The following is a 55047-nucleotide window of genomic DNA, read 5'->3' as shown; positions in this document are numbered from 1 at the left end:
CGGCTGTTCGGTCGGCGTTGAGCGAACCTACTTCTCGTACTTTATGTAGGCAAAGCGCGGATCGGTCGGCGTGCCTTCGAGGCCCTGCCCTTCCAGGCCCGGCTGCCAGGAGACGACCTCTTCGATCTTCTTGGCCAGTGCGAAATCCTTGTCGGTGATGCCCTTCGCGGCGTGGTTCATCAGCCGCACCTCGACCCAGGCGTAGGACGCGGTGATGTCCGGGTGGTGCCACGCGGCCTCGGCGAGATGGCCCACGGTGTTGATGACCATGAGCGTGCCTTTCCAGCCCGCCGTCTTGTAGGTGCGACGGATCCAGCCATCCTCCAGCCGCCAGGAGGGAAGCTCGGCCTTTAGCCGCGCCTCTACCGCCGCGTCGTCCATGGCTCCTTCGCGCCGCTCGGTCATTCCATTCCCTCCGTGATCGTGGTCTCGGGGAAAGGTGCCCGGCACGCGTGCCGCGTGCAAGGTCGTTCCGCCCCGGTGGACGAGCCCGCCCGTGCGCCCTATGACCTTTTTGGCAATGGCGCCCGCCCCCGGCGGTGCCCAAGGCTGCTGTGAAAGGCCGCCTGGCTGGGCTTTCGGCCCGAGGCTGGCTTGCCAAGGTGGACCGGTGACCACCGGAACCGCCGGACTACCGGAGGAGGAACGGCTCATGCTGTCACGGCGTGCGATGCTCGCCGCCGGCCTGCTCGGCGGGTTCGCGGCCCGAACAGGGCATGCGGGCGACCTCCCCGTGATCCGGCTCGGAAGCCTGCCATTCGGCACCTCGACCTGGGAAGCCGCGGTGATCAAGGCTCGCAGCCTCGACACGGCCAACGGCTTCACCCTGGAAGCGACGAAGCTCGCGGGCAACGATGCCGCGCGGATCAGCTTCGTGGGGGGTCAGGTCGATACGATCATCGGCGACCTGCTCTGGGCGGCCCGCCTGAGCAACGAGGGCCAGGGGCTGCGCTTCATCCCCTATTCGACCTCCGAGGGCGCCGTGATGGTGCCGAAGGACAGCCCGATTCAGAGCCTGAAGGATCTTGCAGGCAAGAAGTTCGGCGTGGCGGGCGGCCCCCTCGACAAAAACTGGCTGCTGTTGAAGGCGCAGGCGCGTGACGCCGCCGGGATCGATCTCGAAAAGCAATGCGAGATCGCCTACGGGGCGCCTCCGCTCATTACCCTCAAGCTCGAACAGGGCGCGCTCGACGCCGCCCTGACCTATTGGACCTACTGCGCGCGGCTCGAACCCAAGGGCTTCCGCCGCCTGATCCGCGCCGAGGACATCATGCGCGCCCTGGGCGCGGGCGGCGACGTCTCGCTGATCGGCTACCTGTTCCACTCCGCTACCGTCGCGGAGAAGCCTGCGGCCGTGGCCGGGTTCTACCGTGCCTCGCGCGCGGCGAAGGACATGCTGGCCTCGGACCCCGCGACCTGGGACATCGTGCGCCCGCTGATGGACGCCAAGGACGACGCTACGTTCGAATCCCTCAAGCGCGAATTCCTGGCGGGCACGCCGCGCAGGCCGGTGACGGCCGAGCGGACCGACGCGCTGAAGCTCTACGCGGTGCTGTCGCGGCTCGGGGGCGAGCGACTCGTCGGCTCCGGCAACGGATTGCCGCAGGACTTTTACTACGACGGGTCCCGGGATGGCTGATACCAGCGCGACCCTGCCCGCGTGCTGACCCGCATCGTCTCCCTGGCGATCCTCATCGCCGCGTGGCAGGCCGCCGCGTGGGAAGCCCATTCGCGCCTGCTTCCGGCGCCGCTCGCCGTTCTCGATTTCATCATCGCGGAAGCCAAGCGGGGCGACCTCGCCCACAATGTCGGCATCACGCTGCTGCGCGTGGCGATCGCCTTCGCCATCGCGATGGGGCTCGGCACCTCGTTGGGCGTCGCCCTGGGTCGCTCGCGCAAGGCGGACCTCGCCCTCGACACGCCGCTGCTCGTGTTGCTGAACACGCCCGCCCTCGTCATCACCGTGCTCGCCTATGTCTGGGTCGGGCTGAACGAGACGGCGGCGATCCTCGCCGTGGTGCTGAACAAGCTGCCGAACGTCGCGGTTATCGTCCGCGAGGGGTCGCGCAACCTCGATCCCGGTCTGGAGGAGATGGCCCGCGCGTACCGGTTCGACCGCTGGACCTGGGTACGCGACGTGCTCGTCCCGCAATTGCAGCCCTACATCGTCACGGCGGCGCGCTCGGGCCTGTCGCTCGCTTGGAAGATCGTCCTCGTGGTCGAACTGCTGGGGCGGCCGGACGGCGTGGGCTTCGCCATCAATTTCTACTTCATCCAGAGCACCGACGTGGCCGCCATCATCGGCTACAGCCTCGTGTTCATGGCGGTGATGATCGGGATCGACGTGCTCCTCCTCCAGCGGCTCGAAGCCCATGTCCGTCGCTGGCGCTGACGCGAAGCCGGTCCTGCGGGTCGCCGTCGCCGGCAAGACCTACCGGCCGAAGGGCGCCGCGCCCGTCGAGGCGGTGCGCGACCTCGCCTTCACGATCAGAGAAGGCGAGATCGTCTGTCTGATTGGCCCGTCCGGTGCGGGTAAGACCACGACCCTGCGCATCCTGCTCGGCCTCGACACCGACTTCACCGGCGAGGTTGCGGGCGCGGAGCAGGCCGGCATCGTGTTTCAGGAGCCGCGCCTGCTACCCTGGCGCAGCGTGGAGCACAATGTCCGGCTCGGCCTCGCAAAGCCCGACCGGGGCCGCGACCTCGATGCCCTGTTCGAAAGGCTGGGCCTCACGCCCTGGCGCGCCAGCTTTCCCCGCGCGCTCTCCCTTGGGATGCAGAGACGCGTCGCCCTCGCCCGGGCCTTGGCCGGGGGCCCGAAGGTGTTGGTGCTGGACGAACCCTTCGTCTCGCTGGACGACAACGCGGCGGCCGAACTGCGCGCCCTCGTGGTCGATACGGTGGATGCCGCGGGCATGAGCGTGCTGATGGTGACGCACAACGTCGCCGAGGCCATCGCCATCGCCGACCGTCTGCTCTTGGTCTCCCGCCGCCCGGCGACGCTGGTCGCCGACATCACCCTCGACCGGCCCCGACGCCTGCGGGACCGGGCTTGGGCCGACGCGACGAGAACCAGCCTCTCCGCCCGGCACCCCGAGGTGATCGCGGACTGATCCGGCTCAGTTCGCCTTCGCCTCGATGTCGAGCCGGTCGAGCACGGAGGCCGGGGAGCCTGCGGTGCCGAGTTCCACGAAGCCGATGCCCGTGGGCTCCTTCGATTTGACGCGGATCGTCAGCTTACCCGGGTTCATCACGAACTGGCCCATGGCCGCGCCGATCGTCTTGGCCGCCGGGCCGTTGCCGAGGATCACCGGCACCCCGAGCACGCTGGCGGTAACGTATTCCTTGCGCAATTCGTCGGGCTTCAGGCTCAGTTCCTTCGCCTGAGTGGCGAGGAAGCGCTCGAACAGGCCGCTATTCTCTACCGTGATATCGACGGTCCGAGCATTGCCCGAGAACAACAGCATGGTCTGGGCCGGGACGCTGCCGGAGAACAATTCCGGCCCGATGCCCCCGAACAGAGCGGCGAGGCGGACGGTGCCGATATCCTTGCCCGAGATCGTGACGTCGCGCAGGGCGACGGTGCGGGCGGCTTCGTCCCAGGCGGCATCGGCCGTCATGTCGAAGCTCAGGTCGCCGTAGCCGAAGGCCGGAAGGGCACCGACCAGCGGCAGGCCCGCCGCCAGGGAGGCGGGAACGTCGAGCCCGGTGAGCGCGAGCCGAGTCGAGGGCGGCGTGCCATCTGACGCGGGTCCGACGCCGAACACGGCCTTACGCAGGGCGACGCGGTTCGTCTTGAGGGAGGCGGGCACGGCGAGCGGGTCACCTGCCTTCGCATCCGGGGGCGGGCTTCGGCGACCCGCGTCCGCGCGGTGGGCTTGGCACCGGCCGCCTGCTTTCCGGCCGGCGCATCCAGAGAGCCGCGCCGCTGCACCGGCGGGGAGGCCGGGGGCAGATCGACGGTGAGATCGGTGAGGGTCAGGGTGCCCATGCCGGTCGCGAGGCGACGGCTCTCCTCGGCATTCGGCGCGGTATCCGGCTTTTCGGCGAGGCGCCGCATCTCGGCGATCACCGGGGCGAGGTTCATGCCCGTCAGGGTGATCTTGCCGAGCCGCGTCCGGGTGGCCCCGCTGGACACGCTAGCCCCTTCGATGCCGAGCCCGGCATCGGGACCGGCAGAGGCGTAAAACAGCCGCTCGGCTTCGAGGAGCAGAGGCTCCGCGGTCGAATCGCTGATGCTGACGCCTTTGAGGTCGATGCTGCCGACGGTCTGCGCGCCGAGCAGGTCGGCAGTGGCGGAGGCCGCGCCGCGCTTGGTCTCGGGATCGTCGAAGCCCCGCGACAGGAGGTCGAGGGAGCCGTTCCAACCCTTCGGCACCTGCCGGGCGCCAAGGTCGCGCCCCTCCAAGCGCGCGACCTTCACGGTCGTGCCCTTGGCGTCCGAGATGGCGATGTCGGAAAGCTGCATCGTGCCGTAGACGCGCAAGGTCGGCCCCTTGCCGTCACCCGGCTCCAAAGCGAGCCGGGCGAAGGAGGCGAGATCGACATCGGTTGCGCGGAAGGCGCCATAGGTGCCCGCCGCATCCGGCGCCGCCTTGGTGCCCTTGGAACTGAGGGTGACGCCCGACGCGGTGAGTTCGCCAATACGGCCGCCGCGCACGTCGCGGGCGACCACGTCGCGATAGGTCGCGCTCTGCCGCTGGTCGCCGGGGCCGGCATGTTCCGAATCGAGGACGGGCGCCGTCAGGCTCGCCGCATCGAGCCGCGCGAGGCGCACAGCCCAGGGCTCCGAGGCATCGGCCTTGAAGATCGCCGCCAGATCGTCCCGCGACAGGCGGGTGCCACTTGCGGTGAGCTTGGGCACCTTGATGACCGTGGCGCCGAGGGGCAGCACCACATCGGTAAGCGTCACGTCCTGAACGGCGGCGGCGCCTTCCTGCGCGCGAACCGGATGAGGGACGGCGAGGCCGAAGGCCAGCGCAGCGGCGCAGGCTACGAGGGCCGACCGGAGACGGCGAGCCGCCGGAAAAGTCATGGACAGGTCCAACTTGCCGAGACACGGGCGCGACAGATCGCGTCGCGCGTTTTGCATCGCGACACAATCGTTGGATGGTGGCACGAGCGTGGCGGACGGGACCTGTCACCCGGCCGCAACGTTTGCGGCAGGTCGTTCAGAGCGAGAACGAGGTACCGCAGCCACAGGAGGCGGTGGCGAGGGGATTCTCGATCTTGAAGGATTGGCCGATTAGATCGTTGACGAAGTCGATGGTCGAGCCCGCCATGTACTGCACCGAAACCGGGTCGACGATCACCGTCGCGCCATCGCGCTCGATGGCGATGTCTTGGTCCTGCCGGTCGCGGGCGATGTCGAAAGCGTAGGAGAAGCCGGAGCAACCTCCGCCATTCACGCTGATGCGAAGCAGGGAGCCGGGCGGCTCGTCGCCCATGATCTCGTTGATGCGCTTGGCGGCGCGGGGCGTCAAAGTGATCTCGGACATCGTTTCAGCCACAGGCAAATCCGCGGCGGCACGGGACGGCGATTGCCCCGAGCCCTCGGACCACCAAGATATGGGCCTCCGGTCCGTGCTGCAATGCGGGCGGGTGAGGAGCGACCGTGCAAGACACGAAACGGGCCAACGGCGAACGGTGGCGAGCACCCTACGCGACTGATCCCGCCGCGACGCGGGGGCGGCTCATCGCCGAGCCGGGCTCGCCCACGCGCAGCGATTTCCAGCGCGACCGCGACCGGATCATACATTCCACCGCGTTCCGGCGGCTGAAGCATAAGACGCAGGTCTTCGTGCATCACGAGGGCGACCATTACCGCACGCGGCTCACCCATTCGCTGGAAGTGTCGCAGATCGCCCGCGCTCTGGCCCGCGCTTTGGGGCTTGATGAGGATCTGGCGGAGGCGCTCGCCCTCTCGCACGACCTTGGCCATACCTGCTTCGGCCATACCGGCGAGGATGCGCTCGATGCCTGCATGGCCCCCTATGGCGGGTTCGACCACAACGCCCAGACCCTGCGCATCGTCACACGGCTGGAGCGCCGCTATGCGGGGTTCGACGGACTAAACCTGACTTGGGAGACCCTCGAAGGGTTGGTGAAGCATAACGGGCCGCTCCTGACAGCGCAGGGCGTTCCGACGCCGCGCTACACCGAGCGGGGCATCCCGGCGGCCATCCTCGAATACGATGCGGTCTACCCCCTCGATCTCGCGCTCCATGCCGGGCCAGAGGCTCAGGCCGCTGCGCTTGCCGACGACATCGCCTATGCCGCGCACGATCTCGACGACGGTCTGCGCGCCGGGCTGTTCGACCTGAAGGATCTCTCCGCGGTACCGTTCCTCGCGGGGCTTCTGGACGAGATCGAATCCCTGCATCCGGGATTGGAGCCCGCGCGGATTGTCCACGAACTCGCGCGCCGGGTGATCACCCGCTTCGTAGAGGATGTTATCCGCGAGAGCGAGCGGCGGATCACGGCCCTCGCCCCCGCCACCGTGGCCGACATCCACGCGGCCGGTGCGCCCGTTATCGCCTTCTCGCCGGCGATCGAGGCGGCCGATGCGGAAGTGATGCGGTTCCTCTGGAAGCGCATGTACCGTGACGCCAGCGTGGTCGCGGTGCGGGAGAAGGCGGCGGCCATCGTCACGGATCTGTTCACGGCCTTCAAGGCAGACCCGTCACGGATGCCTCCGGAATGGAGCGCCGACCTCGCCGGAGCCTCCGAGCCACGAATCGCCCGCCGCATCGCGGACTATATCGCTGGCATGACCGACACCTACGCCGTGCTCGCGCACCGCAAGCTGTTCGACGCCACGCCGGAGCTTCTGCCCTCCCCGCCGAGCCGCGGCCTCCCCCTGGCGGAGCCCTAGCCGAGCCGGCGCTCTTCCCCGCCCCGCTTCACGGCAGGGCGGGGATGGTGTAGCGCGATCCGTTTCCCGAAAGCCGCTAGCACCGTCCCATGCCGTCTGCCACGCCGAGCCGCATCGACATCACCTTCGCCAAGGCCCGTTCCGAGGGTCGCGCGGTGCTCGTTACCTACATCATGGGTGGCGACCCCGACCCGGAGACCTCGCTGGAAGTGCTGCGCGCCCTGCCCGGCGCCGGGGCGGACATCCTCGAATTCGGCATGCCCTTCACCGACCCCATGGCCGACGGCCCGGCGATCCAGGCGGCAGGCCTGCGCGCCTTGAAGGCGGGCCAGGACGTGGCCAAGACGCTGGGCCTCGTCCGCCGCTTCCGGGCCGAGAACGACACCACGCCGATCGTGCTGATGGGTTACTACAACCCGATCCATACTTACGGCGTCGACAGATTCCTGGCCGATGCGGTCGAGGCCGGGATCGACGGGCTGATCGTGGTCGATTGTCCGCCGGAGGAGGATTCCGAGCTGTGCCTTCCGGCGCTGGCGAAGGGCATCGCCTTCATTCGGCTCGCCACCCCCACCACCGACGAGCGGCGCCTGCCCGCCGTGCTCGCGAACACGGCAGGCTTCGTCTACTACGTGTCGATCACCGGCATCACCGGCACGGCCACACCCGATTTCGGGCGCGTGGCCGAGGCGGTGGGGCGGATCCGCAAGCACACCGATCTTCCGGTTGTGGTCGGCTTCGGCGTGAAGAGCGGCGCCCACGCTGCTGCCATCGCCAAGGGCGCAGACGGCGTGGTGGTCGGCTCGGCCCTGGTCGATGCGCTCCACCGCTCCCTCGACAGCGAGGGCCGAGCCGGCAACGGGACGGTCGAGGCCGTGACCTCCCTGGTGCGGGAACTCGCCGAGGGCGTCCGCTCCGTCAGCCTTACGGCTTAAACCCATCACTCCATTCGGCGCCCCGCCGCCGCATCGAACGACACGGGCGATTCAGCATGGTCGAACCGATGAACTGGATCTCGGAGGTCGTGCGCCCCCGGATCAAGACGCTGTTCAAGCGCGAGACGCCAGAGAACCTCTGGGTCAAGTGCCCTGATACCGGACAGATGGTCTTCCACAAGGAGGTGGAAGCCAACCATTGGGTCATTCCCGGCTCCGAGCATCACCTGAAGATGAGCGCCGCCGCGCGCCTCAAGATGATGTTCGACGGTGGAACGTGGATCGACGTGGCCCTCCCCGAGGTCGCCACAGATCCCCTGAAGTTCCGTGACGAGAAGCGCTACGTCGACCGCCTGAAGGACGCTCGCAGCAAGACCGGCCTGCAGGACGCGTTCAAGATCGGCTTCGGCCGCGTCGGCGGGATCCCGATGACGCTGGCCGTGCAGGAATTCGGCTTCATGGCCGGTTCTCTCGGCATGGCGGCAGGTGAAGCCTTCGTGCGCGGCGCTGAGAAGGCGGTGGAGAAGAAGACGCCCTACGTCCTGTTCTCGGCCTCCGGCGGCGCGCGGATGCAGGAGGGCATCCTCTCACTGATGCAGATGCCGCGCACGACCGTAGCAGTGCGGCGCCTGCGCGACGCGCGCCTGCCCTACATCGTGGTGCTGACAAACCCGACCACGGGCGGCGTCACCGCCTCCTATGCCATGCTGGGTGATGTCCACCTCGCCGAGCCGGGGGCGTTGATCTGCTTCGCGGGACCGCGCGTCATCGAGCAGACGATCCGCGAGAAGCTGCCTGACGGCTTCCAGCGGGCGGAATACCTGCGCGAGCACGGCATGGTGGATCAGGTCGTGCACCGGCATCAACTGAAGGATACGATCACGACCCTCTGCGGTCTTCTGATGAACCTGCCCGCCCCCGCGCAGGCCGAATCGGCTTCCGCACCCGCCGCCGAAATGGCCTGAGGGTCGATGGACTCTTCCGACGCCCTGCTGGCGCGCTTCCTGGCGCTACATCCCCGGACGATCGATCTCTCCCTCGGGCGGATCGAACGGCTTCTCGCGCGACTGAACCACCCCGAGCGGCGCCTGCCGCCGGTGATCCACGTCGCCGGGACAAACGGCAAGGGATCGACCATCGCGTTCATGCGCGCGATCCTCGAAGCCGGGGGGCTGGCGGCCCACGTCTACACCTCGCCGCATCTGGTGCGGTTCCACGAGCGCATCCGCCTCGGCGCCATCGGCGGCGGGCGGTTCGTGGACGAGGAAAAGCTCGCCGACGCGTTCCGCCGCTGCGAGGCGGCCAATGCCGAAGATCCCATCACCGTCTTCGAGATCACGACCGCCGCCGCGCTGCTGCTCTTCTCCGAGCATCCGGCCGACGTGCTGCTCCTCGAAGTCGGCCTAGGCGGCCGGGTAGATGCCACCAACGTCATCGATGAGCCCGCCTGCGCCGTGGTGACACCCATCGGCCGCGATCACGCGGAGTATCTCGGCGACACGGTGGAACTCGTCGCCACCGAGAAAGCGGGCATCTTCAAGCGGGGCTGCCCCGCAGTGATCGCCACGCAGGATTACGCCGAGGCCGACACGGTGCTGTGCCGCCAGGCCGAGCGAGTCGGGGCGACACCGATCATCGTCGGCGGCCAGGACTTTTCAGTCCACGAGGAACGCGGGCGGCTCGTCTACCAGGACGAAACCGAACTGTTCGATCTGCCGAAACCCCGCCTCGCCGGGCGTCACCAGCTCGTCAACGCCAGCACCGCCATCGCAGCCCTGCGCGCGGCCGGGTTCGGGGATATCGGCACCGCCGCCCTGGAACGGGGCCTGACGGGTGTCGAATGGCCGGGCCGCCTGCAACGCCTCGGCAAGGGGCGCCTCGCCGACCTCGTGCCGAACAGCGCCGAGCTTTGGCTCGACGGCGGCCACAACATGGATGGCGGACGCATCCTGGCCGCCGCCATGGGCGACCTCGGTGAACGCAGCGATGCGCCCCTCGTCCTGATCGTCGGCTTGCTCGGCACCAAGGATGCGGACGGCTTCCTCCGTCACTTCGTGGGCCTCGCCCGCGCGCTGATCGCGGTGCCGATCCCCAATCAGGTCGCGGCCCGCCCGCCGGAAGAAGTCGCGGAGATCGCTGAGCGTGCCGGTCTCTCGGCGCGGATCGCACCGAGCGTCGAGGCTGCGCTGGAAACCGTCAGCGATATCAGTTTCGAGCGGGCGCCACGCATCCTGATCTGCGGCTCGCTCTACCTTGCGGGTCAGGTGCTGGCGTCGAACGGCACGCCCCCGACCTGAGGGCGAACCTCGTTGACGTTGTTGAGAGGCGGAGCCGTCTAGCCCGCCGCGCGCATCTCCGGCAGCGCCTCTGCGCTCCAGGCGCGGACATGCGCGTCGATGGCCAGCGCCTCTTCCACATCGGCCGGGGCCTTGGGGTAGACCGGCGCGAAATGCGTGCAGGCGCGCTCGACAAGATCGGCAATGCCGTAGAAGTCGATCCGCCCCGCGATGAAGGCCGCGACCGCCACCTCGTTGGCCGCGTTCATCACGGTCGGCGCCGCCCCGCCCTCGGCCAGCGCCGCGCGAGCGATGCGCAGGCAGGGGAAACGCTCCTCGTCGGCCGCCTCGAAGGTCAGTGAGCCGAGCTTCACGAGGTCGAGGGGCCGACCGCGCTCGATCGACAGGCGATCGCCCAGCCCGAGGCAATGCGAGATCGGGACACGCATGTCAGGCAGAGCGAGTTCCGCCGTCACCGCACCGTCGATCCAATAGACCATTCCGTGGATGACCGATTGCGGATGGACCACCACGTCGAGCCGCTCCGGCTCGATGCCGAAGAGGTGATGAGCCTCGATCAGCTCCAGTCCCTTGTTCATCAGGGAGGCGGAATCGATGTTGATCTTCATGCCCATCGACCAGGTCGGGTGGGCGGCGGCCTCGGTGGGCGAGGCCGCGGCGATGCGCTCCCGCGTCCAAGTGCGGAACGGCCCGCCCGAGGCTGTGATCATCAAGGTGCGCACGTCGTCGAGGGGGCGGCCGTGCAGGGCCTGCGCCAGGGCGTCGTGCTCAGAATCCATCGGCCAGATGGTGGCGCCGTAGCGCTTGGCATCGCGCATGAAGGCGTCGCCCGCGCAGACCAAGCTTTCCTTGTTGGCGAGCGCCACGGTGCGCCCCAGGCGCAGCGCCGCGTGGGTCGGCTTGAGACCGGCTGCCCCGCTGACGGCGGCAACCACGATGTCGGCATCGCGGGCCACGGCCTCCATCACGGCCCCCTCCCCCGCCGCTCGGGATGCCCGAACCCGCGAGGGCTTCAGCCAGAGCAGGGCCACCGGCCTCGTCGGCCAGGGCCGCGAAGCTTGCGTTCAACTCGCGGGCGACCTTGGCCAATGCTGCCGCATCGCGCCCGCCGACCACCGCGCCGGTGCGGAAACGATCCGCGTGCTGCGTCAGCAGGTCCGCCGTGGAGCGGCCGATGGAGCCGGTGGCCCCCAATACGGTGACGGTCTGCACCACGGGCGAAACTCCCAGAATCCTAACCGATCACGCCCTGCCCACGCAGGACGAGATAGAGCCCGGCCAGAACGGCCACGGCGAAAAACCCGTCGAGCCTGTCCATCACCCCGCCATGGCCGGGGATGATACGGCTCGAATCCTTCACGCCATGACGGCGCTTCAGCCACGATTCGAACAGGTCGCCGGCTTGGCTGAGCACGGAGGCTACAGCGCTCGTTCCGGCCACGACGGGCAGCGAGGCGCCGCGTGGCAGGGTGAAGCCCAGAAGGTCGGCGCCCACGGCCACCAGCGTCCCGGCGGCGACGGCACCGGCCAGGCCGCCCAGCGCGCCGGACCATGTCTTGTTGGGCGAGATCGCCCGCATCAGCTTCGGCCCACCGATCTTGCGGCCGACGAAATAGGCGGTGATGTCGGTGGCCCAGACCACCGCGAACATCCAGATCGGCCCAATCAAGGCCAGGACCGGATCGTCCCGCAGAGCGGTGGGTACCGAGGCGATGATACCCGCACAAAGAAGGCCGACGAGCGTCCGCCACCGCCCAGCCGTGGTCCGCGCGACGGTGGCGCAGGCAGCAGCGCCGAGTGCCAGCACGGCGAAGCAGGCGAGCGCCGGAGCCTCGGCCTGCAGCGTCACGACCAGGGCGGCCAGCGTCGCCGCACCGAGCGCGATCAGCACCTCGCGCGGCTCGACGCGGCTCATGACGATCCATTCGCCGAAGCCGACGATGCCGGCGGTCAGCCACACGGCCGCGAAGGCCCAGCCACCGTAGATCAGGGCAGCGATGACGGCGGGGGCGAGGACAACCGCGGAAGCGACGCGCAGCCACAATTCCCGTCGCGAGCGGCGCACGGGCGGAACGGAAACGGCGGCCGAAGCCGCCTTCTCCACAGGAGTCTGGGCCGGAACGACGGTCACGCCGACCTCAGACCTGCATGATTTCCTTCTCCTTCGACGCGAGCACGCCGTCGATCTCGGCGATATGGGCGTCGGTGGCCTTCTGCACGTCGCCCGCCTGACGCTTCTCGTCATCCTCGGAGATCGCGCTGTCCTTCAGGAGCTTCTTGAGGTGGTCGAGCCCGTCGCGGCGGACGTGGCGCACGGCGACCCGGGCTTCCTCCGCGTATTTATGCGCGACCTTCACCATCTCCTTGCGGCGCTGCTCGTTCATCTCAGGGATACGCAGGCGGATGGTCTGCCCTTCCGTCTGCGGGTTGAGGCCGAGATCGGATTCACGGATCGCCTTCTCGACCGCCGTTACCATGCTGCGGTCCCAGACCGAGATGGAGAGCAGGCGCGGCTCAGGCACGCTCACCGTGGCGACCTGGGACATCGGCATCATCGAGCCGTATGCATCAACCTGGATCGGATCGAGCAGGCCGGGAGACGCCCGTCCGGTGCGGAGCGAGCCGAGATCCTTGGACAGGGAGGACACGGCGCCGGTCATGCGGCGCTTGATGTCGTTGAGGTCGAATTCCGGAGTGGCCATGGCGTCAGGTCCCTACGGGCATGGTGGAAAAGGGGCGCGGCGCAGGGCGCGCGGTCGCGGCCTCAATGGACGAATTTTTTCTCGCCCGCAAACGCCGGGTTGCAGCATCCCCCTCTCAGGGGACCACATGGGTCGAAGGGGCCTCGCCGGACAGGATCGCGGCGATGGAACTCGGCGCGTGAACTGAGCCGACGACGATCGACAACCTGCTTTCCCGCGCCAGCGCAAAAGCGGCAGTGTCCATCACCTTGAGGTCGCGTGCGATAGCCTCGTCATGGGTGATACGGTCGTAGCGCGTGGCGGACGGGTCCTTCTTCGGATCGGCCGAATAGACCCCATCCACCTGGGTCGCCTTCAGCACGGCATCGCAGCGCAGCTCGGCGGCGCGCAGGACGGCGGCGGTATCCGTGGTGAAATACGGGTTGCCAGTGCCGCCCGCGAGAACGACCACCTGCCCCTTGTCGAGGTGGTGCAGGGCGGGCTGGCGGGCATAGGTCTCGCAGATGGTCGGCATGGAGACGGCCGACATGGTCCGCGCCTGCACGCCCGCCGCGTTGAGCGCGGTCTCGATGGCGAGGGAGTTCATCACCGTGGCCATCATGCCGAGGGAATCACCCGTCGCCCGGTCGATCCAGCCAGCTGCCGAAATGCGCGCGCCACGGATCATGTTGCCGCCGCCGACGACGATGGCGATCTCGAGCCCGTTGGCGATCGAGCGCGCGACATCCTCGGCCATGGCGGCCAGGGTCGGGGGATGCAGCCAGTATCCATCGGGGGCGGCCAGGGCCTCGCCCGAGAGCTTGACCAGCACACGGCGAAACGGCGTCGATCCGGGCATCTCGATTCCTCGTGCCAGCCCGAAGCGCCGGGCGGCAGCTTCTACGTCAGAGGTCGGCTCGACGTCGAGGCCCGAAACGACATGCACAGGCTTCCCCAACCGGGAAACCCTGACAGCAAAAGACCACCGGACCGTCGAACGGCCCGGTGGTCGAGAGATGCACCCGAAGGTGTGCGGCCCGTTTAGTGGCCGGTGACGACGTCCATGACGCCCAGAGCCGTCATTAGAAGGCCCGAGGCGAAAGCGCCGATCATGAGGTAGCTGATGCTTTTCGAGAACATGCCTCACCCTACCGTGGCGCAGCGCCGCCGACTGTGCGTCGCAGCACCCAACGCCGCGGATTAACGAAGCAATGGGATCGTAGAGGGCACAGTGACACAGACGGGTAAGTTACTGATTGCTCCCGAAACCGCCGATTATTGCTGGCGTTAAGTGCCATACAGCTCAAATTTCATTACCCTGTAGATGACATTTGCTTGCGCAACTTGCACATCGCGACGTCACGTCGTGCCTCGCATTGGGGCGGCGCGAGATCAGCGCATCGGCGGTTGAACGCACCGTGGACGCTAGAAGCGCCCAAATCCTTGTGCTGCGGCGCACAGCCCCGAAACGAGAAGAGCCCGCCGGGGGGCACCCGGCGGGCTCTTCGATGATCCGGCAGGATCGGGTTCGGATCAGGCGCGACCGGCCTGCTGGGCGACCTCGGTCGCGAAGTCCGGGCCCTCTTCCTTCTCGATGCCCTCGCCCAGCGCGTAGCGGACGAAGCCCTTCAGGGTCACCGGGCCGCCGACCTTGCCGGCGGCTTCCTTGAGAACCTGCGAGATGGTCTTGGAGCCATCGTGCACGAAGGGCTGCTCCAGGAGGGTGACCTCCTTATAGTAGCTCTTCAGGCCACTCTCGACGATCTTGGCGAGGACGTGGTCCGGCTTGCCGGCGTTCTTCTCGCGCAGGATGTTCGACTCACGCTCCACGGTCGCGGCATCGACGCCCGAGGCGTCGAGGGCAACGGGGTTCGTGGCGGCGACGTGCATGGCGATCTGGCGACCGAGGGTCGACAGAGCATCGACGTCGCCTTCGGACTCAAGCGCCACGAGGACGCCGATCTTGCCGAGGCCCTCGGAGATCTGGCTGTGGACGTAGCTGGCGATCACGCCCTTGGTCACGTCGAGCTTGGCGACGCGACGCAGAGTCATGTTCTCGCCGATCGTGGCGATCAGGCTCTGCAGGTGGGCCGAGACGGTCTCGGACGAGCCGGGGAAGGTCGCGTTCTGCAGGCCTTCGAGGGTGCCATCGGTGTTGAGGGCGATCTTGGCGGCCTCGCGGGCGAAGGCCTGGAAGCCGTCGTTGCGGGCGACGAAGTCGGTCTCGGAGTTCACCTCGATCACCGCGGCGTGATGACCGGCGGACTCGACGGCCACGAGGCCTTCGGCAGCGACGCGACCGGCCTTCTTGGCGGCCTTGGCCAGACCCTTCTTGCGCAGCCAGTCGATGGCGGCTTCGATGTCACCCTGCGTCTCGGCGAGGGCGCCCTTGCAGTCCATCATGCCGGCGCCGGTCTTCTCGCGCAGCTCCTTCACCATCGCGGCGGTGATGTTGGCCATGGCCGGTTCCTTTCGTGCAGTTGAGGGCGGTTCGATGAGAGAGGCCCGGCGCTCGGGGTGAGCGGCCGGGCCCGGTATGCTGAGGTGTGCGACCGGCCGATGACGGCCGATCCACGGTGCCTTCGATCAGGCGGCGGCAGCGGCCTCGACGAAGCCACGAGCCTGCGAGACCCACGAATCGCGGTCGATGCGGCCGTTGAGCTTCAGGTCGGCATCGACCTTGGCGACCTCGTCCGGGGTCATCGCGGCGATCTGCCAGTAGTGGTAGATGCCGGCATCGTTGAGCTTCTGGACGATCTGCGGACCGGCGCCGTTCAGCTTGGTCAGGTCGTCCGGAGCGCCGCGCGGGGCCGCCAGCAGCTCGAAGTGCTCGGTCGACTCGGCGAGCATCGCCACGTCGGCCGGGTCGAGGGCGTCGGAGGAGACGGCCACGTCGTCGTTGGCCGGCAGTTCCTCGGCCATCGGCTCCTCGGAGGCGCCGAGATCGACACCCGACGAGCCCTGGGCGCGGGAGATGCCGTCGATGGCAGCGCGGGCGATCAGGTCGCAGTACAGCGCGATGGCGCGGCCCGCATCGTCGTTCGCCGGCACGACGTAGGTGATGCCGTCGGGGTTGCAGTTGGTGTCGACCACGGCCGCGACCGGGATACCGAGGCGGTTCGCCTCCTTGATCGCCAGCTGCTCCTTGTTGGTGTCGATCACGAACAGCAGGTCCGGCACGCCGCCCATGTCCTTGATGCCGCCGAGCGCCTTCTCGAGCTTGTCCTTCTCACGGGACAGCATCAGGCGCTCCTTCTTGGTCAGGCCCGGGCCGCCGGTCTCGAGGGTCTCGGTGACCTTCCGAAGGCGCGAGATCGAGCCCGAGATGGTCTTCCAGTTGGTCAGCGTGCCGCCGAGCCAGCGGGAGTTGACGTAGTACTGGGCCGAACGGCGGGCGGCCTCGGCGATCGTGTCGGCGGCCTGACGCTTGGTGCCGACGAACAGCACGCGGCCACCACGGGCCACGGTGTCGCTCACGGCCTGGAGCGCCTGGTGCATCGCGGGCACGGTCTGCGCGAGGTCGATGATGTGGATGTTGTTACGGGTGCCGAAGATGTACGGCTGCATCTTCGGGTTCCAGCGGTGCGACTGGTGTCCGAAGTGAGCGCCGGCTTCGAGAAGCTGACGCATGGAAAAGTCGACGGCCATTCTGTTTCGTCTCCGGTTAAATCCGCCGCGGAGGGATGCGACCGGGCTGAAGCCGGCCACCGGATGAGCCCCATTGAGTCATGGGGACGTCTCCGCGTGTGGGATGGGCCGGGCGGTTAGCAGAATGAGGGGGGCGTGGCAAGTCCGAGCCCGCTCCGCTCGTCCCCTCGATCAGCCAGCCGCGAAGATCGCGGCGATGGCCTGTTCGTCGAGGATGCGGATCTCTCCCGCAGGCAGATCCTCGGGCAGGTCGAGGCCGCCGACCCGGTCGCGGTGCAGGGCTTCCACATGGTTACCGAGCGCCGCGAACATCCGCCGGACCTGATGATACCGGCCCTCCGTCAGGGTGACGGCGCAATGGGTCGCGTCCTGCGCCTCCATCACGACCGGCAAGAGCGACCTGTCCTCGCCTTCGAGCATGAGCGTACCGGATGCGAGCGCCGCCGCTTCGCTGCCGTTCAGCGGCCTCGCGAGGGTCACCTGATACCGCTTGGCGACATTCGCCTTGGGAGAAATGATCCGGTGAAGCAGGGCGCCATCATCGGTGAGCAGCAGCAGCCCCGAGGTCTCCTTGTCGAGCCGACCGACCGTGGAGAGCGGAGGCTCCCGCCGCCGCCATCGTTCCGGCAGCAAGCCGTAGACCAGCGGCCCCGCCTCCTTGTGCGAGCAGGTGACACCCAGCGGCTTGTGCAGCATCAGGCACAGACCGGGCAGGGGATCGAGACGCTCGCCCTCGACGGTCAGCCGCTCGGGCAGATCGGGGTCGAGGGCGATTCTGTCGCCTGCATCCGAGAGTTCGTCGCCGTCGAGGCGAATTTCGCCCATTCGCGCCAGGGCCTGGATCTCCCGGCGGGAGCCGTAGCCGAGATTGGCCAGGAGCTTGTCCAGCCGGACGGCCTTCGCGCTCATCGCTTGGCCTCAAACACCTTGTACCCGCCCTCCTGCGCGACGGTCTCCACGGAGCGGAACCGCTCGCGCAGGGTCGCCTCGTAGGGAAGGTGGGCGTTCGCCACGAGCCACAGCGTCCCGCCGGACCGCAGAGCATCGGCCGCGCGCTGGATGAAGGTCTTGCCCAAAGCTTGATCCTCGGCACCCCCATCGTGGAAGGGAGGATTGCTCACCGCGAAGTCGAGGCCCGTGGGCAGAGACGCCGCCGCGCGAAGATCGCCCCAGACGATCTTGGCGCGCGTATCCGAGACGTTGCGTTTGGCCATCTCGATGGCACGGCGGTCGAGATCGACCAACGTCATCTCGGTGACGGCATCGGAATGCAGGATCGCCCGCGCCAGGACCCCGAGGCCGCAGCCGAGATCGGCGCCGCGCCCCTTGAGCGGCGGAAGGCGCGCCATCAGCAGGGCCGTGCCCGGATCGAGCCTGTCCCAGGAGAAGACGCCCGGCTGCGTGCACAGGGCGAGGTTGTCGATATGCCGGGGCCCGCCTTCATGGATCGCCTCATCGAGCCCTGCCGGATCTGCCGGGCGGGTGCCGGTGCAGATGCGATGATGGCGCTTCGGCAGATCGTGGGCGGGGCAGCCGAAGGCGGCGAGTTCCTTGGCAAGGCGCGTCCCGCCGCGATCCTTCGGCGCGAGCACCACCAGCCGGGCGCCGGGCTCCAGCGCGCGGATGGCATGGGCGAGGACGTAACGGCGCTCGATCGTACCGGGCGGCGCATAGACCGTGGCCCCCGCAAGCGAGGCGTCCGCGACATCCTCCAGCCGCACCGAGCCGGGAATGACGGGAGAGACCTGAAGCGCCGCCTCGGGGGCCTCGACGAGGTCGACGGGCGGCAGGCCGTAGACGGCGTGGGACATGATGGGGCTATCGAACGACCGGGAAAGCCGATCCCCGCACGCGGGCCCTGGGGCGCGTTCGCGAAACGGGAATCGGGGGATGCCTCCCTGATACACTGGCCGCCCCCTTCGCGGCCAGTGCCGCGGCGGCCGGTCAGCCCCGCGGGAATTCCAGACCCATTTCGCGGTAGCGCGCGGGGTCGTCAGCCCAGTTCTCGCGTACCTTCACATGGAGGAACAGGTGAACCGTCGCTTCGGCCGCCTCGGCGATCTCGATCCGCGCTGCCTGCCCGATGGAGCGGATCGTCTGACCGTTCTTGCCCAACACGATGGCACGCTGGCTCTCACGCTCCACGAAGATGGTCTGCTCGATCCGCACCGAGCCGTCCGTCTTCACCTGCCACTGGTCGGTTTCGACGGTGGAGCGGTAGGGTAGTTCCTCGTGCAGCCGGTCGTAGATTTTCTCGCGGGTGATCTCGGCCGCGAGCATCCGGAGCGGCGCATCGGACACCTGATCCTCCGGATAGAGCCAGGGACCGGCGGGCATTCTTGAAGCCAGAGCCTTGCGGAGGTCGCCGATGCCGTCGCCCTTCAGTGCGGAGATCATGAAGGTCTCAGCGAAAGGCGAAGCCTGATTCAGCTCGGCCGCGAGGGCCAGAAGCTTCTCTCGCGGAATGAGATCGATCTTGTTGAGGATCAGCAGCTTCTCGCGGCGAACATCGCCGAGACGGGACAGAATCGCCTTCACCTCGTCGTCGGCACCCTTCCGGGCATCGACTAGCAGGCACACGGCGTCGGCATCGGCCGCGCCGCTCCACGCCGAATGGACCATCGCCCGGTCGAGGCGGCGCTTCGGCGCGAAGATGCCGGGCGTGTCGACCAGGACGATCTGCGACGATCCCTCAATCACGATACCGCGCACCAGCGCGCGGGTCGTCTGCACCTTGCGCGAGACGATGGAGACCTTGGTGCCGACGAGGCTGTTGAGCAGCGTCGACTTGCCGGCATTCGGCACGCCGATCAGCGCGACGAAGCCCGCCCTCGAATCAGTCGGCGTGCCGGGCAGGGTCGAGGGGGCGACGGGGCCGTCCTCCGGGGTGTCGTGGTCGGTCATGGGGTCTCCACGGCGGCATCGCCCGCCGCCGTAATGCCTTCGCGGGCCAGCAGATCACCGGCGGCAGCCTGCTCGGCCACGCGCTTCGAGGTGCCCTCGCCGAAGCCGGGCTCCAGCCCCTCGACCTGCACCGCCATGCGGAAATGCGGGGCGTGATCGGGGCCGGTGCGCTCCACGACGGCGTAGATGGGAATCGGCAGGCTGCGGCTCATCGCCCATTCCTGCAGGGTGGATTTCGCGTCGCGTCCACGGGGGGCGGTCCCGATCTCGGCGGGGCGGAAATGCGCCGCCACGAGCGCACGGGCGACGGCGAAGCCGGCATCGAGATAGACCGCGCCGAGAATCGCCTCACACACATCCGCGAGGATGGTCTGGTTACGACGCCCGCCGCCCATTACCTCGCCCTGGCCGAGGATCAGGTGCGGCCCGATTCCCCATGTGGTTGCCACCGCCGCGCAGGTTTCCCGGCGCACGAGGCCTGCGAGCTGGCGGGAGAGATCGCCTTCATCGGCATCCGGCAGAGCAGTGTAGAGCCCTTCGGCCACCGCAAGCCCGAGCACCCGGTCACCGAGGAATTCGAGGCGCTGATAAGAGCCGTTGCGGCCCGTCGCCTTGCTCGTGTGCGTGAGCGCGCGGGTCAGCAGATCCTTGTCCGTGAAGACATGGCCGATCCGCTGCTCAAGCTCGGAGAGGGGCGGACGCGGTTTGTGCGCCCGCTTGATCCGCGCCGAGACGCGCGGAAGGGGTGTCGCGTCCGTGCTCAATGGATCGTCGAGAACAGGCGCGACCAGCGCACCTGCGCGGGCCAGTTCCAGATCTGCCAGGCCGGAGTGCCTTCATCGATGGAGAAGAAGATCATCTCGGCGCGCCCGACGAAATTGGCGAACGGCACGTAGCCGACATTGGCGAGGTCGCGCGAATCGGTGGAATTGTCGCGGTTGTCGCCCATCATGAAGTAGTGGCCTGCTGGGACGGTGTACAGTTCGGTCCGGTCCCAGAAGCCGTTGTCGCCGTCGCGCTCGATGACGCGATGGGCCACGCCGCCGGGCAGCGTCTCCATGTATTGCGGCACCTTGGTCGGCTGGCCATAGGCGTCGGTGGTCTCGTAATCGGCGATCCGCTCGCGCTTCACCGGCTGGCCATTGATGTTGAGCACGCCGTCGATCATCTGGATCTTATCGCCCGGCAGGCCAATCACGCGCTTGATGTAATCGGTCGAATTGTCCTTCGGCAGCTTAAAGACGGCGATGTCGCCACGCTTCGGATCGGCGGCCCAGACGCGGCCATTGGCCTGGATCGGAATGTATTCCGACAGGGGCAGCGAGAACTTCGAGTAGCCGTAGGAGTATTTCGAGACGAACAGGTAATCGCCGATCAGCAGCGTCGGCACCAGCGATCCGGACGGGATGTTGAACGGCTGGAACAGCAGGGTGCGTACCACGAGCGCGATGAGCAGCGCCTGGATACCGACCTTCAGGGTCTCGCGGATGCTCGCCCAGGTGCCGGTATCCGCCGGCTTGGCGAGCGACTTACCCTCGTGATTCACGTGCACGTTCCTACTGATCGACCGTTTCCGTCGTCCGCCGCCTCAGCGGGAGACGCCGTGAGCGGCTTCGGCGCCATCCATTCGCGAGGATTGCGCCGCCATCGTGTCCGCTGGGTGCGGCGATCTAAACCATGCTGCGGCCACCCGCAACGCGCGGAGGCGCAACCCTAATCCCTCAGCGCCTCGATGACCACGAAGGCCAGCGCCATGGGCGGGTCGTCGGTGAGGCTGACATGGATCCTGGCGGAGTGCCCGGCCGGCAGCATCTCCGCCAACCGCTCGGCCGCGCCGCCGCTGAGGCGGAGCGTCGGCGCACCGGAAGGCAGGTTCACCACCTCCATATCGCGCCAGAACACGCCCTCGCTCAGGCCCGTGCCCAGCGCCTTAGCGCAGGCTTCCTTGGCGGCGAAGCGGCGGGCATAGCCTTCGGCACGCGCCTTCCGACGGTCGCAGCGAGCGCGCTCGCCCTCGGTATAGACCCGATGCGTGAACCGCTCGCCGTGGCGGGCGAGTGTCTTCTCGATGCGGCGGATGTCGCAGAGGTCCGAGCCGATCCCGATGATCATCCGCGTGCCCGGTCCATGGCCGCGCGCATATCGCGGATCGCCTGGGCGAGGCCGACGAAGATCGCGTCGGCGATCAGGGCATGGCCGATGTTCAGTTCGCGGATCTCGCGGACGGCCGCGACCGGGCCGACGCTGTCGGTGTTCAGTCCGTGGCCCGCATGGATCTCCAGCCCGAGCCCGGCGCCATGGGCGGCCGCCCGACGGATCCGCGCGAGTTCACGCTCGACAGCGGCGTGTTCGCCTGCGACCGCCGCTTCGCAATAGCTGCCGGTGTGGAGTTCCACGACGGGGGCGCCAAGGGCATGAGCGGCTTCCATCACCTCCGGCTCCGGCTCCACGAAGAGCGACACGCGGATGCCCGCCTCGGCCAGGGTTCGGATGCGCGGGGCGAGATGATCGCGCCCGCCGATGATGTCGAGCCCACCCTCAGTGGTGCGCTCCTCGCGCTTCTCCGGCACGAGGCATGAGGCGTGCGGCCGGGTCGCGACCGCGAGCGCGATCATCTCATCCGTCGCCGCCATCTCGAAATTCAGCGGCACGGTGAGGCTGGCCTTCAGGGCTGCAATGTCGGCGTCGCGGATATGGCGGCGGTCCTCCCGCAGGTGGGCGGTGATTCCATCCGCGCCCGCCTCGACCGCGAGATGGGCCGCCCGCACCGGATCCGGGTAGGCGCCGCCGCGCGCGTTACGGACGGTGGCCACGTGATCGATGTTGACGCCGAGGCGAAGCTGCGGAACGGTCATGGCAGTCGGATTCAGTCCGTCTATCGAGGCTTTCTCCCTAGGTGTCGGCTCAGACCGCCGACGGCAAGTGCCTTCCGCGAAGCCGCGCCGCGCTCCGTCACGAGGGTTGCGGAAACGCGCGAAACCGTCTAAGCGCGCCGCTCGCGTTCGCTCCGGCCGGGGGCTGAACGGACGGTGCCGCTCGCGGCATAGGAGCTTGCTCCGTCGTCCCGTGTCTCCGCCTTCGATCAACCGCTCGGGCCTGAAACATACGGCTCGAAGGGCTTGGCGCCGAGCAAACGTGAAAGTGAACCGGCCCGGACAAGCCGCGCAAGCGGCCGGGTCTCCTTTGAACACGAAAGGCCCGGTATGCCTCTCTACGAGCACGTGCTTCTGGCGCGTCAGGACGTGACGTCCCAGCAGGTCGAGACGATGATCGACACCTACAAGGGTGTCATCGAGCAGAACGGCGGTCGTCTCGAGAAGATCGAGATGTGGGGCGTCAAGTCCCTCGCCTACCGCATTAAGAAGAACCGGAAGGCGCATTTCGCGCTCCTCAATATCGACGCGCCGCCTGCGGCGATCGCCGAGATGGAGCGTCAGATGCAGATCTCGGAAGACATCCTGCGTTTCATGACTGTGCGGGTCGAGGAACTCGATTCCGAGCCGTCCGCGATGATGCAGAAGCGTGACCGCGACGACCGCAAGGATCGTGAGCGCGGCCGTCGTCGTGACGACGAGGGCTTCGGCGGCGGCGGCAGCTTCGGCGGGGAGAACTGATCATGGCTTTCGGTGCTGGTGGCGGCGGCGGCCGTCGTCCCTTCTTCCGTCGTCGGAAGACCTGCCCCTTCTCCGGCGCGAACGCGCCGAAGATCGACTACAAGGATGTGAAGCTGCTCTCGCGCTACGTTTCGGAGCGCGGCAAGATCGTCCCGTCCCGCATCACGGCGGTGTCGGCCAAGAAGCAGCGTGAGCTCGCCCAGGCGATCAAGCGCTCGCGCTTCCTCGGCCTGCTCCCCTACGTGATCAAGTAGTCCAACAAAATCCGCCGGCCCGGACGATACGGGCCGGCTCCCTCAGAGAGCGGCGAACCCGCTCGATCGTTGGGGCGGCTCGATTTGGCCCCTAACCCCTCCCTCGCGGGCGGGGGGACAGCGGAACCCATGACCAACAACCTCGTCATCGGCATCGGCGCGGGCCTCGTGTCCGCACTCCTCTTCGGCGTCCTGCTGAAGGGGACCGGCCTTGCCGTCACGCTCTATCTGCTCGCCCCGCTGCCGATCCTGATCGTCGGCCTGGGCTGGAGCCATCGGGCCGCCCTCGCCGCCGCCGCGACCGGCAGCCTCGTGCTGATGGGCGTCATACAGCCCTTCATGGGTCTCGCCTTCGCCGCCTATATCGCCATTCCTGCATGGTGGCTCGCCTATCTCGCCCTGCTCGGCCGGGAGACGCCTGCGGGCCTCGAATGGTACCCGACCGGGCGACTCCTCGGTTGGATCGCGGCCACCGCCGCCCTCGCCTTCATCTCCATCGCCGTCCTGTCCTCGCCGAGCTACGAAGCCTACGAGACGCAGCTGCAGAAGCTTGCCCATAGCTTGGTCGATTCCCGTAACCCGGTGTCTCGCCCCGCTCCCAAAGCCGAGGCCAAGCCCGAGGCCGACGCGCCCGAGACGCCGCGCAGCGACCCGTCCACCGTCACCCGCGACGAGTTGGCCGATGCCTTCGCAAGCGTGGTGCCCGCGCTCGCCGCGCACGGCCTCGCGATGCTGTTGTGCTTCTACCTGTGGGCCGCTGCGCGGATCGTGCGGATCTCCGGGCGCCTGATGCGGCCTTGGCCGGATCTGCCTTCCACCAAGATGCCGCGGAACTGCCTCGCCGCCCTCGGCGCCGCCGCCCTCTTGAGCTTCGCCCCTGGCTATGCGGGCGTGCTCGGCGTCGCCCTGGTCGGCGCTTTCACCGCGGTGTTCGCGCTGCAGGGCCTCGCCGCCTTCCACGACCGCTCGCGCGGCCGCCCCGGCAGGGGTGTGATGCTGTTCGCGATGTACATGGTCCTGTTCGTGACTCAGGGCGTCGCCCTGATCGCCCTCACCATTTTCGGCCTCGCCGATACCGCCCTCGACCGCCGCCGTCCGAAAGGCCCCGCGGCGCCGTGACCCCGGGGCCGCACGGCCCCACCCAACCCCCGAAGGAGATAGACAATGGAAGTGATCCTGCTCGAACGCGTCGCCAAGCTCGGCCAGATGGGCGAGACCGTGAACGTCCGCCCCGGCTTCGCCCGCAACTTCCTGCTCGCCCGTGGCAAGGCCCTGCGCGCCACCGAGGCGAACAAGAAGCATTTCGAGGGCCAGCGCGCCCAGCTCGAGACGCGCAACCTCGAGCGCAAGAAGGAGGCCGAGGCCGTCGCCGAGAAGCTGAACGGCCAGAGCTTCACGCTCATCCGCCAGTCCGGTGAGACCGGTGTGCTCTACGGGTCGGTCTCGACCCGCGACATCGCCGAGATTGTCACGAAGGACGGCTTCAGCGTCGAGCGCGGCCAGATCGTCCTCAACCACCCGATCAAGACGCTCGGCCTGTTCAAGGTGCCGGTGACGCTGCACCCCGAGGTCGAGGTCGACATCACCGTCAACGTCGCCCGCAGCCCCGAAGAGGCCGAGCGTCAGGCCCGTGGCGAGACGATCATCGAGCGCGACTCGTTCAACCTCGACGATCTGGGTCTCGAGGTCGGTGCCGCGCTGGCCGATGCCGGCGAGCAGGGCTCCGACGATCAGGGCTGAGCCCCTGGATAGCGGTGATAGCGGGGACACCCGCTTTCACCGCTTGACTTGTTCCACGTTTGTTCCAGCATGGATGCCCGCCCTCGGACGAGTCGGCGGGCATTCGTGTGCTCGGAGAAAGGCTCCGGGCGTCGCAATCGGCTAAGCTTCGGTCAACGCATCGAGGCGATGGTCGGGACGTGAGGTGCGCCGCTGGGGCGCCGGACGGGAGTCGTTCCGCCTATGGCACTGCCCAACGCGATCACGGCCAAGCTCGAAGCGGTGAAGGCGGAATACCGCGTCGCCCCGCACAACATCGACGCGGAACAGGCGCTGCTGGGCGCCATCCTAGTGAACAACGACGCCTACTACCGTGTGTCGGACTTTCTTCTGTCCGAGCATTTCATGGAGGATGCGCACCAGCAGATCTTCACCGTCGCGGCCTCGCTGATCAAATCCGGCAAGCTCGCGACGCCCATCACCATGAAGACTTATCTGGGCGACGCCGATTTCGGCGGCCAGACGGTCATCCAGTACCTCGCGCGCCTCGCCGCAGACGCCACCACGGTGATCAACGCGGCCGAATACGGCCGGACGATCTACGATCTCGCCATCCGCCGCCGCCTCATCGCCATCGGCGAGGAACTGGTGAACGGCGCCTACGAGGCCCCCGTCGAGCAGGCGCCCCGCGACCAGATCGAGGAGACCGAACGGCGGCTCTACGAACTCGCCGAGGCGGGCAAGTACGATGGCGGCTTCCAGAAATTCTCGGACGCGCTGACCGCCGCCGTCGACATGGCGGCCAAGGCCTACCAGCGCGATGGCAAGCTCTCAGGCATCGCCACCGGCCTCAGCGACCTCGACGCGAAGATGGGCGGGCTGCAATCGTCCGACTTGATCATCCTCGCCGGGCGCCCGGCCATGGGTAAGACCTCGCTCGTCACAAACATCGCCTTCAACATCGCCAAGGCGTATCGGGGCGAGAAGCATCAGGACGGGACGACCCGCACCGCCAATGGCGGCATCGTCGGGTTCTTCTCCCTCGAAATGTCCGCCGAACAGCTCGCCACGCGTATCATTGCCGAGCAATCCGGCGTGCCCTCCTACAAGATCCGCCGCGGCGATATCCGTCCGGAGGATTTCTACAAGATCACCGATGCCGCGCGGGATATGCAGACGATCCCGTTCTACATCGACCAGACCGGCGGCATCTCCATCGCCCAGCTGTCGGCCCGTGCCCGGCGGCTCAAGCGGCAGAAGGGGCTCGATGTTCTGATCATCGACTATCTCCAGCTGCTCTCCGGCTCCGGCAAGCGGAGCGACAACCGCGTGCAGGAGATGACCGAGATCACCACCGGCTTGAAGGCGCTCGCCAAGGAATTGGCGGTTCCGGTCATCGCGCTGTCCCAGCTGTCGCGTCAGGTGGAGAACCGCGACGACAAGCGGCCCCAGCTCTCGGACCTGCGTGAATCGGGCTCGATCGAGCAGGACGCCGACGTGGTGATGTTCGTGTTCCGCGAGGAATATTACGTCGGCAACAAGAAGCCGCGCGAAGGCACCGAGGAGTTCTTCGCCTGGGAAGCCGAGATGCAGCGCGTCCATGGCAAGGCCGAGGTGATCATCGGCAAGCAGCGACACGGCCCGACCGGCACGGTGGAGTTGCAATTCGACGCCAACATCACCCGCTTCTCGAACCTTGCCCAGGATGAGCGGCTGCCCGACCGGATGTAGACACGTCCCTCACCCGTCATTGCAGGCAGAGAGAAGCCATGACGGAGTGCCCTTTGACCGACCGCTTGAGCCGTCGCCACGCCCTTGTGCTGGCGGCCGGAGGCGCAGCCCTTTCCTTCGCGCAAACCCCCGCTGCGGCGATGCCGGGCAACCCGGCGCCGCCAGCCACGTTGCCCGCACGACCGCATGAGGCGGTGCAAGGAGCGACGATGAGCGAGCCGACCCCTCCAACGATGGCCTATTGGCACGTCTACACCGACGCGGACGGGGTCAGCCGCCAGACGAAATGCGAGCTGACGCAGTTCAAGTTCGAGGGCGTCGATCCGCAGACGGCGCCGCAATGGAACGATAAGCAGGAGAAGACCCAGGCCGGCGTCACCTTCACCGTCTTGCCCGTCGGCTGGGTCGGCGAGTGGCACGAGAACCCGCGCCCGCAATGGATCGCGATCCTCTCCGGCCGCTGGTTCGTGGAGACCATGGACGGCACGCGCGTCGAGATGGGACCGGGCGAATTGATGATGGGCGAGGATCAAGGCACCCGCGAGCGCGACGGCAAGAAGGGCCACCTCTCCGGTACGGTCGGCGATGAGCCCTGCGCGATGATCGTCACCGGCCTCGATGTGACGCCGACGGTCAACCAGCCCGGCCGCTTCAAGTAAGCCCCGCGCCATGGACCGGTATGAACTGATCCAGCCCGGCTTCAAGAAGCTGGTCCTGCCGAACGCGTATCTGGAGACGCTTGCAGAGGGTTTCCGCTGGACCGAGGGGCCGGTCTGGTTCGGGGATCGCGACGAGCTTCTCTTCTCGGATCTGCCGAACAACCGGGTGATGCGCTGGAGCGAGAGCGGGGGCCTCAACGTCTTTCGCGAGAATAGTGATTTCGAGAACGGCCACACCCGCGACCGCGAGGGACGTCTGGTCTCCTGCTCCCACAGGGGCCGCCGCATCCACCGCACCGAACTCGACGGGAGCATCACCGCCCTGGTCGAACGTTACGAGGGCAAGAGGCTGAACTCGCCCAACGACGTCGTCGTGAAATCGGATGGCACGATCTGGTTCTCGGACCCGCATTACGGAATCCAGACCGATTACGAGGGCGGGAAGCAGGAGGCGGAACTGCCCGCCAACGTCTATTGCTTCGATCCGCGCGACGGCTCGCTGATCGTGGTCGCCGACGATTTCCAGGGGCCGAACGGCCTCTGCTTCTCACCGGATGAGCGCCGCCTCTACATCGTCGAGACGGGGCTTCAGTTCGCAACCCAACCAATCCAGCACATTCGCGTGTTCGATGTGCGGGATGACGGGCAGCTGGCGAACGGACGAGTGTTCTGCACCATCTCCCCCGGCAATGCCGACGGCATCCGGTGCGACGAGGAGGGCCACCTCTGGTCGAGCGCGGGTGATGGGGTGCATTGCCTCGATCCGGGCGGCGAGCTGCTCGGGAAGATCCTCGTGCCTTCGACGGTCGCGAACTTTACCTTCGGCGGACGCAACCGCAGCCGGTTGTTCCTGTGCGCGACGCGGAGCGTCTACGCCATCTATACGAACGTGCGCGGGGCGAGCCGTCCGTGAGCGGCGTGCGGGCCATCGTGCGGTTCGACAGAACCGTCGCCGATCTCGACCGGACGGAAGCCTTCTACCGCGACCATCTCGGCTTCGTGCGCAAGGGGGCGCCCAAGCCGGTGCCGCCTGCCGAAGCCGAAGCGCTGGATGTGTCGGGGCGTCGCCTGCGGATGCGGCTCGGGGCGCAGCACGTCACCTTCGTGCAGCCCGATGCGCCGGGGGCACCCTACCCCGCTGAAGCCGATGCGACCGATCCGGTGTTCCAGCATCTCGCCATCGTCGTGAGAGACATGGAGGCGGCGAGCGCGGGGCTCTCCGCCACGCCGATCAGCCGAGATGGACCGCAGGTGCTGCCGCCCTCCACCGGAGGCGTAATCGCCTACAAGTTCCGCGATCCCGATGGGCATCCCCTCGAGTTGATTCAATTCCCCGGCGGCAAGTCAGCCCGGCGTTGGGCTGATGCACCGGGAATGTTCCTCGGCATCGACCATTCGGCCATCACCGTCAGCGACCTCGAGGGGACAATCGACTTCCTCACCGGCATCCTGGGCCTTACCCTCTCGGAGCGGGGTTTGAACCGGGGCCTTGAGCAGGCTCGCCTCGACGGGCTCGATGACCCGGTAGTGGATGTGGTCGCCCTGTCGCCGCCCGATCCGGCGCCGCATGTGGAGTTGCTGCATTACCGGCAGCCTGCGCGGACGAACCCTCCGAAGGCGTACGGCCCCGCCGATCTGGCAAGCACGCGCTTCGTCGTATCGGCCGACGATCCATCGGACATCGCGAAAACGTTACGCGGCGCGGGCTATGCAGCGCGCCTTTCTACCGATGGCAGCGCCTGCTTCGTCGCGGGGCCGGACAGGCACGGCATCCTCATCCTGCGCCGGGGTTGACGCCGCAGGCCGGCGGCGCCACTCCCCGCGCGGAGATCACACCAATGCCCCTCCTCGCCCTGCCCTTCCCGGCCATCGACCCCGTCGCCATCGCGATCGGGCCGATCACGATCAAATGGTACGCCCTGGCCTATATCGCCGGGCTGATCGGCGGATGGTTCTATGCCCGCCGCCTCGTCATGGCCGACCGGCTTTGGGGCGTCGTGAAGCGACCCGTTCCGGCCGATATCGATGACCTCGTCGTGTGGGTGGCCCTGGGCGTCGTTCTCGGCGGGCGCATCGGCTACGTGCTCTTCTACAATCTGCCGATGTATCTCGCCGATCCGATCGAGATCCTGGCGATCCGTAACGGCGGCATGTCCTTTCACGGTGGGTTCTTGGGGGCCATCCTCGCCTTCCTGCTCTTTGCCCGCTCCCGTGGCCTGAATGGCTACACCCTGCTCGATATCGGCGCGGTGGTGGTGCCGATCGGCCTGTTCTTCGGGCGGATCGCCAATTTCGTGAATGGCGAATTGTGGGGCCGGATCGCGCCGGACTTCCCCTACGCAATCGTATTCCCGACCGGCGGGCCCCTGCCCCGTCATCCGAGCCAGCTCTACGAGGCAGCGACCGAGGGGCTGCTGCTCTTCATCGTCATGGCGATCTGCGCCTACCGGTTCGGCTTCCGGAAGCCGGGCCTGCTCGGTGGCATCTTCGTGCTGGGCTACGCTCTGGCCCGCACGGGGTGCGAGTTCTTCCGCGAGCCCGATGCGCAGCTCGGCTTCCTGTTCGGCAAGGGTCTCGGCCCGATGGGCGGCGGCGTGACCATGGGGATGCTGCTCTGCGTGCCGATGGCGCTGGTCGGCCTGACCTACATCGTGCTCGCGGCGACCGGGCGCACCCGCCCGAAGAAGACGGCTGCCCCGGAGACGGTCGAGGAGGCGCGGGCGACGCGCGCCGGGGCGTGACACCGCTCGGACGTGAGATCGCGGCGATCATCCGCGAGACCGGTCCCATCGGGATCGACCGCTACATGGCCCTCTGCCTCGGTCATCCGGTCCACGGCTATTACCGCACCCGCGATCCCCTCGGGGCGCGGGGCGACTTCACCACGGCTCCCGAGATCACGCAGATGTTCGGGGAGTTGGTTGGGGCCTGGGCGGCCTATGTGCATCAAGCCATGGGCGCACCGGAGCCGCTCATCCTCGCGGAGCTGGGCCCTGGACGCGGCACGCTCATGGCCGACGCCCTGCGGGCGCTCGCCGCCGCGGCGCCGGGTGTCCGCGTCACCCCCCATCTCGTGGAGACGAGCCCCGTCCTGCGCGCGGCGCAGGAACGGCGCCTCGCTGGATCCGGGGCGACGTGGCACGACGCGGCTGACACCCTGCCGGACGGCCCGGTGATCATCCTCGCCAACGAGTTCTTCGATTGCCTACCAATGCGGCAGTTCGTTCGCGCCCAAGGTGGCTGGCACGAACGGCTGATCGGACTTGGCGAGAACGGCGAACTGGTCTTCGGTCTCGCGCCCGATCCCGCGCCCGGCCTCAAGGCGGAGGCGCCCCAAGGCGCCGTGGTGTCGGTGCCGGGGCCCGGCCTCGATCTCGTGCGCAGCCTTGCCCGGCGGGTCTGCGCACAGGGCGGCGTGGTGCTCATCTTCGATTACGGACATGCGCGCCCCGGCTTCGGCGACACGCTTCAGGCCCTGTCGGGCCACGCCTTCGCCGATCCCCTCGCCGCTCCGGGCGAGGCGGACCTGACCTGTCATGTCGATTTCGCCGCGCTGGCGTTGGCAGCACACGAGGTGGGCGCAGCTGTCCATGGACCGGCGGATCAGGGGGATTTCCTTGCGGCGCTCGGGCTCCACAAGCGTGCGGCGCGGCTTCGCCTGCGGGCCGATGACCGTCAGGCCGAGGCGATCGATACCGCCCTGGCCCGCCTGACGGATTCGCGGCCCGAGGGGATGGGGCGGCTGTTCAAGGTCATGGCCCTGTCCGCCCCCGCCCTCGGGCCGCTGCCCGGCCTACAACCCGGTTAGATCTCGGGATGTCCGGGCGTGGTCCGTATCGAGCTCTCGAACGAGCTGAAACCGGATGTCGTCTCTTTCAGCGCCGTTGGCTGATCGTCGTCCGATTCCTCGCTCTTCGTCGGGATATCGGTGCGTGGAACCGGAGCCCTGAGGGCACCCGGGACCTTGTGCGGCGCAGAGTCCTCCGGGCGTGTATCGTCCGTCTGACGCATGCGGTCCTCCTAGGTTGGGAGCCGGCCGGAGCCGACACCACCAACTTAATGCGGCATCGCAGCATTGGTATGTCATCGCCAGCTGGGGTGCGTTGCGCTATCGCAGCGTCGCAGGTGAGGGCGAGGTCGAATCCATGAGTGCAGGCCAGTTCATCCAGGCGCTGGAATTGTCCTCGCATCCGGCGATCCGCCATGCCTTCTTCACCCGCCAGGGTGGCGTGTCTGAGGGGCTCTATGCCTCCTTGAACGGCGGGCTGGGCTCGGGTGATGCGCAAGAGGCGGTCGCCGAGAACCGCAGCCGGATGTGCGCAGCCCTCGGCCTGCCCACCGACCGACTGGTGAGCCTGTATCAAGTCCATTCCGCAGATGTGGTCACCGTCGAGGCGCCCTTTCCCATGGCGGAACGCCCGAAGGCGGACGCGATGGTAACGCGGGTTCCGGGTCTCGCGCTCGGCATCGCCACCGCCGATTGCGGGCCGATCCTCTTCGCCGATCCGGTCAACCGGGTGGTCGGTGCCGCCCATGCCGGGTGGAAGGGGGCGCTGACGGGGGTGATCGAGTCGACCGTCGCCGCGATGGAGCGGCTCGGCGCTGACCGTACCTCCATCGTCGCCGTGCTGGGGCCGACCATCAGCCAGCCCAATTACGAGGTGGGGCCGGATTTCATCGCGCGCTTCACCGCCGAGGCACCCGGCATGGAAAGCTTCCTCGGCTCCGGCCAACGACCGGACCACGCGCAATTCGACCTGCCGGGATTTATCCTCGCACGGCTGAAGGAAGCGGGGATCGGCGAGGCGGCCATCCTAGACCTGTGCACCTATGCCGACGCGGAACGCTTCTACAGTTTCCGGCGCACCACCCATCGCGGTGAGCCCGATTACGGGCGCCTGATCTCCGCGATTTCCTTGGCGGGATGAGCCGGGTTCCACCCAAACCGGGGGGTGCGACAACTTGTCGGGGATGCCAGCGCAAAAAAAGCGTGGCGGCAATCGAACCTTGACCATTCGGGTGCGTTTAGACGGTCAAGGTTACGGGGACAAAGGCGGACCGCCGCAAGGGGCTGCATAAGCAGTTGGCGGGCTCGCACAGCGAAAAGCAACCTCGGAACCGCTGGATCAACCAGTTCGGGCAGGCGCTGCCGGCCCACCAGTGAGGACCGTACGAATGAAAGCCCTTCTTCGCGCCACGACCGCCCTCGTCGGCCTCGCCGGCATGACCGCTGCCGCTTCCGCCGCCGACCTTCCGCGCCGCGCTGCGCCGCCGCCGGTGTTCACGCCGGTGCCGGTCTTCACCTGGACGGGCTTCTACGCCGGTTTCAACGCCGGTTACGGCTTCGATGCCTCCTCCAGCCGCGGCCCGACCGTCGTCGGCGTCTCCCCGGGCAACAACCTGTTCGCCGCCGGCAACGTCCCGACCACCGGCGTCCTCGCCTTCTCGAACACCAACAACAACGAAGGCTTCGTTGGCGGTGGTCAGATCGGCTACAACTACCAGTTCACCCCGGGCTCGGGTGTCGTTGTCGGTATCGAAGCTGACGCCCAGTACGCCGACTTCGGCCGTCAGCGGAACCGCTTCTCCGCCGCCGCCCCGGCCGGCTCGGCCATCATCCCGGGCAGCCTGGTCTACAACCCGAACGGCCTGTCGGGCCTCGACTACTTCGGCACCGTCCGTGGTCGCCTCGGCTACGCCTTCGACCGCACCCTCGTGTACGCCACCGGCGGCTTCGCCTACGGCTCGGGCGGCGGCCGTCAGTTCGGCACCGGCGTGTCCTCTGACGACTTCCAGACCGGCTACGCTGTCGGCGGCGGTGTCGAGTACGCTCTCCCGACCGACTCGTTCCTGAACTTCTTCCGCTCCTCGGCCGTCACGCTGAAGGTCGAAGGCCTGTACGTGAACCTCGAGCAGAACCGCCGCTCCGCCGGCGCTTTCGCCACCAACAACCTCGGCCAGACCATCACCACCACGTCCCCGGGCGTGACCCTGGTTTCCGGCCCGGCCAACAACCGCCGCGACACCGAGTTCGCCGTCGTCCGCGCCGGCGTGAACTACAAGTTCGGCTCGTACTAAGACCGACAACGCCGCGGCTTCGGCCGCGGCCCTTCACCTGGAAGCCCGGCCGCACGGCCGGGCTTTTGTTTTCATCCCTCCTCGCGCGCATGAAGATTTTGCAAGGCGCCCCTGACAAAGCGTCGCCGCGTTCCCATGTCCTGCGCAAGCCGAGCGGTGCGCCGCCGGTTGTGCGCTCGATCCGAGGAGGTTCCGATGAACAGCGAGGAACGCGATATCATCTCCGGCATCTTCCAGCGTCTGCAGCAGGCCCAGAGCCAGCCGCGCGACGCCGATGCCGAGCGGTTCATCGCCGAGAAGATCCGCGCGCAGCCCTATGCGCCCTACGCGATGGCTCAGCTGATCTACGTGCAGGAAGAGGCGATCAAGAGCCTTAACCAGCAGCTCGAAGAGGCGAAGCGCCAGTCGGCGTCGTCGCAATCCTCGGGTGGCGGTGGCGGCTTCCTGTCGAGCATTTTCGGCGGTGGCGGCTCGCAGCGCCCGCCGGAGCCGCAACAGCGTCCCGGCGGCGCTTGGGGTGGCCAGCAGCCCGGTTACGCGCCCCAGCAGGGCTACCCGCAGCAGGGCGGCTACCCGCCTCAGCAGGGTGGTTATCCGCAGCAGGGCGGTCCGTGGGCCGGCCAGCAGGGTGCCCCGGCCCGTGGCGGCGGCTTCCTCGCCACCGCGCTGCCAATGGCGGCGGGTGCGGCGGGCGGCATGCTGCTCGGCAGCGCCCTCTCAAACGCCTTCGCGGGCGGTCACTCCTCGCTTGGCAGCGCCGCTTCGGCGGGTCTCGGCGGCGGCGGTGAGACCGTCGTGAACAATTACTACGGCGACAGCGCTGGCAATTCCGACCTCGGCTCCGCCCTCGGCGGGGGCGATGGCGGATTCCAGGATGCCGGTTGGAGCGACCAGGGCGGCGGCGATTTCGGCGGCGACCTGGGCGGTGGCGACGACAGCGATTGGACCTGATCGCTTCGCCTTAGTGACTTGAAACGAGAAGGGCCCGGCTGGATACAGCCGGGCCCTTTTTCATGCGTGGGAACGGATCACAGCACCTCGACCCGCGTGCCCACCGGGACACGCCCATAGAGGTCGATCACGTCCTCGTTCATCATGCGGATGCAACCGGAGGATACGTTGCGGCCGATCGTGTGCGGCTCGTTCGTGCCGTGGATCCGGTAGAGGGACGAGCCGAGATACAGCGCGCGCGCACCGAGCGGGTTCGCCGGGCCGCCCGCCATGTGGCGCGGCAGATCGGGCCGCCGGGCCAGCATCTCGGCCGGGGGAATCCAATCCGGCCACTCGGCCTTACGGCTCACGGTTTTCAGGCCGCTCCACGAGAAGCCCGGCCGCCCGACGCCGATACCGTAGCGGATCGCCCGGTGCCCCGGCTGCACGAGGAACAGGTGCTTGGAAGCCGTGTCGACCACAATGGTGCCGGGCCGCTGAGGCCCGTCGAAGGCGACCTCCTGACGGAGGTAGCTCGGGTCCATCTCGCGCTGAACGCGATATTCCTGCTCCTGCACAAAGGCCTGGACGGGAGCCGTTGGCTCGTCGGCGGCGAGCGGCGCCGCGAAAGGCATCGTCGAAGGCTCACCGTAGGGCGGCACGCGGTCGTCGTGGGAGATCGAGGCCTGCCGACGCAGGGCGGGGCCGGATTGTGGCCACGTCGGCCGGGTGCGGGAATCCGCGCGGCCGGTCACAAGATACTCGATCAGGCCACCGCCATAGCCGCCCGTCGAGGACGCCTCGGCGTAACGGGCCTGCTGAGCCGAAGCCGGCCCGCACATCACGGACGCCAGCAGCAAGCCGGCAACCGCCACTACCCTCTCAGACCTCATCGCAGCCACTCCGCAGCGGACCTCTTCCGTCCTGTGCGGGGAGGATCGACCGTGATCCTGCGAAATCGCGTCAATGATTATGGTAAACCGCTCATTGTGTCGGCCTATTCCACGAGTGGAAGTTTTCAGCGTAAATCAACTGCTAATTGCGCAGCTTCGGCCGCTATTCAGTATTGAGCGGCCCTGGCGCAGCGCGACCCCGAAAGCCATTAGGGTTCTTAGGCCCATGGTCACGGTCCGCTAAGGGTTTTCCGTCAAATCTGCACCATTCGAGCAAGCGCAGGCCGTCAGCCGACCGATGAAGACCAAACGCTACCGTATCGAGCAGAGCCTGGGCATCGAAACTCCGGCGGCCATCGAGTTGCCCGAGACCGGCCGCACGGATGAGATCCTCGCAGCCATCGGCGACCTGAAGCGCATCATGCAGATGAGCGCCAGCGAGACCGTGGAGGCCTGCCGCAAGGAACTGAACGAGGCCCTCGCCCTGCGCGGCGAACTCGACGCGATGAAGGACGCTATCGTCCGTACGAAGGCCGACCTCGCCGCGCTTCACCGCTCGGACGCGACCGGCAAGGGCATGCGCCGCGCCGCCGACGAACTCGACGCGGTGGTCGAATCCACCGAGCGCGCCACATCGACGCTGCTCACCGTGGTCGAGGATGTCGAGAGCCGTGCCTCGGTGCTGCGCTCGCTGCAGCTTTCGGCCGATGCGCGCCCGCATGTGGATGCGATCCTCGAACAGGTGATTCACGCCTACGAGGCTTGCAACTTCCAGGACCTGACCGGTCAGCGCATCAGCAAGATCGTCCAGGTGATGAAGTTCATCGAGGAGCATCTCGACCGCGTGATCGCGGCGTGGTCCGCTCTCGACAGCTTCCGCGATCTCGTGACCTCGGAGGCCGCGCCGGAGGATCTGGGCGACGCCAGCCTGCTCAACGGGCCGAAGCTGCCCGACGATCCGGGCCACGTCGATCAGTCGGATATCGACGCGCTGTTCGATTGATCGTCATCTCCGCGATGCACGGGCGCCGGAAAGCGCCTACATTCGCGGAATGAGCCGCAGAGCCCTCAACGACCTGCCACCGGACACCTTCGACGACGGCCGCGCGGCCGAGATGGAAGATGCCGACGAGCCGGAGGTCTCCCTCACGGCCGATCCCTCCCCCGAGATCGACTTCGATCTCGAACCGGGGGCGGTGCAGGCAGGGACGGAGGTCATCCGTCGCTTCTGGTCGACCCTGCCGCCCTCACCGGGCGTGTATCGGATGTTCGACCACAAGGGCGACGTCCTCTACGTCGGCAAGGCGAAGAACCTGAAGGCGCGCGTCGGCTCCTATGCACGGGGCCAAGCGCATTCGAACCGCATCGCGCGGATGATCTCGCAGACGGCGGCGATGGAGTTCGTCACCACCGCCACCGAGACCGAGGCGCTGCTCCTCGAAGCCAACCTGATCAAGCAGTTGAAGCCCCGCTTCAACGTGCTGATGCGGGACGACAAATCCTTCCCCTACATCCTCGTGACGGATGACGGGCCCGCGCCGCAGATCGTGAAGCATCGCGGCGCGCGGCGGCGGAAGGGGAATTATTATGGCCCCTTCGCCAGCGTCTGGGCGGTGAACCGCACCGTGAACGCCCTGCAGCGGGCCTTCCTCCTGCGCACCTGCACCGACAGCTATTACGAGAACCGGACGCGGCCCTGCCTGCTGTTCCAGATCAAGCGTTGCTCGGGCCCCTGCACCGGGGAGATCAGCACGGAGGATTACGCTGCGATGGCGGATTCCGCCCGCGCCTTCCTGGCCGGCAAGTCGAATGCCGTGAAGGACCGGATGCGGACGGAGATGCAGGAAGCCTCCGAGGCGCTGGAATTCGAAAGGGCTGCTCGCTTTCGAGACCGCATCGCCGCGCTGTCCGCCATCCAGGGCGTGCAGGGCGTCAACACGCAGGGCGTGGAAGAAGCCGACGTGTTCGCTCTCGACGAGCAGGCCGGGCAGTTCTGCATCGAGGTTTTCTTCTTCCGCAACTTCCAGAACTGGGGCAACCGCGCCTACTTTCCCAAAGCCGACCGCAGCATGACGGCGGACGAGGTGCTGGGCTCCTTTATCGGCCAGTTCTACGATGACAAGCCAGCGCCCCGCGTCGTGCTGACGAGCCACGTGGTGGAGGATGCCGAACTGGTGGGCGCCGCCCTGTCGAGCCGGGTCGAGTACCGGGTCGAGATCCACAAGCCGATGCGCGGCGAACGTAAGAATCTCGTGGACTACGCCCAGCGCAACGCCAAGGAAGCGCTGGCCCGGCGGCTCGCGGATACCGCCTCGCAAGGCAAGCTGCTGGTCGCCCTCGGACAGGCCTTGGGGATGGAGAAGCCGCCCCGCCGGGTCGAGGTCTACGACAACTCGCACATCATGGGCACGAACGCGGTCGGGGGCATGATCGTCGCCGGGCCGACCGGCTTCATGAAGCAGTACTATCGCACCTTCAACATCAAGTCGGAGGAACTGACCCCCGGCGACGATTTCGGGATGATGCGCGAGGTGCTTCAGCGCCGCTTCAAGCGGCTGGTGAAGGAGGCGCCTCGCAACGCCCCCGAGGCTGCGATGGCCGAGGCCGAGGGCGGCACCCCTGAACCGGCCCCCATGCCAGAGGAAACCGATGCCGATGCCTTCCCCGCTTGGCCCGACCTCGTGCTGATCGACGGCGGCAAGGGCCAATTGGAGGCCGCGCGCACGGCCATTGCGGCCATCGGCGTCGAGGATGTGCCGCTGGTCGGCATCGCCAAGGGACGCGACCGCGATGCGGGGCGCGAGACGTTTTTCGTGCCGGGCAAGCCGCCCTTCAAGCTGCCGCCGCGCGATCCCACCCTCTATTTCGTGCAGCGCCTGCGCGACGAAGCGCACCGTTTCGCCATCGGCACGCACCGGGCGAAACGGAAACGGGAGATGGTCAAAAATCCGCTGGATGAGATTGCCGGGGTCGGCCCCTCTCGAAAGCGCGCGCTGCTCCACCATTTCGGAACGGTGAAAGCGATCGAACGCGCCGCGTACGAGGATCTGGCCAAGACGCCGGGTGTGAATGCGGCGACGGCCCGCGCCGTCTACGACTTCTTTCATGCCGGCGCCTGATCCGGAGCGCGAGAATGGAGCCGAGCCGTTGACGGGATTGCCGCGCTCTGATTTCACCCCCCTATGAACGCCGTCCTGCCCAGGCGACGCTCACCGGCCTGGAACCTGGCGAACTGCCTGACCTATGGGCGGCTCGTCGCCGTGCCGGTGATGGTCGCGCTCCTGTTCTACCCGGACTCGACCACCGCCCGCTCGGTGGCGTTCGTGGTATTCGTGGTCGCCGCCGTGACCGATTACCTCGACGGCTACGTGGCCCGGACATACCAGCAGAGCTCGGCTTTGGGCCGGATGCTCGACCCGATCGCCGACAAGCTGCTGGTGGCAGCCTGTCTGCTGATGCTAGCCGCCGACCACACGATCACCGGCCCCTCAGTCTGGGCGGCGGTCGTCATCCTGTGTCGTGAGGTTCTGGTTTCGGGATTGCGCGAATATCTCGCGGAGCTGAAGGTCGGCGTTCCCGTCAGCCGGATCGCCAAATGGAAGACGACGGTGCAGTTGATCGCCCTCGGCTTCCTCGTTGCCGGACCGGCGGGGGAGATCATTCTGCCGGGCACGCAGGCCATCGGCCTCGCCCTTCTGTGGCTCGCCGCCGCCCTCACCATCTGGACCGGGTGGGACTACATGCGGGCTGGCATCCGCCACGTCATCAACGATCCGCGATAGGACCGTTATGAAGCTCGTCTATTTCGCCTGGGTCCGCGAGCGGATCGGCAGGGCCGAGGAAACCCTCGATCCCCCGCCGGAGGTCGTCACCGTGGCCGATCTCGCCCGGTGGCTGGCGGGACGTGGCGAGGAATACGCCCATGCTTTCGAGAATCCGGGTATCGTGCGCGCGGCGATCGACCGCGTTCACGCCAAGCCCGATGCGCCCATCGCCGGCGCCGGCGAGATTGCCTTCTTCCCGCCGATGACCGGTGGCTAAGGGCAGCCAGCCCGACACGAGAGAGAAGTCGCGGATGTCGAACGATGCGCGGATCGTCGAGACGCTCGCAGGCGTCACCACCGCCACGATCACCACGATTCTCCTGAAGAAGGGCCTGCGCAACGTCTGGATGCGCGGCACCCGGCCCCTGCGGCCGGACCAGCCACGCCTCGTCGGCCGGGCCTTCACCCTGCGCTTCGTGCCGGCGCGAGAAGACCTCGCGACGCCCGAATCGTGGTCGTCACCCACCTCCACCCGTGCCGCCATCGAGGCAATGCCGGAGGGCTGCATCGCGGTGGTCGATGCCATGGGCGTGACCGATGCAGGCATCTTCGGTGACATTCTCTGCGCGCGCATGGCGAAGAAGGGCGTCGCGGCCCTCGTCACCGACGGCGTGGTGCGGGACCTGTCGGGCGTGCTGGGCACCGGCCTGCCGGTCTGGTGCCAGGGCGCGGCCGCACCGCCTTCCGTTGCAGGCCTGACCTTCGTCGGCTGGCAGCAGCCTATCGCCTGTGGCGGTGTCGCGGTCTTCCCCGACGATGTCGTTGTCGCCGACGCGGATGGCGCCGTGCTGATCCCCGCCGCTTTGATCGACACTGTCCTCGAACTCGCCCCCGAGCAGGAGCGATTCGAAAGCTGGATCATGGATGAGGTTGAGCGCGGCGCAGCTCTGCCGGGGCTCTACCCGCCGAACGCCGAAAACAAGGCCCGCTACGAGGCCTCGAAGAAGTAAGGCTATCGAAGCTCGGCGAGCAATTCGCCGAGCTTCGCCCGCTCACGCTCCGGGTGGAACAGGGGCTCCCGCTCCGCGCAAGCCGCAGCGAGACGGCCAAGAAAGGCGGGCTCGTCCTCGGCGCGGGCGAGTAGCCGGGCCAGGGCGTTCGTGTCGCTCGGCGGGAAGTAGCCCGGATAATCGGGGCCCAGAAGCCCGACTGACCCATCGATGCGCGAGGCCAGGACCGGCAGACCGGATACGACCGCCTCCGAGATAACGTTCGCACCGCCCTCCATAAGTGAGGACAGCGCCATCAACCGGGCGCGGGCCATGAGCCGCCTGACCCGCGACGGGGGGCAATCGCCGAGCCAGACGTAACGCGGATTCTCCTGCATCTCTCTGCGGGCAGTCTCGGCCCAGGTGGGCTCGTGCGCCCCACCGAGATGCAAAACGCGGATCCGCGAATCCCGTCTGAGATGCCGCGCCGCGCGGGCCGTGCGGAACGGGTCCTTCTCGGGCCGCAAATGCCCGACGACCAACACCTCAAAGACTTCGGGATCGGGCGTCTCGCGCGCGGCCCTTCCTCGCGCGGATTGGTGGATCACCCGCAATTTGGTGTGGAATCGCTTCGGCAGGGCTCGTGCAACCTCGTCGTGAAGACCGACGAGGCGATCCGCCAGATCGAGGCCGCGGAGAGTCGCCTCCGGTTCGCTTTCAAGAAAATGGTAGAGGTCGGTGCCGGTCAGCACGACGACCACAGGCCGGTTGGGATAGGTCGCACGGAATTGCGCCACGGCTTCGGCGCTACGCCATGCATGGAGCGCGATCAGGGCGTCCGCGTCCCAGCTGGACGGTGGGTTGATCAGGGCCTCATGCCCGAGATCGCCGAGGAATCCGGCCCACCGCGTCGCCGTGGCGCGGTTGCCGGTGCGGCGTGTGGCGGCGATGGGTGTGGCGATGGCGATGCGCATGTCAGACAGCAGCTTGCGCGGAGGTACGGCGATGGACGCGACACGGACAGCGACGGGCTCCGACCTGATGGCCGCCCTGAAGGATGCCCGCGCGCGGACCCTCGAAATGGTCGACGGCCTCGACGACGAAGCCTTGATGGGACCGCGCCTGTCGATCGTGAACCCGCTCCTCTGGGAGATCGGGCATCTCGCGTGGTTTCATGAACATTTCATTCTGCGCGGGCTCGACGGGCGCCCTCCCCTGAGAGCGGACGCCGACGCCCTGTATGATTCGGCCGCCGTGCCCCATGCAACGCGCTGGGACCTTCCTTTGCCCAGTCTGGCCGAGACGCTTGGTTACATGGACGGCGTCCAATCGGCCCTCGCCGCCCGGCTCGACGGGCGGGAGCCAGAGCCGCACGAAGCGTATCTCTACCGGTTGGTCGGCTTGCACGAGGACATGCACGCCGAGGCCTTCACCTACACCCGGCAGACCCTCGGCCAGCCCCGCCCCACCTTCGCGGCAGCCCTTGCCGGCGAGGCCGAGGCCGGTCCGCATCCGGGAGATGTGGATGTTGGCGGCGGTCTCCTGCGCCTCGGCGCCGAGCGGGATGCGACTCACTTCGTGTTCGACAACGAGAAATGGGCGCATCCGGTGGAGATCGCGCCGTTCCGCATCGCGCGGGCGCCGGTCACCAACGCTGAGTTCGCCGCCTTCGTGGAGGATGGCGGATACCGCGAACCGCGCCATTGGGACGAAGCGGGACGGGCGTGGCTCGCGGAAAGCGGCGCGGACCATCCGATCTACTGGCGTCGCGTCGGCAATGACTGGATGGTGCGCGAGTTCGATGCCGATGCGCCGCTCAAGCCGCATCGTCCAATGATCCACGTGAACTGGCACGAAGCGCGGGCCTGGTGCCGTTGGGCTGGGCGCCGCCTTCCGAGCGAGGCGGAATGGGAGGCGGCGGCGATCGGAGCGCGCGAGCCGGATGGCGGCCTCGCGGCGACAAAGCGGACCTATCCCTGGGGCGAGGCAGCGCCTGACCGGATCCTGGCCAATCTCGATGGTCTGCGGCTCGGCACGGTGGATGTCGCCGCCCATCCGGAGGGAGACAGCCCTTGGGGATGCCGTCAGATGATCGGCAATGTCTGGGAATGGACGGAGAGCCCGTTCCTCCCCTACCCCGGATTTGCGCCGGATGCTTACGCCGAATATTCCGAGCCGTCCTTCGGCACGCGGAAAGTCCTGCGGGGCGGAGCCTGGGCGACCCGCGCCCGCATGGTGACGGGGATGTACCGCAACTTCTTCGGCCCGGAGCGCCGGGATGTGCTCGCCGGCTTCCGGACCGTGGCCGCCTAGCGCGCTTAGCGCAGGAGCTGAAGGATGCCCTGCTGAGCCTGGTTGGCGAGCGACAGGGCCGAGATACCCAGCGACTGGCGGGTCGAGAGTGCCTGCGAATTCGCCGCTTCGGCGTTGAGGTCGGCGTTCGTCAGGTTCGCGGAGCCCGTGTCGAGCACGTTGACCAAGTTCTTGGTGAAGTCCTGACGGTTCTGCACCACCGAGAGATTCGATCCGAACGTCGATGAATCGGTCCGGAGCTGGTTGGACGCCTTGGTCAGGCCGGTCAGCGTGCTGTTGATGTCGCTGTTCAGCAGGAAGCTTCCCTGGCCATAGAGGCCGCCGGTCCCCGCCGACGTGGTGGTGATCGCCTGAAGGCCCAGGCCGTTCGAGGTCTCGTCCGTGGACTGGACGATCAGGCTCGAATTGCCCTTGGGGTTGAAGTTGATCGTCAGGTTGTTGTTGGTCCCCTTGCCCGCGATCAGATTGACACCGTTGTAGCTGGCGTCGGACGCAAGCTGGTCGATCTGCGTCAGCAGGCTGTTGTACTGGCTCGCGAGGGCGGCACGGCCTGCGACGCCGTTGACGATGAGGTCGGCGCTCTGCGGTGCCGCGACGGTGGAGCCGTAGCTCGCACCCGTGCCGGAGCCGGCGCTGAAGCCAAGCTTGGTCTGATCGCCCGAGGTCGCGAACTCGATATCCGCGCTCGCGTTCATGACAATCTTCGTGCCCGTCGTGTCCTTCGAGAAGCTGCCGGGGCCGACCACGCCGTTCAAGGCCAAAACAGCCTGATCGATGGTCGCGCTGGTCGGCAACACCGCCGAGGTCGAGGTGCCATTCACGAAGAGATTAATGGTCGTGGTGGCGGTGGTGTTCGGGGTGGTGAAGGCCGTCGAGGCGGAGCCGGTGGTGGTGATCTGCGTGGCGAGGGCTTGGTTCGCCACGGACTTCGCCTGATCCACGAGCTTCTGGATCGAGGTGATGCCCTGGTTGGCGGCCTGGATCGTCTGAATCCCGTTGGAGATGCCGTCGAGCAGGCTCGACAGGTCGCCCGAGCGCTGGTTCAGCGACTGCGAGGTGAAGAACGTGACCGGGTTGTCGAGGGCCGAGGAGACCTTCTTGCCCGTCGACAGGCGGCCCTGCGTGGTCGCCTGGAGGGCTGCGGTGTCCTGCAACGAAAGGAGATTCTGGCGGGTCGCTGCGGTGAGCGTGATGTCGGACGACATGGGCGTGATTCCGATAGATGGATACGCGAGCTATCCACGCGTTATCCCAATCAGATCACGAACATGCTTTCCGAAACGTTAAGCAGCTTTTCCGATGATCTTCTCGGAGAAAGACGCCGTTCGGCAAATGGCACAAAGAAAACGGCCGGCGCAAAGCGCCGGCCGTATTTATGGTCGTTTTCCGGTCCCGGCGCTTCGATCAGCGGAGGAGCTGGAGGATACCCTGCTGAGCCTGGTTGGCGAGCGACAGGGCGGAGATGCCCAGCGACTGGCGGGTCGAGAGGGCCTGAGAGTTCGCCGCCTCGGCGTTGAGGTCGGCGTTCGTCAGGTTCGCGGAGCCCGTGTCGAGCACGTTGATCAGGTTCTTGGTGAAGTCCTGACGGTTCTGCACGACCGAGAGGGCCGAGCCGAAGGTCGAGGAGTCGGACCGAAGCTGGTTCGACGCCGTGGTCAGGTTGTTCAGGGTGGTGTTGATGTCCTTGTTGAGCAGGAAGTTGCCCTGACCCACGGTACCGGCGGCGGAGCTGCCGGTGATCGCCTTCAGGCCGAGGCCGTTCGAGGTCTCGTCGGTCGCGGTGACCGTAAGGTTCGAGTTGCCCTTGGCGTTGAAGTTGATCGTCAGGTTGTTGTTGGTGCCCTTACCGCCGATCAGGTTCGTGCCGTTGAAGCTCGCGTCGCCAGCCAGCTGATCGATCTGGGTCAGCAGGCTGTTGTACTGCGTCGCGAGGGCGGAACGAGCGGACACGCCGGAGACCGTAAGGTCGGCGCTCTGCGCCACCGCCGTGGTGGCGCCGTAGGCCGTGGTCGAACCCGAACCGGCGGCGAAGCCGAGGTTCGTCTGGTCGGTGGCGGTGTTGAACTCGACATCCGGCTCGCGTTCATCACGATCTTGGTGCCGGTCGAGTCCTTCGAGAAGCTGCCCGCGCCGACCGCCGTGTTGAGGGCCGTGATGGCCTGATCGATCGTGGCGCTGGTCGGGATGGTGGCCGAGGTCGACGTGCCGTTCACGAACAGGTTGATGGTCGTGGCGGCGGTGGTGTTGGCGCTGAACGCCGTCGAAGCCGTCCCCGTGGTGGTGATCTGGGTCGAGATCGCCTGGTTAGCGACGGACTTGGCCTGATCCACCAGCTTCTGGATGGAGGTGATGCCCTGGTTGGCCGCCTGGATCGCCTGCACGCCGTTGGAGATGCCGTCGAGCAGGCTCGACAGATCGCCCGACCGCTGGTCGAGGGCCTGCGAGGTGAAGAAGGTGACCGGGTTGTCGAGGGCCGAGGAGACCTTCTTGCCGGTGGCAAGGCGGTTCTGGGTGGTGGCCGTCAGAGACGCCGTATCCTGCAGCGACAGCAGGTTCTGACGGGTGGCCGCAGTGAGCGTAACGCCGTTCGACATAACGTAGTATCCATTCTGGTTGAAGCGCCTCCGTTTTGGAGACGGACGTGATTTCGAACCAGCCGACTTACTACTGTCTTAAAACCGACATTTGCTTTTTCTGAATCTGGCTCTTCCGAAAAACTGAGTTAATGGATTGACAATACAGCCCGTATTGCAGCCCACATGGCAATCGGCGACAAATGGCTCTCGTCCCACGGGGTCGGCAGGGTTAGCGCAACGTTAACGTCGCCGCGCCTACCAAGGGGCAGCCTGCGAGGGATGTCGCACCATGCCCCTGAAAATCGAGCTGAAGCCCGACGAGCGGCTGATCATCGGCAATGCCGCGATCCGCAACGGTCCGCGCCGCTCAACCTTCGTGATCGAGACCAACACGAAGTTCCTGCGCGAGAGCGACATCATCACGGAGTCGGAGGCCGACACCCCGTGCAAGAGGCTCTATTTCGCGCTGACGCTGATGTACCTCGCGGACGACGCGACGCTCGCTGAGAACAGCTTCGTGGAACAGGCCAACGCCCTCATGGAGGCGGCGCCGAGCATGAAGCCCTACATCGCGGCGATCTACGAACAGGTTCAGGGCGGCGACCTGTACCGCGCCCTGAAGCGTGGGAAAGACTTGCTCGCCTACGAGGCGCAATTGCGCTCTCTTCTCGAGAACAACAGCGCCAAGGCCGAAACGGCCGACGCGTCCTGATACCCCGGCCGAACCGGCTTTGGTTCGGCGCGGGCGAAGCCCCGGTCTCAGCGACCCGCGAGGCCGGCGGCGAGGTTCAGGTTGATCGAGATGATCGAGGTGAGCTTTTCCGGCGCGGGCTCGGCCATGGTGTCGATCATCTGCCGGAACACATAGACGGCCAGGTTGGCCACGCCCTGCTTCACATCGGCGGGGAGCGGGTTGGTCGTATCGGTGGCGGCGGTCGCCAGGATCGTCCAGACCTTCTGATTGAAGTTCAGGGCAGCGACGAGCTCGCCCGATTGGTTCGCCCAGTCATCGCGCACCATCTGGAGGCGCTGCGCCGCCTTGGTCAGCACCGCCGATTCTGCCTCTCGCGGGGTGAGAACGCTGCGCGAGGTCTTGGCATAGGCGTTTGCGGCGTAGCTCATCGCAATCCTCGGTTGGCGATGCGAAGTCGGGCGGACGAGCCGACTTGTCGCGCCATACCAGTTAAGGACGCGTGAGTTTGCTGCTGAGTTTGTCGTGAGAACCCGAAATTCGGTTACCGGTACGTGTCGGAATTCTGAGAAAATTCCAGGTTTTGTTTTAGCACGCCAAGCCTGAAATGAAGAACCTCGAACTACAAATTGCACAGTACAACCAGTACCTATACTCTGTTCAAAAAGTTCAAGGCACACAAACTGCAGAAATTTAGCGCAGCCATGCGCTCGATCACTTCACGAAAACGCAAGAATCACCCGCCATGCTGAGGCAGGGTCACATTCTCGGGATCGGCCCTGTGCCGCCATCTTGCAGCCGACATATCGGGCAAAAAGGCGAACAGGCCGCAGATCGAGACCCAACGGGTCGTAACGCGTATGTTGAACTTTTCTCTCGGCGCCGTGGCGGGTGCCCTCATCGCCGGAACTCTCACGATCGCCGCGGCGCGTCAGCCCGAGTTGCAGACGAAGCTCGGACTGGTCTCGCCGCCCCTGCCGATCACGACGGCGGTGGCCTCGCCGCGTCCGCCGGAGCCGCAATGCCGACCTGATCCGGTGACGACGGCATCGGTGAACAAGGTCCAGGACATCCTGTTCAACCGGCAGCGTTTCTGGTCCGTAGCGCCCTAATGGCCGGACCGCCCCCGGATCACCGGGGGCCAGGAGGGTCGCGTCAGAGCGCGACGAGCAGAAGAACCAGGGCCGAAGCGGCCACCATGGAACTCACGAAGCCGCACAGGGCAGCGGCGAAGGACGGGCCGTTGACGACGGCGGTCTGGGTCGTGGCTTCGGACATGATCGAACAGGCTCCCCGGAGGCCGTCAGGCCGTCCGTTGCATGTGAATGTTGGAGGATGGTTCGAGCCGCTATGCGTCAGCACACGACTCTAGACAATTCGCTGCATTCTCAGTCGCAACGGTTAATCTTCTTTGCGATGCGCAATTGCCGCAGTTCATCCCGAAGATCGATGGCGATGACACCCTGGCCACAATCTTCGAAGGCATCGCGAGCATCGTTGTAACGATCCCCGATCTCGTCGAGGGTATCGCAGACCCGGTCGTGATCACCGAGCCGCATGTCCTGGCGGACTTGGTGGCGCAGGGCCGCCGCCTCGTCGACCTTCCTCCGCGCCTCGATGCAGGCAGGAGCCGCCAGGACCGAGGTCGCTGCGACCGAACCGACGATCATGCCGAGCAGGCTGGCCGAAAGCTTTGATCTGAGGTTGCGCATGATATCGACTGATGGTGAGCGTACACACAAGGAAAGCTGGCGAGATCTTGAGCAGATCTATGCCGCCCCGTCTTATGTTCGCTCAACGGTGAAGCTGCGCGAAGGGTTCCTCACTTTCAGGACCGGCTTCGCGGCGCACCACGGCGGGGGGAGATCAGAATCGTTGCCAGATCGACCGGCCGGAAGCCCATCGGATCGACGCCAACATCATATTGTTTCGGGATTGGCGCCAGCGCGCCGTGTGAATGGCCGTGAAGGTTGAGTGATCCGCGCCCGCCGCCATTCCAGGTGCGGAATGCGTAGTGACAGAGCACGAGCGGGCGATCATCGACCACGATCTCCGCATAGGCCTGGACGGAGGCCCAGCCGGACGCCGCGAGCGTCGCAGGACCGTCGTTGTTGCCTGAGATGAGGTGCTTTTCGCCGTTCAACCGTCCGAGGATCTCCGCAATCCGCTCGGGCGGCGGTCCGAGGGCGAAGTCACCAAGGTGCCAGACGGTGTCACCCGGCGCGACCACCGCATTCCACGCCTCGATCAGACCCTCGTCATGGGCTTCGAGATCCGGGAAAGGCCGGTGATCGAACCGGAGCGCCCGGGGGTCGCCGAAATGCGTGTCGGCGGTGAAATAGATCGTCACCCTCGTCTCCCTCGGCGCGGCGACGGGCACGGTATCCGTCCCGGCGCCGCCGCACTACGTTGCCGCCACAGGCGAACGCCCCCGCGAGGGGTGCGATCCGAAGGAGCCAAGCCATGACCGACAGCCCCCGTCTCACGAGCCTTGCCCATGGCGGCGGATGCGGGTGCAAGCTCGACCCGGAGGTGCTGCGCAAGCTCCTCGCCGATCAGCCCGCCTCGGCCCGGTTCGAGCAGCTCCTCGTCGGCAACGAGACCGCCGACGATGCCGCCGTGTGGGAGCAGGAGGATGGCAGCTGCATCATCGCCACGACCGACTTCTTCACGCCCATGGTGGACGATCCGGCCGATTTCGGTCGCATCGCCGCCACCAACGCCATTTCCGATGTCTATGCCATGGGCGGGCGCCCGCTTCTGGCTCTCGCGATCCTGGGCATGCCGGTCGGCAAGATTGCCCCCGAGGTGGTCGCCAAGATCCTGCGCGGCGGCGCCGAGAAATGCGGCGAGGCCGGCATCCCCGTGGCGGGAGGACATTCGATCGATACGCCGGAGCCGATCTACGGCCTCGCCGTCATCGGCACCTGCCGCCGCGAGGCGGTGCGGCGGAACGCCGACGCCAAGGCGGGTGATGCGCTGATCCTTACGAAGCCCGTCGGCGTGGGCGTCTATTCGGCGGCGATCAAGCGCGAGGCGCTGGACGATGGGGGGTATCGCGATTTCATCGCCACCACGACGCTGCTCAACCGCGTCGGCACCGAACTGGCGAAGGATGACGCGGTCCATGCGATCACGGACGTGACCGGCTTCGGCATCCTGGGCCACGGGCTCGAACTCGCTCGCGGCGCGGACCTTACCCTCGTGTTGGAAGCCGACGCCCTCCCCTTCTGCCGCAGGCGGAAGGATTGGCGCGAGACGGCTTCGTCACCGGCGCCTCGCACCGGAACTGGGCGGCCTTCGGTGGCAGCGTCGATCTGCCGGAGGGTCTGCCGGATTGGCGGCGCCACCTTCTGACCGATCCGCAAACATCCGGTGGCCTTCTCGTCTCCTGCGCGCCTGACCACGCCTCGGCGATCCTGGAGCGCATCCGCGCGGCGGGTTATCCGGCGGCAGCGGTGATCGGCCGGATGGAGGAAGGCACGCCGCGCATTCGCGTCATAGGTTAGCCACGCCAACCGAGGGTTGGACAGAATATCTTCACGACTTACGGTTATATAAGCTCGGAAACCCGCGCTTTACTATGATCGCTTGGCCAAAGGCCGTCAGGGTCAGGCGCGGCGAGGATCGGCACCGGCACCGCCTTGGACTGTCCCAGGCGGGGTCGGCGCGAGCGAGTGGTCATCCGGTTTGTCGGGATCCATCACCTCTCCGGCGTGCGGCGTCACGGGCTGGCCTTTCGGCCCGGCCCCGGCGCGTGCCCTGCGCCCGGAGTTCCTGCCGGACGGTCGTTCCTGGCCGGTGATCCGCGTGCTGTCGCCCGCCGGATCACCGCCGGAGGTGGCGGCTTCCCTGGTGGGCCAGGATTATCCCGAGCACCACCACGAGACCTACACCCCTGCGACCCTGGCGGATCGGCTCTCCCAGGACGGCGACTGCGCGACCCTCGTCCTGCTAGAGGACGAGATGCTGGCGCCGGGCGCACTCACGGCCCTGGCGTTCGAGATGGCGCACAGAGGTGCCTTGGCCGTCGCGGGGCTGCGAGTGCTCTATGACGAGGCGGTCAGCGGCCTCGACGTGCCCGCCCTCGCCGGTCATCCCGACACGATCGGCGGAGAAATCCTCTGGGCGCCAAGCGCGCTGAAGGGCGATGCCGCCCTCGAGGCCGCGTGGGCTGCGCTTCCTGCAGCGGCCAAGTTCCGGATCGGACGCCCCGTCATCCTGCGTCGCGGACAGGCTGGACGGGTCGCGAAGCCTCTCACCATCGTCTCCCTGACCGGTACGGGCACCGTGGGCGGAGCGGGTGTCGCCCACCGGCGGCTTTCCGATGCCCTGGCGCTGGCGCACCATAAGGTCACCGAGGACATCCTGAGCGACCGCCCGGCCGCCGCCGAGTGGACCGATTCCTTCCCCGAGGTCGAGGCGCGCATCGCCGCCAAGGCGCCGGACTTCGTGCTGATCGGCAATGTCCACGGCGCGACCCGCAGTCTCGACGTGGTTGGACGGTTGGCAAGCGCGCACCCGACCGCCCTCGTCCTGCACGATCTTTTCCCCCTCACCGGCCGGTGCTGCCACCCGCGCGATTGCACCCGCGCCGAGACCGGCTGCGACGCCACCTGCCCCACCCCGGACGAGTATCCGCCGCTGGCGCCGAACCGCATTGCGGGGATGCACCGCCGCAAGCGCGCGGTGCTCGGTGCGGAAGCGGGGCCGCTGCTGCTCGCCAACTCGGCCTGGACCCGGGCGCGAAGCGAAGCGCTGGCCCCTGCTTCGGCCGTGACGCGGCCTGTGAGCCTCGCCTTCCCGACCGGCATCTTCCGGCGTGGCGACAAAGGTGCCCTGCGCCGCCGCCTCGGCCTACCCGAGGGCGACGTGCTCATCCTCGTGTCCTCCGTCATCGTCGATGGTCCGGACAAGGGCTTCGCCGACCTGAGGGACGCCCTGCGCGCGGTCGCGCGCCCGGGGGTCGGCGTGGTCGCCATCGGGCGGCTCGATGATCCGGCCAAGCTCGGGATCGACAATCTCGTCGCGCCGGGCCTCATCGCCAGCGAGGAGCAATTGGCGGCCTGGTACGGCGCCTGCGATCTCCATGTCACCGCGAGCCGCCATGAGACCCTGGGCCAGACGCCGATCGAGGCCGGGCTCTGCGGTGTCCCGACCCTCGCCTATCGGACTTCCGGCCTCACCACCTCGGTCATCGACGGCGTGTCGGGGCGCCTCGTAGAGATGCGCCCCGGCGCCCTGGCCGAGTCTCTTACCGATCTCGTCGCGGACGACGCCGCGCGGACCATGCTCGGCGCCTTCGCGCGGATTGCCCTGGAGAACCGCTTTAGCCCCGCCGCCGCCGTGCTGTCCCTCGATGCAGTCCTGCGCGAGCGCGGATTGATCGCGGACGGGCCGGAGCGGACGCTCTTCGAACCCGCGATGCTCGGGCATTTTCCTTTCGCGGCCGAGCGGCTACGCGGGGCGGAAGGGACCGTGCAGGCATCGTCCTCGCCGATCGTCCGTCGGCTGCGGCGGACGAAGCAAGCCGTTCTTGGACGGCGGATGCCGCTCTTCGTGCGCCGTTGCCTGTACCTCGCCGATTCGCTTCGCCGGAGGGCGTCGTGATGCACGGCATCGTCTCCCATCGGCAGCGGATCTATCTCGACCAAACGCATATCCGGAAGCGCGTCACGGGGATCGAGCGCGTCACCCTCGATCTGTTCTCACCCGACAGCCTCGCGCCGCATGACATCCGCCCCGTGGTCAGCCGGTCGCTACCGGGAATGATCGCGCGTCAGCAATTCGGCCTGCCGTTGACCGCCCTGCGGGATCAGCAGGCCCTGTTCATTTTCCCCGGCTTCCCACCCGCGCCTCTGTGCGCGCCCGCTGCCGCGCGTTGCCTTCTCTACATCCACGACACCTTCCTTCTGAGCCGTCCGGAGGATCTGAGCCTGCGCAGCCGGGTCTATCTCAGCCCGGCCTTTGCCCTGGCGATGCGCTGGGGCCGCAACCTGTTCGTGAACAGCCGGACGACGGGCGAGGATCTGCGGCGCTACTGCTCGCCGGAAGCGGGCGTGTTCCTGCTGCGCCCGCCCGTGCGAGACGTGTTCAGCCTCGCCAAACGGCGCGGTCCCGGCCCGCGAAACCCGAGCGATCCGCTGCGCCTGCTCGCCATCGGTACGGTCGAGCCACGCAAGAACTACCCGGCCTCCCTCGCCATCGTCGAGGCACTGAACAGCATCGGCGTCCCGGCCGAACTGCATCTCGTGGGACGCAAGGGCTGGGGGAGGCACGACTTCCTCGATGCGCCGCCTTCCTACCTGCACATGCACGGCTACCTACCGGATTCCGGCTCATGGCTCTGGCGGAGACCTGCCACGCCCTGCTCTCCACGTCGAAAGCGGAGGGCCTCGGCCTCCCGCTGCTCGAAGTGCAGCACGGGGGCCTGCCGGTGATCGCGCCGGACGCGCCGGTCTTCCGCGAGGCGCTCGGCCAGTCCGGCTTGCTGATCCGTCCGGACGCGGTCGAAGCCAGCGCGCGGGCGATCGCGGCCTGGGTCGGCTCACACGAATTCTCCGAAGCCGCACAAGCGGCGCGGGCCAATGTCGAGCGGTGGAACGAGCTCGCGGCGCGGGATGCCGCCCGCCTGCTCGCCCTGCTCGACGGCGATCCGCGCGCCTATGCGGAACCGGATTCCATGATTCCCTGAGGCGGGCTCCCGTCCGCGCCGTCAGGGCGCAACGGCGGGTCGGCGTAGGGGTCGTTAAACTGGCCTTTGGCGTATAGGGCGCGGTACGTCGCTTGCGACAACGGTCTTGAGTAAGTCGTCATAGTAGTTCAACTGTCTCAAAATGGAACGTACTGTTCCTTACAGGGACGGCGAGCGACGAGACGAAAGGTCAAGGAGCGAGGCGTATGTTCGACTTCTCGACACGCATCAGCGGTGAGCCGGTGCGTATGGTTCTTCCGGAGGTGGCTCCGGCCCGTCCCGATGCGCGGACCATCGCGCGACGCCTGTGGCGCGGTTCGCCGTTCATCATTCTGGGCGGCCTGCTCATGGCCGCCTTGGCGGTGGTGGTGCTGGGCCTGCTCACGCCGAGCTACACGTCGAACATTCAGATCCTCGTCGATCCGACCGACCTGCGCGTTGTGGAGAACGACGTGAATGCCCGCGCACCCCAGGCGGATAGCGGCGTGTCCATCGCCGAAAGCCAAGTGCGCGTCATTCAATCGGATAACGTCCTGCGCCGGGTGGTGGAAAAGCTGCACCTCGATCAGGACGAGGACTTCGTAAGAGGCGACAGCAGCAACCCGCTGATGCATTGGCTTCGCGGCGTCATGGGTACGCTTCCCCCGAGGTGAGCCGCGACCCGACCAACATCGCCCTCGATACCCTGCAGCGGAATATGATCGTCCGCCGCCCCGAGCGGACCTTCGTGATCGATGTGGCGGTCCAGTCCCGCGATCCCGCCAAGGCCGCCAGGATCGCCAACGCGATCGGCGACGCCTATTTTGCCGAAGAGACCGCCGCTCGCATGGATGCGGCCAAGCGCGCCTCCGACGCCCTGGCTGGCCGCCTCGCCAACCTGAAGCGCGACGTCGAGGACGCCGAACGGCAGGTGGTGCGCTACCGCGAGGATCATCGCCTCGTCGCGTCGAGCGGACGCCTCCTGACCGACCAGCAGCTCGGGGACCTGAACCAGCAGCTCGTCGGCGCCTCGATCAAGACGGCCGAGTCGAAGTCCCGCCTGGAGCAGGCGCGCAAGATGCGCACCTCCGACCCGAGCACGGCACTACCCGAGATGCTGCAATCCCTGGAAATGCAGGCGCTGCGGCAGCAATACGCGACGCTTTCGCGCAACACCGCCGAACTCGCCACGCGCCTCGGCGAACGCCATCCGGCCATGGCCGAGCAATACGCCCAGCAGCGCGACCTTCAGCGGCTGATCCAGCGGGAGAAGGAGCGCATCATCGACACGCTCCAGAAGGATTACGACCGCGCCGCCGCCAGCGAGGCCGCGATCCGCTCCAGCCTCGACCGGGTGAAGACCGAGACGACCGTCAGCGACCGCGCCTATGTCGGCCTGCGCGAGCTGGAGCGCACCTTGGAAGCCCGCAAGGGTGTGTACGAGGCCTACCTGCGCCGCTCGCGTGAAGCGAGCGAGCAGGAGCGCCTGAACACCACCAACGTTCGTATCATCTCGGTGGCGACGCCCGCCCTTCAGCGGACCTTCCCGCCCTCGCCGAAGATCGTGCTGCCGGTGGCCTTGCTACTCGGCCTCGCTATCGGCGCTGGCGTCGCCCTGCTGCTCGGCGCCGATGCCGACCGCCGCCGCTCCCTGCGTCAGGCCAGCCAGCCCACCGGACGCAGCCTGCGCGCCGCCGACGCCTGAGCCCATACGCACAGACGAGACAGGCGCCGGGGCGAGCTTCGTCCCGGCGTTTTTTATTGTTTGGCGAACAGCTCGGGCCTGCGCAGTTGCAGGGCAAACAGCAGGACGAGGGTCTTCATGTCGGTCAGCACGCCGCGCGCCGCCATGGAAGCGAGTTCCGATAGGGGCAGTTCGTGGACAGTCACCGTCTCGCCATCGCTCTTCAATCCGCCACCTTGGCTGACCAAGTCGGCACGCGAATAGGACGCCAGGAACAGGTCCATGCGCTCGGTCGAGATGCCCGGCATCGTCCAGGCGCTCGCGACGGGATCGAACGGGCCGAGCCGAAGGCCGGCCTCCTCTTCCGTCTCCCGCCGGGCGCCCTCTTCCGGTGCCTCGTCCTCAAGGAGACCAGCGGGTGCTTCGAGGATGCTCTCGGGACCGCCCGCATAGAGAAGCGCCGCCCGCACCTGGGAGACAAGCGTCGCGACGCGGCGCTCGGGATCGTAGGGAAGGACGCAGACGGCCCGGCCGTGATCCTCGACCTCGCGGCTCAGCCGCGTTCCGTCGGCCTGGATCACTTCCGCTACGAGGAAACGCGCCCACCCGTCGTGGACGACGCGCACGCCGCCGATCTGTGCTGGCATTCTGTCCGACCGTTCCGCAACTCTTCGTGAGACTGAGCGGATCGATCAAGAATGCGGCGGCATCGCGAAGACGGTGATGGCAAAGCGTAATTCGCCTTCGCTGCGCTCTGTCCGGTCCAGCCGGGCGCCCTCCTCGCGCACGAGGTTCGGGATGTCGATGGCCGCCATCGGATCGGTGCAGACCACGGTGAGGCGGCCTCCCCCGGCAGCGCGCGCATCGCCTTCCGCGTGCGAAGCACCGGCAGTGGGCATTTCAGACCGGCGAGGTCGAGAAGGGTCTCGACGGGATCGCTCATGCAAAACTCCCCGCCCCGGAGCGAGCCGGAACGGGGAGTGCTTAGCCACGAGTTGGCGCGTCGGCCAGAGCTACCTCACCAGCCGTAGTAGCCGCCGCCGTAACCGCCGTAGCCACCGCCGTAGCCGCCATAACCGTAGGCCGGGTAGCCATAGCCGTAGCTGCGGACCGGGGCGTAGCCGTAGCCATAAGACGGGG

At 67.3% G+C, this 55047-nt stretch carries 59 protein-coding genes and 4 pseudogenes (2 of these 63 running past the window's edge); 35 read left to right on the top strand and 28 right to left on the bottom strand.

Annotated elements, in window-relative coordinates; translation table 11 throughout:
* Window positions 1-21: the 3' portion of a DNA mismatch repair endonuclease MutL gene (gene mutL, locus ACFQE0_RS12155; protein WP_378969929.1), read on the top strand. It extends 1890 nt beyond the left edge of the window; only the last 21 of its 1911 coding nucleotides appear in the window; the start codon falls outside the window, past its left edge; it ends in the stop codon at window positions 19-21.
* A gap of 6 nt (window positions 22-27) precedes the next feature.
* Here the strand turns inward: mutL and ACFQE0_RS12150 are convergent, their stop codons facing one another.
* The gene (locus ACFQE0_RS12150) at window positions 28-405 is read right to left on the bottom strand and encodes a 4a-hydroxytetrahydrobiopterin dehydratase (RefSeq protein WP_378969926.1); all 378 of its coding nucleotides are present in this window, start codon (window positions 403-405) and stop codon (window positions 28-30) included.
* A 247-nt stretch (window positions 406-652) separates the two neighbouring features.
* On the opposite strand from ACFQE0_RS12150, the gene ACFQE0_RS12145 reads away from it, so the two are divergent.
* From ACFQE0_RS12145 to ACFQE0_RS12135, 3 genes are read left to right on the top strand one after another with little or no spacing between them, the layout of a single operon-like run.
* Window positions 653-1639 (top strand): ABC transporter substrate-binding protein, encoded by a 987-nt coding sequence (locus ACFQE0_RS12145; protein WP_378969923.1) that lies wholly within the window; start codon window positions 653-655, stop codon window positions 1637-1639.
* 21 nt (window positions 1640-1660) lie between these two features.
* The gene (locus ACFQE0_RS12140; protein ID WP_378969921.1) at window positions 1661-2392 is read left to right on the top strand and encodes an ABC transporter permease; all 732 of its coding nucleotides are present in this window, start codon (window positions 1661-1663) and stop codon (window positions 2390-2392) included.
* Window positions 2373-3113 (top strand): ABC transporter ATP-binding protein, encoded by a 741-nt coding sequence (locus tag ACFQE0_RS12135; protein ID WP_378969920.1) that lies wholly within the window; start codon window positions 2373-2375, stop codon window positions 3111-3113. Before ACFQE0_RS12140 ends, ACFQE0_RS12135 begins: the two co-directional genes overlap by 20 nt.
* A gap of 6 nt (window positions 3114-3119) precedes the next feature.
* Here ACFQE0_RS12135 and ACFQE0_RS12130 read toward each other — a convergent pair whose 3' ends face one another.
* The 3 genes from ACFQE0_RS12130 to ACFQE0_RS12120 all read right to left on the bottom strand — a co-directional run bounded on the left by ACFQE0_RS12130 (window position 3120) and on the right by ACFQE0_RS12120 (window position 5498).
* On the bottom strand, window positions 3120-3620 hold the full coding sequence (locus ACFQE0_RS12130; RefSeq protein ID WP_378969917.1) for a hypothetical protein: 501 nt from the start codon (window positions 3618-3620) through the stop codon (window positions 3120-3122).
* Between the two features lie 8 nt (window positions 3621-3628).
* A complete protein-coding gene (locus ACFQE0_RS12125) occupies window positions 3629-5035 on the bottom strand; it encodes a hypothetical protein (RefSeq protein ID WP_378969915.1) in 1407 nt (468 codons plus the stop codon).
* A 136-nt stretch (window positions 5036-5171) separates the two neighbouring features.
* Window positions 5172-5498 carry a HesB/IscA family protein gene (locus ACFQE0_RS12120; protein WP_378969913.1) on the bottom strand — a complete coding sequence of 109 codons (327 nt, stop codon included), beginning with the start codon at window positions 5496-5498 and terminating at the stop codon, window positions 5172-5174.
* A gap of 116 nt (window positions 5499-5614) precedes the next feature.
* On the opposite strand from ACFQE0_RS12120, the gene ACFQE0_RS12115 reads away from it, so the two are divergent.
* The 4 genes from ACFQE0_RS12115 (at window position 5615) to ACFQE0_RS12100 (ending at window position 10106) form a co-directional block, all read left to right on the top strand.
* A complete protein-coding gene (locus ACFQE0_RS12115) occupies window positions 5615-6874 on the top strand; it encodes a deoxyguanosinetriphosphate triphosphohydrolase (protein ID WP_378969911.1) in 1260 nt (419 codons plus the stop codon).
* An 89-nt stretch (window positions 6875-6963) separates the two neighbouring features.
* Complete coding sequence (trpA, locus tag ACFQE0_RS12110) at window positions 6964-7809, top strand: tryptophan synthase subunit alpha (protein ID WP_378969909.1); 846 nt, start codon at window positions 6964-6966, stop codon at window positions 7807-7809.
* A 56-nt stretch (window positions 7810-7865) separates the two neighbouring features.
* Window positions 7866-8774 carry an acetyl-CoA carboxylase, carboxyltransferase subunit beta gene (gene accD, locus ACFQE0_RS12105; RefSeq protein WP_378969907.1) on the top strand — a complete coding sequence of 303 codons (909 nt, stop codon included), beginning with the start codon at window positions 7866-7868 and terminating at the stop codon, window positions 8772-8774.
* Between the two features lie 6 nt (window positions 8775-8780).
* Complete coding sequence (locus tag ACFQE0_RS12100) at window positions 8781-10106, top strand: bifunctional folylpolyglutamate synthase/dihydrofolate synthase (RefSeq protein ID WP_378969905.1); 1326 nt, start codon at window positions 8781-8783, stop codon at window positions 10104-10106.
* A gap of 38 nt (window positions 10107-10144) precedes the next feature.
* Here the strand turns inward: ACFQE0_RS12100 and dxr are convergent.
* The 13 genes and pseudogenes from dxr to ACFQE0_RS12035 form a co-directional block, all read right to left on the bottom strand.
* A pseudogene (gene dxr, locus ACFQE0_RS12095) lies at window positions 10145-11321 on the bottom strand (1-deoxy-D-xylulose-5-phosphate reductoisomerase).
* A 19-nt stretch (window positions 11322-11340) separates the two neighbouring features.
* The gene (locus ACFQE0_RS12090; protein ID WP_378975440.1) at window positions 11341-12210 is read right to left on the bottom strand and encodes a phosphatidate cytidylyltransferase; all 870 of its coding nucleotides are present in this window, start codon (window positions 12208-12210) and stop codon (window positions 11341-11343) included.
* A gap of 34 nt (window positions 12211-12244) precedes the next feature.
* Window positions 12245-12808: a ribosome recycling factor gene (gene frr, locus ACFQE0_RS12085; protein WP_378969902.1), complete on the bottom strand. Its 564-nt coding sequence runs from the start codon at window positions 12806-12808 to the stop codon at window positions 12245-12247.
* A 115-nt stretch (window positions 12809-12923) separates the two neighbouring features.
* Window positions 12924-13646 (bottom strand): UMP kinase, encoded by a 723-nt coding sequence (pyrH, locus tag ACFQE0_RS12080; protein WP_378969900.1) that lies wholly within the window; start codon window positions 13644-13646, stop codon window positions 12924-12926.
* A 674-nt stretch (window positions 13647-14320) separates the two neighbouring features.
* Window positions 14321-15247, bottom strand: a complete 927-nt coding sequence (gene tsf / locus ACFQE0_RS12075) for a translation elongation factor Ts (RefSeq protein ID WP_378969897.1) — start codon at window positions 15245-15247, stop codon at window positions 14321-14323.
* Between the two features lie 126 nt (window positions 15248-15373).
* Window positions 15374-16435 (bottom strand): 30S ribosomal protein S2, encoded by a 1062-nt coding sequence (locus ACFQE0_RS12070; RefSeq protein WP_378969895.1) that lies wholly within the window; start codon window positions 16433-16435, stop codon window positions 15374-15376.
* A gap of 171 nt (window positions 16436-16606) precedes the next feature.
* Complete coding sequence (locus ACFQE0_RS12065; RefSeq protein WP_378969892.1) at window positions 16607-17344, bottom strand: pseudouridine synthase; 738 nt, start codon at window positions 17342-17344, stop codon at window positions 16607-16609.
* A complete protein-coding gene (locus ACFQE0_RS12060; RefSeq protein WP_378969890.1) occupies window positions 17341-18246 on the bottom strand; it encodes a class I SAM-dependent methyltransferase in 906 nt (301 codons plus the stop codon). The genes ACFQE0_RS12065 and ACFQE0_RS12060 overlap by 4 nt, the downstream gene beginning before the upstream one ends.
* A gap of 133 nt (window positions 18247-18379) precedes the next feature.
* Window positions 18380-19339, bottom strand: coding sequence for a GTPase Era (era, locus tag ACFQE0_RS12055; protein WP_378969888.1), 960 nt, complete (start codon window positions 19337-19339; stop codon window positions 18380-18382).
* The gene (rnc, locus tag ACFQE0_RS12050; protein WP_378969885.1) at window positions 19336-20103 is read right to left on the bottom strand and encodes a ribonuclease III; all 768 of its coding nucleotides are present in this window, start codon (window positions 20101-20103) and stop codon (window positions 19336-19338) included. The genes era and rnc overlap by 4 nt, the downstream gene beginning before the upstream one ends.
* Window positions 20100-20885, bottom strand: coding sequence for a signal peptidase I (lepB, locus tag ACFQE0_RS12045; RefSeq protein WP_378969883.1), 786 nt, complete (start codon window positions 20883-20885; stop codon window positions 20100-20102). The genes rnc and lepB overlap by 4 nt, the downstream gene beginning before the upstream one ends.
* A 167-nt stretch (window positions 20886-21052) precedes the next feature.
* Window positions 21053-21451 carry a holo-ACP synthase gene (gene acpS, locus ACFQE0_RS12040; protein WP_378969881.1) on the bottom strand — a complete coding sequence of 133 codons (399 nt, stop codon included), beginning with the start codon at window positions 21449-21451 and terminating at the stop codon, window positions 21053-21055.
* Entirely contained in the window at window positions 21448-22194 is a 747-nt protein-coding gene (locus ACFQE0_RS12035; protein ID WP_378969879.1) for a pyridoxine 5'-phosphate synthase, read from the bottom strand. Before ACFQE0_RS12035 ends, acpS begins: the two co-directional genes overlap by 4 nt.
* Window positions 22195-22542: 348 nt before the next feature.
* Between ACFQE0_RS12035 and rpsF the strand changes: the two genes are divergently transcribed.
* The 13 genes from rpsF to ACFQE0_RS11970 all read left to right on the top strand — a co-directional run bounded on the left by rpsF (window position 22543) and on the right by ACFQE0_RS11970 (window position 34345).
* On the top strand, window positions 22543-22953 hold the full coding sequence (gene rpsF, locus ACFQE0_RS12030) for a 30S ribosomal protein S6 (RefSeq protein WP_378969876.1): 411 nt from the start codon (window positions 22543-22545) through the stop codon (window positions 22951-22953).
* Window positions 22954-22955: 2 nt separating this feature from the next.
* On the top strand, window positions 22956-23207 hold the full coding sequence (gene rpsR / locus ACFQE0_RS12025) for a 30S ribosomal protein S18 (RefSeq protein WP_066921788.1): 252 nt from the start codon (window positions 22956-22958) through the stop codon (window positions 23205-23207).
* 129 nt (window positions 23208-23336) lie between these two features.
* Complete coding sequence (locus ACFQE0_RS12020) at window positions 23337-24326, top strand: DUF2232 domain-containing protein (RefSeq protein ID WP_378969874.1); 990 nt, start codon at window positions 23337-23339, stop codon at window positions 24324-24326.
* 45 nt (window positions 24327-24371) lie between these two features.
* Window positions 24372-24947 carry a 50S ribosomal protein L9 gene (rplI, locus tag ACFQE0_RS12015; protein WP_378969872.1) on the top strand — a complete coding sequence of 192 codons (576 nt, stop codon included), beginning with the start codon at window positions 24372-24374 and terminating at the stop codon, window positions 24945-24947.
* Between the two features lie 222 nt (window positions 24948-25169).
* Window positions 25170-26657, top strand: coding sequence for a replicative DNA helicase (locus ACFQE0_RS12010; RefSeq protein WP_378969869.1), 1488 nt, complete (start codon window positions 25170-25172; stop codon window positions 26655-26657).
* A 209-nt stretch (window positions 26658-26866) separates the two neighbouring features.
* The gene (locus tag ACFQE0_RS12005; protein ID WP_378969867.1) at window positions 26867-27316 is read left to right on the top strand and encodes a cupin domain-containing protein; all 450 of its coding nucleotides are present in this window, start codon (window positions 26867-26869) and stop codon (window positions 27314-27316) included.
* 10 nt (window positions 27317-27326) lie between these two features.
* Window positions 27327-28229: an SMP-30/gluconolactonase/LRE family protein gene (locus ACFQE0_RS12000; protein ID WP_378969865.1), complete on the top strand. Its 903-nt coding sequence runs from the start codon at window positions 27327-27329 to the stop codon at window positions 28227-28229.
* Window positions 28226-29110 (top strand): VOC family protein, encoded by an 885-nt coding sequence (locus tag ACFQE0_RS11995; RefSeq protein ID WP_378969863.1) that lies wholly within the window; start codon window positions 28226-28228, stop codon window positions 29108-29110. Before ACFQE0_RS12000 ends, ACFQE0_RS11995 begins: the two co-directional genes overlap by 4 nt.
* 44 nt (window positions 29111-29154) lie before the next feature.
* Entirely contained in the window at window positions 29155-30057 is a 903-nt protein-coding gene (gene lgt / locus ACFQE0_RS11990; protein WP_378969860.1) for a prolipoprotein diacylglyceryl transferase, read from the top strand.
* Window positions 30054-31124 (top strand): class I SAM-dependent methyltransferase, encoded by a 1071-nt coding sequence (locus ACFQE0_RS11985; protein ID WP_378969858.1) that lies wholly within the window; start codon window positions 30054-30056, stop codon window positions 31122-31124. The genes lgt and ACFQE0_RS11985 overlap by 4 nt, the downstream gene beginning before the upstream one ends.
* Before the next feature lie 337 nt (window positions 31125-31461).
* The gene (pgeF, locus tag ACFQE0_RS11980) at window positions 31462-32244 is read left to right on the top strand and encodes a peptidoglycan editing factor PgeF (protein ID WP_378969856.1); all 783 of its coding nucleotides are present in this window, start codon (window positions 31462-31464) and stop codon (window positions 32242-32244) included.
* Window positions 32245-32491: 247 nt separating this feature from the next.
* Window positions 32492-33394, top strand: a complete 903-nt coding sequence (locus ACFQE0_RS11975) for an outer membrane protein (RefSeq protein ID WP_378969854.1) — start codon at window positions 32492-32494, stop codon at window positions 33392-33394.
* 195 nt (window positions 33395-33589) lie between these two features.
* On the top strand, window positions 33590-34345 hold the full coding sequence (locus tag ACFQE0_RS11970; RefSeq protein WP_378969851.1) for a DUF2076 domain-containing protein: 756 nt from the start codon (window positions 33590-33592) through the stop codon (window positions 34343-34345).
* Between the two features lie 77 nt (window positions 34346-34422).
* Here the strand turns inward: ACFQE0_RS11970 and ACFQE0_RS11965 are convergent, their stop codons facing one another.
* Complete coding sequence (locus tag ACFQE0_RS11965; RefSeq protein ID WP_378969849.1) at window positions 34423-35217, bottom strand: L,D-transpeptidase; 795 nt, start codon at window positions 35215-35217, stop codon at window positions 34423-34425.
* A gap of 298 nt (window positions 35218-35515) precedes the next feature.
* On the opposite strand from ACFQE0_RS11965, the gene ACFQE0_RS11960 reads away from it, so the two are divergent.
* From ACFQE0_RS11960 to ACFQE0_RS11940, 5 genes are all read left to right on the top strand, one after another.
* A complete protein-coding gene (locus ACFQE0_RS11960) occupies window positions 35516-36220 on the top strand; it encodes a protein phosphatase CheZ (RefSeq protein WP_378969847.1) in 705 nt (234 codons plus the stop codon).
* A gap of 49 nt (window positions 36221-36269) precedes the next feature.
* The gene (uvrC, locus tag ACFQE0_RS11955) at window positions 36270-38336 is read left to right on the top strand and encodes an excinuclease ABC subunit UvrC (protein ID WP_378969845.1); all 2067 of its coding nucleotides are present in this window, start codon (window positions 36270-36272) and stop codon (window positions 38334-38336) included.
* A gap of 63 nt (window positions 38337-38399) precedes the next feature.
* The gene (pgsA, locus tag ACFQE0_RS11950; protein WP_378969842.1) at window positions 38400-38999 is read left to right on the top strand and encodes a CDP-diacylglycerol--glycerol-3-phosphate 3-phosphatidyltransferase; all 600 of its coding nucleotides are present in this window, start codon (window positions 38400-38402) and stop codon (window positions 38997-38999) included.
* Window positions 39000-39006: 7 nt separating this feature from the next.
* Window positions 39007-39258 (top strand): molybdopterin converting factor subunit 1, encoded by a 252-nt coding sequence (gene moaD / locus ACFQE0_RS11945; RefSeq protein WP_378969840.1) that lies wholly within the window; start codon window positions 39007-39009, stop codon window positions 39256-39258.
* Window positions 39259-39292: 34 nt separating this feature from the next.
* Window positions 39293-39991, top strand: a complete 699-nt coding sequence (locus ACFQE0_RS11940) for a ribonuclease activity regulator RraA (protein ID WP_378969837.1) — start codon at window positions 39293-39295, stop codon at window positions 39989-39991.
* 2 nt (window positions 39992-39993) lie between these two features.
* Here ACFQE0_RS11940 and senB read toward each other — a convergent pair whose 3' ends face one another.
* The gene (gene senB / locus ACFQE0_RS11935; RefSeq protein ID WP_378969835.1) at window positions 39994-40944 is read right to left on the bottom strand and encodes a selenoneine biosynthesis selenosugar synthase SenB; all 951 of its coding nucleotides are present in this window, start codon (window positions 40942-40944) and stop codon (window positions 39994-39996) included.
* A gap of 31 nt (window positions 40945-40975) precedes the next feature.
* Between senB and senA the strand changes: the two genes are divergently transcribed.
* A complete protein-coding gene (senA, locus tag ACFQE0_RS11930) occupies window positions 40976-42283 on the top strand; it encodes a selenoneine synthase SenA (protein WP_378969832.1) in 1308 nt (435 codons plus the stop codon).
* Between the two features lie 5 nt (window positions 42284-42288).
* Here the strand turns inward: senA and ACFQE0_RS11925 are convergent, their stop codons facing one another.
* Both ACFQE0_RS11925 and ACFQE0_RS11920 read right to left on the bottom strand, forming a co-directional pair.
* Entirely contained in the window at window positions 42289-43488 is a 1200-nt protein-coding gene (locus ACFQE0_RS11925) for a flagellin N-terminal helical domain-containing protein (protein ID WP_378969830.1), read from the bottom strand.
* A gap of 199 nt (window positions 43489-43687) precedes the next feature.
* Window positions 43688-44877: pseudogene (locus tag ACFQE0_RS11920) on the bottom strand (flagellin N-terminal helical domain-containing protein).
* 271 nt (window positions 44878-45148) lie between these two features.
* On the opposite strand from ACFQE0_RS11920, the gene ACFQE0_RS11915 reads away from it, so the two are divergent.
* Window positions 45149-45571: a flagellar biosynthesis repressor FlbT gene (locus tag ACFQE0_RS11915; protein ID WP_378969827.1), complete on the top strand. Its 423-nt coding sequence runs from the start codon at window positions 45149-45151 to the stop codon at window positions 45569-45571.
* 47 nt (window positions 45572-45618) lie between these two features.
* On the opposite strand, the gene flaF is transcribed toward ACFQE0_RS11915, so the two are convergent.
* Window positions 45619-45981, bottom strand: coding sequence for a flagellar biosynthesis regulator FlaF (gene flaF, locus ACFQE0_RS11910; protein ID WP_378969825.1), 363 nt, complete (start codon window positions 45979-45981; stop codon window positions 45619-45621).
* 429 nt (window positions 45982-46410) lie between these two features.
* On the opposite strand from flaF, the gene ACFQE0_RS11905 reads away from it, so the two are divergent.
* The gene (locus ACFQE0_RS11905; protein ID WP_378969823.1) at window positions 46411-46662 is read left to right on the top strand and encodes a hypothetical protein; all 252 of its coding nucleotides are present in this window, start codon (window positions 46411-46413) and stop codon (window positions 46660-46662) included.
* Between the two features lie 43 nt (window positions 46663-46705).
* Here ACFQE0_RS11905 and ACFQE0_RS11900 read toward each other — a convergent pair whose 3' ends face one another.
* The 3 genes from ACFQE0_RS11900 to ACFQE0_RS11890 all read right to left on the bottom strand — a co-directional run bounded on the left by ACFQE0_RS11900 (window position 46706) and on the right by ACFQE0_RS11890 (window position 47900).
* Window positions 46706-46828, bottom strand: coding sequence for a hypothetical protein (locus ACFQE0_RS11900; protein WP_378969820.1), 123 nt, complete (start codon window positions 46826-46828; stop codon window positions 46706-46708).
* A gap of 110 nt (window positions 46829-46938) precedes the next feature.
* Window positions 46939-47220, bottom strand: a complete 282-nt coding sequence (locus ACFQE0_RS11895) for a hypothetical protein (protein ID WP_378975438.1) — start codon at window positions 47218-47220, stop codon at window positions 46939-46941.
* 158 nt (window positions 47221-47378) lie between these two features.
* Window positions 47379-47900, bottom strand: a complete 522-nt coding sequence (locus ACFQE0_RS11890) for a metallophosphoesterase (RefSeq protein ID WP_378969818.1) — start codon at window positions 47898-47900, stop codon at window positions 47379-47381.
* A 113-nt stretch (window positions 47901-48013) separates the two neighbouring features.
* Between ACFQE0_RS11890 and selD the strand changes: the two are divergent.
* From selD to ACFQE0_RS11860, 6 genes and pseudogenes are all read left to right on the top strand, one after another.
* A pseudogene (gene selD / locus ACFQE0_RS11885) lies at window positions 48014-49059 on the top strand (selenide, water dikinase SelD).
* A 181-nt stretch (window positions 49060-49240) separates the two neighbouring features.
* On the top strand, window positions 49241-51160 hold the full coding sequence (locus ACFQE0_RS11880; protein ID WP_378969815.1) for a glycosyltransferase: 1920 nt from the start codon (window positions 49241-49243) through the stop codon (window positions 51158-51160).
* Window positions 51157-51990, top strand: coding sequence for a glycosyltransferase family protein (locus ACFQE0_RS11875; protein WP_378969813.1), 834 nt, complete (start codon window positions 51157-51159; stop codon window positions 51988-51990). Before ACFQE0_RS11880 ends, ACFQE0_RS11875 begins: the two co-directional genes overlap by 4 nt.
* Window positions 51891-52244, top strand: coding sequence for a glycosyltransferase (locus tag ACFQE0_RS11870; protein WP_378969811.1), 354 nt, complete (start codon window positions 51891-51893; stop codon window positions 52242-52244). The genes ACFQE0_RS11875 and ACFQE0_RS11870 overlap by 100 nt, the downstream gene beginning before the upstream one ends.
* Window positions 52245-52450: 206 nt before the next feature.
* A complete protein-coding gene (locus ACFQE0_RS11865; RefSeq protein WP_378969808.1) occupies window positions 52451-52897 on the top strand; it encodes a Wzz/FepE/Etk N-terminal domain-containing protein in 447 nt (148 codons plus the stop codon).
* Window positions 52894-53928, top strand: a complete 1035-nt coding sequence (locus tag ACFQE0_RS11860) for a GumC family protein (protein WP_378969806.1) — start codon at window positions 52894-52896, stop codon at window positions 53926-53928. Before ACFQE0_RS11865 ends, ACFQE0_RS11860 begins: the two co-directional genes overlap by 4 nt.
* Window positions 53929-53981: 53 nt before the next feature.
* Here ACFQE0_RS11860 and ACFQE0_RS11855 read toward each other — a convergent pair whose 3' ends face one another.
* From ACFQE0_RS11855 to ACFQE0_RS11845, 3 genes and pseudogenes are all read right to left on the bottom strand, one after another.
* Window positions 53982-54554: an NUDIX domain-containing protein gene (locus ACFQE0_RS11855; RefSeq protein WP_378969804.1), complete on the bottom strand. Its 573-nt coding sequence runs from the start codon at window positions 54552-54554 to the stop codon at window positions 53982-53984.
* A gap of 45 nt (window positions 54555-54599) precedes the next feature.
* Window positions 54600-54850 (bottom strand): annotated as a pseudogene (locus tag ACFQE0_RS11850) (sulfurtransferase TusA family protein).
* 75 nt (window positions 54851-54925) lie between these two features.
* A protein-coding gene (locus ACFQE0_RS11845; protein WP_378969801.1) for a hypothetical protein crosses the window boundary here: on the bottom strand, window positions 54926-55047 show its end. Its footprint extends 298 nt past the window's final position; the window shows 122 of its 420 coding nt (coding positions 299-420); its start codon lies off the right edge, out of view; it ends in the stop codon at window positions 54926-54928.

It is taken from the genome of Methylobacterium komagatae (assembly GCF_042661665.1).
Classification (GTDB): Bacteria; Pseudomonadota; Alphaproteobacteria; order Rhizobiales; family Beijerinckiaceae; genus Methylobacterium; species Methylobacterium komagatae.
Note: the sequence above shows the minus strand (reverse complement) of the source record. Positions and strands in the feature narration are given on the sequence as shown.

Coding starts and splice junctions, on each gene's coding strand:
- ACFQE0_RS12150 (WP_378969926.1), bottom strand. CDS start 405: ATGACCGAGCGGCGCGAAGGAGCCATGGACGACGCGGCGGTAGAGGCG.
- ACFQE0_RS12145 (WP_378969923.1), top strand. CDS start 653: ATGCTGTCACGGCGTGCGATGCTCGCCGCCGGCCTGCTCGGCGGGTTC.
- ACFQE0_RS12135 (WP_378969920.1), top strand. CDS start 2,373: ATGTCCGTCGCTGGCGCTGACGCGAAGCCGGTCCTGCGGGTCGCCGTC.
- ACFQE0_RS12130 (WP_378969917.1), bottom strand. CDS start 3,620: ATGACGGCCGATGCCGCCTGGGACGAAGCCGCCCGCACCGTCGCCCTG.
- ACFQE0_RS12125 (WP_378969915.1), bottom strand. CDS start 5,035: ATGACTTTTCCGGCGGCTCGCCGTCTCCGGTCGGCCCTCGTAGCCTGC.
- ACFQE0_RS12120 (WP_378969913.1), bottom strand. CDS start 5,498: ATGTCCGAGATCACTTTGACGCCCCGCGCCGCCAAGCGCATCAACGAG.
- trpA (WP_378969909.1), top strand. CDS start 6,964: ATGCCGTCTGCCACGCCGAGCCGCATCGACATCACCTTCGCCAAGGCC.
- accD (WP_378969907.1), top strand. CDS start 7,866: ATGGTCGAACCGATGAACTGGATCTCGGAGGTCGTGCGCCCCCGGATC.
- ACFQE0_RS12100 (WP_378969905.1), top strand. CDS start 8,781: ATGGACTCTTCCGACGCCCTGCTGGCGCGCTTCCTGGCGCTACATCCC.
- frr (WP_378969902.1), bottom strand. CDS start 12,808: ATGGCCACTCCGGAATTCGACCTCAACGACATCAAGCGCCGCATGACC.
- pyrH (WP_378969900.1), bottom strand. CDS start 13,646: ATGCCCGGATCGACGCCGTTTCGCCGTGTGCTGGTCAAGCTCTCGGGC.
- tsf (WP_378969897.1), bottom strand. CDS start 15,247: ATGGCCAACATCACCGCCGCGATGGTGAAGGAGCTGCGCGAGAAGACC.
- ACFQE0_RS12070 (WP_378969895.1), bottom strand. CDS start 16,435: ATGGCCGTCGACTTTTCCATGCGTCAGCTTCTCGAAGCCGGCGCTCAC.
- ACFQE0_RS12065 (WP_378969892.1), bottom strand. CDS start 17,344: ATGAGCGCGAAGGCCGTCCGGCTGGACAAGCTCCTGGCCAATCTCGGC.
- ACFQE0_RS12060 (WP_378969890.1), bottom strand. CDS start 18,246: ATGTCCCACGCCGTCTACGGCCTGCCGCCCGTCGACCTCGTCGAGGCC.
- era (WP_378969888.1), bottom strand. CDS start 19,339: ATGACCGACCACGACACCCCGGAGGACGGCCCCGTCGCCCCCTCGACC.
- acpS (WP_378969881.1), bottom strand. CDS start 21,451: ATGATCATCGGGATCGGCTCGGACCTCTGCGACATCCGCCGCATCGAG.
- ACFQE0_RS12035 (WP_378969879.1), bottom strand. CDS start 22,194: ATGACCGTTCCGCAGCTTCGCCTCGGCGTCAACATCGATCACGTGGCC.
- rpsF (WP_378969876.1), top strand. CDS start 22,543: ATGCCTCTCTACGAGCACGTGCTTCTGGCGCGTCAGGACGTGACGTCC.
- rpsR (WP_066921788.1), top strand. CDS start 22,956: ATGGCTTTCGGTGCTGGTGGCGGCGGCGGCCGTCGTCCCTTCTTCCGT.
- ACFQE0_RS12020 (WP_378969874.1), top strand. CDS start 23,337: ATGACCAACAACCTCGTCATCGGCATCGGCGCGGGCCTCGTGTCCGCA.
- rplI (WP_378969872.1), top strand. CDS start 24,372: ATGGAAGTGATCCTGCTCGAACGCGTCGCCAAGCTCGGCCAGATGGGC.
- ACFQE0_RS12010 (WP_378969869.1), top strand. CDS start 25,170: ATGGCACTGCCCAACGCGATCACGGCCAAGCTCGAAGCGGTGAAGGCG.
- ACFQE0_RS12005 (WP_378969867.1), top strand. CDS start 26,867: ATGAGCGAGCCGACCCCTCCAACGATGGCCTATTGGCACGTCTACACC.
- ACFQE0_RS12000 (WP_378969865.1), top strand. CDS start 27,327: ATGGACCGGTATGAACTGATCCAGCCCGGCTTCAAGAAGCTGGTCCTG.
- lgt (WP_378969860.1), top strand. CDS start 29,155: ATGCCCCTCCTCGCCCTGCCCTTCCCGGCCATCGACCCCGTCGCCATC.
- pgeF (WP_378969856.1), top strand. CDS start 31,462: ATGAGTGCAGGCCAGTTCATCCAGGCGCTGGAATTGTCCTCGCATCCG.
- ACFQE0_RS11975 (WP_378969854.1), top strand. CDS start 32,492: ATGAAAGCCCTTCTTCGCGCCACGACCGCCCTCGTCGGCCTCGCCGGC.
- ACFQE0_RS11970 (WP_378969851.1), top strand. CDS start 33,590: ATGAACAGCGAGGAACGCGATATCATCTCCGGCATCTTCCAGCGTCTG.
- ACFQE0_RS11965 (WP_378969849.1), bottom strand. CDS start 35,217: ATGAGGTCTGAGAGGGTAGTGGCGGTTGCCGGCTTGCTGCTGGCGTCC.
- ACFQE0_RS11960 (WP_378969847.1), top strand. CDS start 35,516: ATGAAGACCAAACGCTACCGTATCGAGCAGAGCCTGGGCATCGAAACT.
- uvrC (WP_378969845.1), top strand. CDS start 36,270: ATGAGCCGCAGAGCCCTCAACGACCTGCCACCGGACACCTTCGACGAC.
- pgsA (WP_378969842.1), top strand. CDS start 38,400: ATGAACGCCGTCCTGCCCAGGCGACGCTCACCGGCCTGGAACCTGGCG.
- moaD (WP_378969840.1), top strand. CDS start 39,007: ATGAAGCTCGTCTATTTCGCCTGGGTCCGCGAGCGGATCGGCAGGGCC.
- ACFQE0_RS11940 (WP_378969837.1), top strand. CDS start 39,293: ATGTCGAACGATGCGCGGATCGTCGAGACGCTCGCAGGCGTCACCACC.
- senB (WP_378969835.1), bottom strand. CDS start 40,944: ATGCGCATCGCCATCGCCACACCCATCGCCGCCACACGCCGCACCGGC.
- senA (WP_378969832.1), top strand. CDS start 40,976: ATGGACGCGACACGGACAGCGACGGGCTCCGACCTGATGGCCGCCCTG.
- ACFQE0_RS11925 (WP_378969830.1), bottom strand. CDS start 43,488: ATGTCGTCCGACATCACGCTCACCGCAGCGACCCGCCAGAATCTCCTT.
- ACFQE0_RS11915 (WP_378969827.1), top strand. CDS start 45,149: ATGCCCCTGAAAATCGAGCTGAAGCCCGACGAGCGGCTGATCATCGGC.
- flaF (WP_378969825.1), bottom strand. CDS start 45,981: ATGAGCTACGCCGCAAACGCCTATGCCAAGACCTCGCGCAGCGTTCTC.
- ACFQE0_RS11905 (WP_378969823.1), top strand. CDS start 46,411: ATGTTGAACTTTTCTCTCGGCGCCGTGGCGGGTGCCCTCATCGCCGGA.
- ACFQE0_RS11900 (WP_378969820.1), bottom strand. CDS start 46,828: ATGTCCGAAGCCACGACCCAGACCGCCGTCGTCAACGGCCCGTCCTTC.
- ACFQE0_RS11895 (WP_378975438.1), bottom strand. CDS start 47,220: ATGATCGTCGGTTCGGTCGCAGCGACCTCGGTCCTGGCGGCTCCTGCC.
- ACFQE0_RS11870 (WP_378969811.1), top strand. CDS start 51,891: ATGGCTCTGGCGGAGACCTGCCACGCCCTGCTCTCCACGTCGAAAGCG.
- ACFQE0_RS11865 (WP_378969808.1), top strand. CDS start 52,451: ATGTTCGACTTCTCGACACGCATCAGCGGTGAGCCGGTGCGTATGGTT.
- ACFQE0_RS11855 (WP_378969804.1), bottom strand. CDS start 54,554: ATGCCAGCACAGATCGGCGGCGTGCGCGTCGTCCACGACGGGTGGGCG.